Annotated in this window: 45 protein-coding genes; 32 read left to right on the top strand and 13 right to left on the bottom strand. The window is 71.1% G+C overall.

Going from position 1 to position 50,568, the window contains the following annotated elements; genetic code table 11:
* Nucleotides 1-36: 36 nt before the first annotated feature.
* The gene (locus ACFXAE_RS28835; protein WP_384720048.1) at nt 37-954 is read right to left on the bottom strand and encodes a carbohydrate kinase; all 918 of its coding nucleotides are present in this window, start codon (nt 952-954) and stop codon (nt 37-39) included.
* Nucleotides 955-1,551: 597 nt separating this feature from the next.
* Between ACFXAE_RS28835 and ACFXAE_RS28830 the strand changes: the two genes are divergently transcribed.
* Complete coding sequence (locus ACFXAE_RS28830) at nt 1,552-1,974, top strand: Rieske (2Fe-2S) protein (protein WP_384720046.1); 423 nt, start codon at nt 1,552-1,554, stop codon at nt 1,972-1,974.
* A gap of 15 nt (nt 1,975-1,989) precedes the next feature.
* Here the strand turns inward: ACFXAE_RS28830 and ACFXAE_RS28825 are convergent, their stop codons facing one another.
* Nucleotides 1,990-2,937, bottom strand: a complete 948-nt coding sequence (locus tag ACFXAE_RS28825) for a hypothetical protein (RefSeq protein WP_384720044.1) — start codon at nt 2,935-2,937, stop codon at nt 1,990-1,992.
* A gap of 559 nt (nt 2,938-3,496) precedes the next feature.
* Here ACFXAE_RS28825 and uvrC point away from each other — a divergent pair.
* From uvrC to pgi, 11 genes are all read left to right on the top strand, one after another.
* A complete protein-coding gene (gene uvrC, locus ACFXAE_RS28820) occupies nt 3,497-5,566 on the top strand; it encodes an excinuclease ABC subunit UvrC (RefSeq protein WP_384720042.1) in 2,070 nt (689 codons plus the stop codon).
* Between the two features lie 14 nt (nt 5,567-5,580).
* The gene (gene rapZ / locus ACFXAE_RS28815; protein ID WP_384720040.1) at nt 5,581-6,588 is read left to right on the top strand and encodes an RNase adapter RapZ; all 1,008 of its coding nucleotides are present in this window, start codon (nt 5,581-5,583) and stop codon (nt 6,586-6,588) included.
* Complete coding sequence (yvcK, locus tag ACFXAE_RS28810) at nt 6,585-7,652, top strand: uridine diphosphate-N-acetylglucosamine-binding protein YvcK (protein ID WP_384720038.1); 1,068 nt, start codon at nt 6,585-6,587, stop codon at nt 7,650-7,652. The genes rapZ and yvcK overlap by 4 nt, the downstream gene beginning before the upstream one ends.
* Nucleotides 7,643-8,632: a DNA-binding protein WhiA gene (gene whiA / locus ACFXAE_RS28805; protein ID WP_384720036.1), complete on the top strand. Its 990-nt coding sequence runs from the start codon at nt 7,643-7,645 to the stop codon at nt 8,630-8,632. Before yvcK ends, whiA begins: the two co-directional genes overlap by 10 nt.
* A gap of 146 nt (nt 8,633-8,778) precedes the next feature.
* Nucleotides 8,779-11,733, top strand: a complete 2,955-nt coding sequence (locus tag ACFXAE_RS28800; protein ID WP_384720034.1) for a M14 family zinc carboxypeptidase — start codon at nt 8,779-8,781, stop codon at nt 11,731-11,733.
* A gap of 227 nt (nt 11,734-11,960) precedes the next feature.
* On the top strand, nt 11,961-12,968 hold the full coding sequence (gene gap / locus ACFXAE_RS28795; protein ID WP_384720032.1) for a type I glyceraldehyde-3-phosphate dehydrogenase: 1,008 nt from the start codon (nt 11,961-11,963) through the stop codon (nt 12,966-12,968).
* Between the two features lie 146 nt (nt 12,969-13,114).
* Nucleotides 13,115-14,326 carry a phosphoglycerate kinase gene (locus tag ACFXAE_RS28790; protein WP_384720030.1) on the top strand — a complete coding sequence of 404 codons (1,212 nt, stop codon included), beginning with the start codon at nt 13,115-13,117 and terminating at the stop codon, nt 14,324-14,326.
* A gap of 5 nt (nt 14,327-14,331) precedes the next feature.
* Complete coding sequence (tpiA, locus tag ACFXAE_RS28785) at nt 14,332-15,108, top strand: triose-phosphate isomerase (RefSeq protein ID WP_384720028.1); 777 nt, start codon at nt 14,332-14,334, stop codon at nt 15,106-15,108.
* A gap of 101 nt (nt 15,109-15,209) precedes the next feature.
* Nucleotides 15,210-15,440 carry a preprotein translocase subunit SecG gene (gene secG / locus ACFXAE_RS28780; protein ID WP_030224637.1) on the top strand — a complete coding sequence of 77 codons (231 nt, stop codon included), beginning with the start codon at nt 15,210-15,212 and terminating at the stop codon, nt 15,438-15,440.
* A 221-nt stretch (nt 15,441-15,661) separates the two neighbouring features.
* Nucleotides 15,662-15,997 carry an RNA polymerase-binding protein RbpA gene (locus ACFXAE_RS28775; RefSeq protein ID WP_003957010.1) on the top strand — a complete coding sequence of 112 codons (336 nt, stop codon included), beginning with the start codon at nt 15,662-15,664 and terminating at the stop codon, nt 15,995-15,997.
* A 107-nt stretch (nt 15,998-16,104) separates the two neighbouring features.
* Nucleotides 16,105-17,757: a glucose-6-phosphate isomerase gene (gene pgi / locus ACFXAE_RS28770; RefSeq protein ID WP_384720026.1), complete on the top strand. Its 1,653-nt coding sequence runs from the start codon at nt 16,105-16,107 to the stop codon at nt 17,755-17,757.
* A gap of 190 nt (nt 17,758-17,947) precedes the next feature.
* Here pgi and ACFXAE_RS28765 read toward each other — a convergent pair whose 3' ends face one another.
* The 3 genes from ACFXAE_RS28765 to ACFXAE_RS28755 are packed head-to-tail and all read right to left on the bottom strand — an operon-like array spanning nt 17,948 to nt 21,538.
* A complete protein-coding gene (locus tag ACFXAE_RS28765; protein ID WP_384720024.1) occupies nt 17,948-20,230 on the bottom strand; it encodes an FtsX-like permease family protein in 2,283 nt (760 codons plus the stop codon).
* Nucleotides 20,231-20,273: 43 nt separating this feature from the next.
* Nucleotides 20,274-21,026, bottom strand: coding sequence for an ABC transporter ATP-binding protein (locus tag ACFXAE_RS28760; protein WP_384720022.1), 753 nt, complete (start codon nt 21,024-21,026; stop codon nt 20,274-20,276).
* The gene (locus ACFXAE_RS28755; protein ID WP_384720020.1) at nt 21,023-21,538 is read right to left on the bottom strand and encodes a PadR family transcriptional regulator; all 516 of its coding nucleotides are present in this window, start codon (nt 21,536-21,538) and stop codon (nt 21,023-21,025) included. Before ACFXAE_RS28755 ends, ACFXAE_RS28760 begins: the two co-directional genes overlap by 4 nt.
* 127 nt (nt 21,539-21,665) lie before the next feature.
* On the opposite strand from ACFXAE_RS28755, the gene ACFXAE_RS28750 reads away from it, so the two are divergent.
* From ACFXAE_RS28750 to ACFXAE_RS28730, 5 genes are all read left to right on the top strand, one after another.
* Nucleotides 21,666-22,937: an ABC transporter substrate-binding protein gene (locus ACFXAE_RS28750; protein WP_384720018.1), complete on the top strand. Its 1,272-nt coding sequence runs from the start codon at nt 21,666-21,668 to the stop codon at nt 22,935-22,937.
* Nucleotides 22,938-23,117: 180 nt separating this feature from the next.
* Complete coding sequence (locus ACFXAE_RS28745) at nt 23,118-24,773, top strand: glycoside hydrolase family 13 protein (RefSeq protein WP_384720016.1); 1,656 nt, start codon at nt 23,118-23,120, stop codon at nt 24,771-24,773.
* On the top strand, nt 24,770-26,098 hold the full coding sequence (locus ACFXAE_RS28740; RefSeq protein WP_384720014.1) for an ABC transporter substrate-binding protein: 1,329 nt from the start codon (nt 24,770-24,772) through the stop codon (nt 26,096-26,098). The genes ACFXAE_RS28745 and ACFXAE_RS28740 overlap by 4 nt, the downstream gene beginning before the upstream one ends.
* Nucleotides 26,099-26,103: 5 nt before the next feature.
* Nucleotides 26,104-27,471, top strand: a complete 1,368-nt coding sequence (locus ACFXAE_RS28735) for an ABC transporter permease subunit (protein ID WP_384720012.1) — start codon at nt 26,104-26,106, stop codon at nt 27,469-27,471.
* On the top strand, nt 27,468-28,307 hold the full coding sequence (locus ACFXAE_RS28730; RefSeq protein WP_384720010.1) for a carbohydrate ABC transporter permease: 840 nt from the start codon (nt 27,468-27,470) through the stop codon (nt 28,305-28,307). The genes ACFXAE_RS28735 and ACFXAE_RS28730 overlap by 4 nt, the downstream gene beginning before the upstream one ends.
* Before the next feature lie 143 nt (nt 28,308-28,450).
* Here ACFXAE_RS28730 and pgl read toward each other — a convergent pair whose 3' ends face one another.
* From pgl to tkt, 5 genes are read right to left on the bottom strand one after another with little or no spacing between them, the layout of a single operon-like run.
* The gene (gene pgl, locus ACFXAE_RS28725; protein ID WP_384720008.1) at nt 28,451-29,236 is read right to left on the bottom strand and encodes a 6-phosphogluconolactonase; all 786 of its coding nucleotides are present in this window, start codon (nt 29,234-29,236) and stop codon (nt 28,451-28,453) included.
* The gene (gene opcA, locus ACFXAE_RS28720) at nt 29,233-30,297 is read right to left on the bottom strand and encodes a glucose-6-phosphate dehydrogenase assembly protein OpcA (protein ID WP_384720006.1); all 1,065 of its coding nucleotides are present in this window, start codon (nt 30,295-30,297) and stop codon (nt 29,233-29,235) included. The genes pgl and opcA overlap by 4 nt, the downstream gene beginning before the upstream one ends.
* Complete coding sequence (gene zwf / locus ACFXAE_RS28715) at nt 30,294-31,817, bottom strand: glucose-6-phosphate dehydrogenase (RefSeq protein WP_384720004.1); 1,524 nt, start codon at nt 31,815-31,817, stop codon at nt 30,294-30,296. Before zwf ends, opcA begins: the two co-directional genes overlap by 4 nt.
* Before the next feature lie 4 nt (nt 31,818-31,821).
* Nucleotides 31,822-32,940 (bottom strand): transaldolase, encoded by a 1,119-nt coding sequence (gene tal / locus ACFXAE_RS28710; protein WP_384720002.1) that lies wholly within the window; start codon nt 32,938-32,940, stop codon nt 31,822-31,824.
* Between the two features lie 34 nt (nt 32,941-32,974).
* Nucleotides 32,975-35,062: a transketolase gene (tkt, locus tag ACFXAE_RS28705; RefSeq protein WP_384720000.1), complete on the bottom strand. Its 2,088-nt coding sequence runs from the start codon at nt 35,060-35,062 to the stop codon at nt 32,975-32,977.
* A 341-nt stretch (nt 35,063-35,403) separates the two neighbouring features.
* Between tkt and ACFXAE_RS28700 the strand changes: the two genes are divergently transcribed.
* From ACFXAE_RS28700 to ACFXAE_RS28685, 4 genes are all read left to right on the top strand, one after another.
* Nucleotides 35,404-36,357, top strand: coding sequence for a heme o synthase (locus ACFXAE_RS28700; RefSeq protein ID WP_384719998.1), 954 nt, complete (start codon nt 35,404-35,406; stop codon nt 36,355-36,357).
* A gap of 93 nt (nt 36,358-36,450) precedes the next feature.
* Nucleotides 36,451-36,783 carry a hypothetical protein gene (locus ACFXAE_RS28695; RefSeq protein WP_384719996.1) on the top strand — a complete coding sequence of 111 codons (333 nt, stop codon included), beginning with the start codon at nt 36,451-36,453 and terminating at the stop codon, nt 36,781-36,783.
* Nucleotides 36,784-36,951: 168 nt separating this feature from the next.
* Entirely contained in the window at nt 36,952-38,058 is a 1,107-nt protein-coding gene (locus tag ACFXAE_RS28690; RefSeq protein ID WP_384719994.1) for an amidohydrolase family protein, read from the top strand.
* Nucleotides 38,059-38,076: 18 nt separating this feature from the next.
* A complete protein-coding gene (locus ACFXAE_RS28685; protein ID WP_384719992.1) occupies nt 38,077-38,811 on the top strand; it encodes a nucleotidyltransferase domain-containing protein in 735 nt (244 codons plus the stop codon).
* On the opposite strand, the gene ACFXAE_RS28680 is transcribed toward ACFXAE_RS28685, so the two are convergent.
* The 3 genes from ACFXAE_RS28680 to ACFXAE_RS28670 form a co-directional block, all read right to left on the bottom strand.
* Nucleotides 38,769-39,794, bottom strand: a complete 1,026-nt coding sequence (locus ACFXAE_RS28680; protein WP_384719990.1) for a heme A synthase — start codon at nt 39,792-39,794, stop codon at nt 38,769-38,771. The two genes, ACFXAE_RS28685 and ACFXAE_RS28680, sit on opposite strands and share 43 nt — an antisense overlap.
* Nucleotides 39,795-39,847: 53 nt before the next feature.
* Nucleotides 39,848-40,564: an ABC transporter permease gene (locus ACFXAE_RS28675; protein WP_384720050.1), complete on the bottom strand. Its 717-nt coding sequence runs from the start codon at nt 40,562-40,564 to the stop codon at nt 39,848-39,850.
* A 142-nt stretch (nt 40,565-40,706) separates the two neighbouring features.
* The gene (locus tag ACFXAE_RS28670; protein ID WP_384719988.1) at nt 40,707-41,630 is read right to left on the bottom strand and encodes an ABC transporter ATP-binding protein; all 924 of its coding nucleotides are present in this window, start codon (nt 41,628-41,630) and stop codon (nt 40,707-40,709) included.
* Between the two features lie 391 nt (nt 41,631-42,021).
* Between ACFXAE_RS28670 and ACFXAE_RS28665 the strand changes: the two genes are divergently transcribed.
* From ACFXAE_RS28665 to ACFXAE_RS28615, 11 genes are all read left to right on the top strand, one after another.
* The gene (locus ACFXAE_RS28665; protein WP_384719986.1) at nt 42,022-42,735 is read left to right on the top strand and encodes a helix-turn-helix transcriptional regulator; all 714 of its coding nucleotides are present in this window, start codon (nt 42,022-42,024) and stop codon (nt 42,733-42,735) included.
* Nucleotides 42,732-44,153, top strand: a complete 1,422-nt coding sequence (sufB, locus tag ACFXAE_RS28660) for a Fe-S cluster assembly protein SufB (RefSeq protein ID WP_384719984.1) — start codon at nt 42,732-42,734, stop codon at nt 44,151-44,153. Before ACFXAE_RS28665 ends, sufB begins: the two co-directional genes overlap by 4 nt.
* A gap of 58 nt (nt 44,154-44,211) precedes the next feature.
* Complete coding sequence (gene sufD / locus ACFXAE_RS28655; protein ID WP_384719982.1) at nt 44,212-45,396, top strand: Fe-S cluster assembly protein SufD; 1,185 nt, start codon at nt 44,212-44,214, stop codon at nt 45,394-45,396.
* The gene (locus ACFXAE_RS28650; RefSeq protein ID WP_384719980.1) at nt 45,393-45,710 is read left to right on the top strand and encodes a non-heme iron oxygenase ferredoxin subunit; all 318 of its coding nucleotides are present in this window, start codon (nt 45,393-45,395) and stop codon (nt 45,708-45,710) included. Before sufD ends, ACFXAE_RS28650 begins: the two co-directional genes overlap by 4 nt.
* A 7-nt stretch (nt 45,711-45,717) precedes the next feature.
* Entirely contained in the window at nt 45,718-46,503 is a 786-nt protein-coding gene (sufC, locus tag ACFXAE_RS28645; RefSeq protein WP_384719978.1) for a Fe-S cluster assembly ATPase SufC, read from the top strand.
* Nucleotides 46,500-47,756: a cysteine desulfurase gene (locus ACFXAE_RS28640; RefSeq protein WP_384719976.1), complete on the top strand. Its 1,257-nt coding sequence runs from the start codon at nt 46,500-46,502 to the stop codon at nt 47,754-47,756. The genes sufC and ACFXAE_RS28640 overlap by 4 nt, the downstream gene beginning before the upstream one ends.
* Nucleotides 47,757-47,767: 11 nt before the next feature.
* Nucleotides 47,768-48,232, top strand: coding sequence for a Fe-S cluster assembly sulfur transfer protein SufU (sufU, locus tag ACFXAE_RS28635; RefSeq protein WP_384719974.1), 465 nt, complete (start codon nt 47,768-47,770; stop codon nt 48,230-48,232).
* Nucleotides 48,229-48,561 (top strand): metal-sulfur cluster assembly factor, encoded by a 333-nt coding sequence (locus ACFXAE_RS28630; RefSeq protein ID WP_384719972.1) that lies wholly within the window; start codon nt 48,229-48,231, stop codon nt 48,559-48,561. The genes sufU and ACFXAE_RS28630 overlap by 4 nt, the downstream gene beginning before the upstream one ends.
* An 80-nt stretch (nt 48,562-48,641) precedes the next feature.
* On the top strand, nt 48,642-48,962 hold the full coding sequence (locus ACFXAE_RS28625) for a DMT family transporter (RefSeq protein WP_384719970.1): 321 nt from the start codon (nt 48,642-48,644) through the stop codon (nt 48,960-48,962).
* Nucleotides 48,963-49,063: 101 nt separating this feature from the next.
* On the top strand, nt 49,064-50,053 hold the full coding sequence (gene dapD / locus ACFXAE_RS28620; RefSeq protein WP_384719968.1) for a 2,3,4,5-tetrahydropyridine-2,6-dicarboxylate N-succinyltransferase: 990 nt from the start codon (nt 49,064-49,066) through the stop codon (nt 50,051-50,053).
* 137 nt (nt 50,054-50,190) lie between these two features.
* On the top strand, nt 50,191-50,430 hold the full coding sequence (locus ACFXAE_RS28615; RefSeq protein WP_384719966.1) for a hypothetical protein: 240 nt from the start codon (nt 50,191-50,193) through the stop codon (nt 50,428-50,430).
* Nucleotides 50,431-50,568 lie beyond the last annotated feature (138 nt).

Raw genomic sequence — 50,568 nt, 5'->3', positions numbered from 1 at the left:
GCACGGGAACCCCGTGCGGCACGGCGCGTGCGTGCGTCAGGCGGTCTCCGGCTCCAGTTCACGGGCGTACGGCGGTTCAGCGCCCGCGCGTGAGCAGGTGATCGCCGCCGCGCGCGCCGCGAAGCCGAGCAGGTCCGCCCAGCCCTCACCGCCCAGCGCGGCCACCCCCGCGTCACTGAGCGCGTCCCGCGCCGCGAGTCCGTGCAGCAGTGCCGCGTTCACCGTGTCACCGGCGCCGATCGTGTCCACCACTTCGACCCGCTCACCCGGCACGGCGTACTCACCGCCGTCGCGGGTGAACACGGCCAGCCCGTCACCGCCCCGGGTGACCACGACCGCCGCCGGACCGGCCGCCAGCCACTCCTTCGGAGACCCGCCGAGCCACTCGGCGTCCTCCGCGGACAGCTTCAGCAGCGACACCGACGGCAGCCAGCCCCGGAACCGGGCCCGGTAGGCCTCGGGGTCGGGGATGAGACCCGCCCGGATGTTGGGGTCCAGCGCGGTGAAGACGCCCCGCGCGCAGGAGGCGCGCATCAGCTCCTCGTACGCGCTCGCGCCCGGCTCCAGCACGAGCGAGCAGGTCCCGAAGGACACCGCGCGGGTGCCGGCCGGCAATGTGCCGGGGGCCGTGAACAGCCGGTCCGCGGTTCCCTCCACGTAGAAGGAGTACGCCGCCGAGCCGTCCGTGCCGACCGTGGCGACGGCCAGCGTCGTCGGCTCGTCGCCGCGCTGCACCGACGACACGTCCACACCGCTCTCCCGCAGCCGGTCCAGCAGTGCCGCACCGAAGGCGTCACGCGACACCCGGGAGCAGAACGTGGTGGGGGAGCCGAGGCGGCCCAGCGCCACCGCCGTGTTGAACGGGCCGCCGCCGAGCGCCGGCGTCAGCGCCGCGAGCGCGCCCGAGCCGCGCGGTACCAGGTCGATCAGTGCCTCACCGGCTACGACGATCACGAGGGTTCCCTTCTTCGAACGATCGGTTTTCTCGGCCTGCGGGGGGGTGCTCCGGTACGGCCGGGCAGCCGCAGGACGTGTGGTGCGCGAAGGCGCGCGGGAGGTGTTCGGTCCGTGCGGGACGGTCCGGTTCGGCGAACCGGTCCAGGAGGACGCGCACGGTCCGGGCGCCGGTGTCCCCGCCGGGCTGCGCGATCGCCGGGGCGGGAGCGGATCCGCCCGCGCGAAGTCGCCGAAAGAGCACAGGGCGATGTCCCCGGGCACGGACGGCCCGATCGTCATGGCGTTCCTGGCGGTGACCGGTGCGGTGGGACGTGAACCGGGGGACAGCGGACCGGCAGCGGACCGTTCCGGGCCCGCCGACTCCGCACAGCCGTGCACCACGTGTCACCTCTCGGGTGGGGACCGTATCCCATCCGCCGGGCGTGCGTAAACGCTTGCGAATGCCTGCTCGCCTCCACGACAGCCCTCCGCGACAGCCCTCCGCGACAACTCCGCCCGGCACCCCGGTCCACACCCGCCCACAACCGGAACAATCACCCCCGGTATCGTCGCCGGTGTCCACCCGTGCACCGCCGTCCCACCCGTGGAGCCCTCATGCCCACCCGCCGACCCGCCGCGAGCCGCCGTACCGTCCTGCGGGGCGCGGTCCTCACCCCCGTCGCCGGCCTGGGCCTCGCCGCGTGCGGGGGCGCCGACGACGCGGCCGCCCCGCTGAACGGCCCCGTCGAACTGGGCCCCGAGAGCGAGGTGGCCAAGGACGGCGCGAAGCTGTACCGGGACCACAACGTCGTGGTCAGCCGGAGCGAGGAGGGCACGCTCAAGGCGTACGACACCCTCTGCACACACGCGGGATGCCCCATCAACAAGCTCGAGGGCACGAAGTTGATCTGCCCCTGCCACGGCAGCGAGTTCGACGCCACCACCGGCAAGGTGCTGCGCGAGCCGGCGGTGGCCCCCCTGAAGGCGCTGGCCATCGAGGTGAAGAACGGCACGATGGTCGCCAAGCCGCAGGCCTGACCGGTCGGACCGGGGTCACTCCCAGTCCCAGGCGATCCCCACGTACCCCGGCCGCACGCGCGGTTCCACCAGGTGCACCGAGCGGTGCCGCCCGCTGAGGGCCAGCTCCTGACGGCCGCCGCGCGGTGCCGCCGCCGAGTGCTGGGTGAACCGGTGGCAGCGCACCGGGAGAACCCCGGAGCCGAAGCACACCTGGAGCGCGTACTGACCGCCGGGGGACTCCGCCCCGCGCACGTACTCGCGCGAGACGCTCGCCGTGCCGTCCTCGACGGCATAGCGGAAGAGGAAGGTGTCACCGGCCCGCAGCCGGGTGTCGAAGAGCAGCTCGGCCGCGAGCACCCCGGTGTCGTGGTGCCGGCGCACGCGCCCGGTACGGCAGTTCTCCAGCGCTCGCACGGTCATCCGCTCCGGCGTGGCACCGGGGTCGCCGTGGTGGACGGCGACATAGCGGTCGACGCCGTCCCGGTGGGCGCGCACGATGTGGTGCGACTCGCGCTCCGCCAGTTCGCGGCGCGCTCCGATCCGTATCCGCTCGTAGTGCCCCAGGGTGTGCAGTCCGCCGTCGCGCGGGGCGCCGAATTCGGCCAGCAGCTGTTCCCGTACGCCCGATGCCTCGACCAGGGAGCGGTAGGACCGGCCGGGGGAGTGCCGGTCCGCAGTGTGCTCGTCCGGCTCGGCGAGCAGCCGGATCAGCGACTCCTCCGGCAACTGCAGGATCTCCTCCAGCGCCCGTACGGCGCGCAGCGACTCCGGGCGCTGCGGACGGCGGGCGCCCTGTTGCCAGTAACTCAGACTGGTGACGCCGACCTTCACGCCGTGGCGCGACAGATGGTGCTGCACCCGCTGCAACGGCAGTCCCCGCGCGGCGATCGCCGCGCGCAGGGCGACGTGGAAGGGGCCGCCGCGCAGGGCCGAGTCCAGTTCCGCGGTGACGAGGTCCGCGTGCGGTGTGGCGTGCGGCATCCAGGGGCCTTTCTGTGAAGTCCGCGACGGCTGGTCGGGCCGTCGCGCGGGCACCCCGGAGCCGCCCCCGCCGGCGCGGCGGAGTCTTCACATCCGTACGCCGTCGTTCAGGGCCCGGAGTTCCCCCGCATTGAAGCGTGTTGACCAAGTCCCGACAACACCTGAAGCCCAACAGCGGCCCGCGCCGGCCCTACGACGCGCCGGCCCTACGACGCGCCGGCCCTACGACGCGCCGGCCCCGCCCCGGTCCTGCGGCCGCGGCCGCAGACGCTTCGCGCGCACGATGTCGGGATCGCGAGGGTCGAGGGGGTCGATGAGGCCGGACGTCTCGTCCGCGTACCGGCGGGCCCGGGCCGGCCGTCGTGGTTTCTCGATCCGCGTCCGTCGCATCCGACCAGCCCTCCGACTCGTGACCGCCCTCGTGGCCGTCCGCCGATCACCCGAGGCACGGAACCCCCACCTTCCCGCTTCCCGCACGCCGTAACCCATCCGGACCCGGCCGGGCACCCGCGTCCACAGGCCCGCCGCGGTGTCGGTCCCCGCCAGTAGGGTGTGAGACATGGCCGACCCCTCCAGCTACCGACCCAAACCGGGTGAGATCCCCGACTCGCCGGGGGTCTACCGGTTCCGCGACGAGCACCGCCGGGTGATCTACGTCGGAAAGGCGAAAAGCCTGCGCCAGCGCCTGGCGAACTACTTCCAGGACCTGGCCGGGCTGCACCCGCGCACCCGCTCCATGGTCACCACGGCCGCGTCCGTGGAGTGGACGGTGGTGTCCACGGAGGTCGAGGCGCTCCAGCTGGAGTACTCCTGGATCAAGGAGTACGACCCCCGGTTCAACGTCAAGTACCGCGACGACAAGAGCTACCCGTACCTCGCGGTGACGATGAACGAGGAGTTCCCGCGCGTACAGGTGATGCGCGGTCACAAGAAGAAGGGCGTCCGGTACTTCGGTCCGTACACGCACGCGTGGGCGATCCGCGACACCGTGGACCTGATGCTGCGCGTCTTCCCTGTGCGCACCTGCTCGGCCGGGGTCTTCAAGAACGCCGCCCGCACCGGCCGCCCCTGTCTGCTCGGCTACATCGGCAAGTGCTCGGCGCCGTGCGTGGACCGCATCTCCGCCGAGGACCACCGCGCACTGGCCGAGGAGTTCTCCGACTTCATGACCGGCCGCACGGGCGCCTACCTGCGCCGTCTGGAGCGGCGGATGACGGAGGCGGCCGAGGAGATGGAGTACGAGCGGGCCGCCCGCCTGCGCGACGACATCGGGGCCCTGAAGAAGGCCATGGAGAAGAGCGCGGTCGTGCTCGCCGACGCGACCGACGCCGACCTGATCGCGGTCGCCGAGGACGAGCTGGAGGCGGCCGTCCAGATCTTCCACGTCCGCGGCGGGCGCGTGCGCGGCCAGCGCGGCTGGGTCACCGACAAGGTCGAGGAGATCACCACCGGCGCCCTCGTCGAGCACGCCCTGCAGCAGCTCTACGGCGAGGAGACCGGCGACGCGGTCCCCCGGGAGGTCCTGGTCCCGGCCCTGCCCGACCCGGTGGAGCCGGTCCAGCAGTGGCTGACCGGGCGGCGTGGCTCCGGCGTCTCCCTGCGCGTTCCGCAGCGCGGCGACAAGAGGGCCCTGATGGAGACCGTGGAGCGCAACGCCCAGCAGGCGCTCGTGCTGCACAAGACCAAGCGCGCCTCCGACCTGACCACGCGCTCGCGCGCGCTGGAGGAGATCACCGAGGTCCTGGACCTGGACAGCGCCCCGCTCAGGATCGAGTGCTACGACATCTCGCACCTCCAGGGCGACGACGTGGTGGCCTCCATGGTCGTCTTCGAGGACGGACTGGCCCGCAAGAGCGAGTACCGCCGCTTCCAGATCAAAAGCTTCGCGGGCCAGGACGACGTCCGCTCCATGCACGAGGTGATCACCCGCCGCTTCCGGCGCTACCTCGCGGAGAAGGAGCGGACGGGGGAGTGGACCGACGGCGAGGAGCCCGGCGCGGAGGACTTCTCCACAGGCCTCGCCGAGCCGCCCGCGAACACCCTCACGGAGGACGACGGCCGCCCCAGGCGCTTCGCCTACCCGCCGCAGCTCGTCGTCGTCGACGGCGGCGCGCCGCAGGTCGCGGCGGCCCGGCGGGCGCTGGACGAGCTGGGCATCGACGACATCGCCGTGTGCGGCCTCGCCAAGCGGCTGGAGGAGGTCTGGCTGCCGGGCGAGACCGACCCGGTGGTGCTGCCGCGCACCAGCGAGGGCCTCTACCTGCTCCAGCGGGTCCGCGACGAGGCCCACCGGTTCGCGATCACCTACCAGCGCGCCAAGCGCGCCAAGCGCTTCCGGGCCGGCCCGCTGGACGACGTGCCCGGCCTCGGCGAGACCCGCAAGCAGGCGCTGATCAAGCACTTCGGTTCGGTGAAGAGGCTGCGATCGGCGACAATCGACCAGATCTGCGAGGTTCCGGGCATAGGCCGCAAGACGGCCGAGACGATCGTCGCGGCCCTCGCCCGGGCGGCGCCCGCCGCCCCCGCCGTGAACACGGCTACGGGCGAGATCATGGATGACACGGAAGAACCCGGGCAGGCGACGGGTTCTCCCGGGGAGCCCGTGTCCACGGGCGCCCCGGACGAATGACGGGGGCAGGAGCGATGAGCGAGCACGAGACGGGGTCCGCGCCGGAGCGGGACCGGACCCAGCAGGAGACAGGTGGGGACGGCGCCGGCCGGGCCGCCGCCCACCAGGACGACGGAGCGCAGGTGAGTACGGGCAAGGAAAAGGCCGGGGTGCCCGAGGTGGCCATCCCCGAGCTGGTGATCATCTCCGGCATGTCCGGGGCCGGCCGTTCGACGGCCGCGAAGTGTCTGGAGGACCTCGGCTGGTTCGTCGTGGACAACCTGCCGCCCGCGCTGATCCCCACCATGGTGGAGCTCGGCGCGCGCTCCCAGGGCAACGTGGCGCGGATCGCGGTCGTCGTCGACGTCCGCGGCCGGCGCTTCTTCGACAACCTCCGCGAGTCCCTCGCCGACCTCGACGCGCGGGGCGTCACCCGGCGGACCGTCTTCCTGGAGTCCTCCGACGACGCCCTGGTACGCCGCTTCGAGTCGGTGCGCCGCCCGCACCCCCTCCAGGGCGACGGCCGTATCGTCGACGGCATCGCGGCCGAACGGGCGCTGCTGCGCGAGCTGCGCGGCGACGCCGACCTGGTGATCGACACCTCCAGCCTCAACGTGCACGAGCTGCGCGCCAAGATGGACGCCCAGTTCGCCGGCGAGGAGGAGCCCGAGCTGCGGGCCACCGTCATGTCCTTCGGCTTCAAGTACGGCCTCCCGGTCGACGCCGACCTGGTCGTGGACATGCGGTTCCTGCCCAACCCGCACTGGGTCCCCGAGCTGCGCCCGTACACCGGCCTCAACGAGGAGGTGGCGTCGTACGTCTTCAACCAGCCCGGCGCCAAGGAGTTCCTCGACCGGTACGCCGAGCTGCTGCGGCTGGTCGCCGCGGGTTACCGTCGGGAGGGCAAGCGCTATGTGACCATCGCCGTCGGCTGCACCGGGGGCAAGCACCGGTCGGTCGCCACGTCGGAGAAGCTCGCCGCCCGGCTCGTCGCCGAGGGCGTGGAGACGGTGGTGGTCCACCGGGACATGGGACGGGAATGACACCACGTACTCCGCGGCTGAGCCGGCTGCGCAGAGCGGTCCCCGAGGGACGCGCGAGCCGGCCGGCCGAGACCCGTGGCGCGAGACCGCGCCGCCGGGGCGCCCAGCCCAAGGTCGTCGCCCTCGGCGGCGGCATGGGCCTGTCCGCCTCGCTCGCCGCGCTGCGCCGGATCACCGGCGACCTCACCGCCGTCGTCACCGTGGCCGACGACGGCGGCTCCAGCGGGCGCCTGCGGGACGAACTGGGCGTGCTGCCGCCCGGCGACCTGCGCAAGGCCCTGGCCGCGCTGTGCGGCGACGACGACTGGGGCCAGACCTGGGCCCGCGTCATCCAGCACCGCTTCCAGTCCCAGGGCGATCTGCACGAGCACGCGGTCGGCAATCTGCTGATCGTCGCCCTGTGGGAGCAGCTCGGCGACCACGTCCAGGCGCTGGACCTGGTGGGCCGGCTGCTCGGCGCGCACGGGCGCGTGCTGCCCATGTCCGCCGTGCCGCTGGAGCTCCAGGCCCTGGTCAAGGGCCACGACCCCGAGCGGCCCGACGAGGTCGGCACCGTCCGCGGTCAGGCCACCGTCGCGCTCACCCCGGGCGAGGTGCAGTCCGTGCACCTCGTGCCGAACGACCCGCCCGCCGTCCCCGAGGCGGTCGCGGCGGTCCTGGACGCCGACTGGGTGGTGCTCGGCCCCGGCTCCTGGTTCTCCTCGGTCATCCCGCACCTGCTCGTGCCGGAACTGCTGGACGCCCTCATCGAGACCAGGGCGCGCCGGGTACTCTCCCTTAACCTCGCCCCGCAGCCAGGAGAAACCGAGGGCTTCTCCCCGCAGCGTCATGTGGAGGTTTTGGGACGACACGCCCCTAAACTCGCCCTGGACGTGGTGCTGGCCGACGAGGCCGCCGTGCCCGACCGCGATTCGCTGACCGACGCCGCCCGGCGGTTCGGCGCCGCGGTCGAGCTGGCCCCGGTGGCCAGGCCCGACGGAAGCCCCCGGCACGACCCGGAGCTGTTGGCCGCCGCGTACGACCGTATTTTTCGGATGCATGGAAGGATCGGCCCATGGCGATGACGGCAGCGGTGAAGGACGAGATCTCCCGGCTCCCCGTCACCCGGACCTGCTGCAGGAAGGCGGAGGTCTCCGCCGTTCTGCGGTTCGCCGGCGGCCTCCACCTGGTGAGCGGGCGCATCGTGATCGAGGCGGAGCTGGACACGGCGATGGCGGCCCGCCGCCTCAAGCGGGACATCCTGGAGATCTTCGGCCACAGCTCCGAACTGATCGTGATGGCCCCGGGCGGGCTCCGCCGCGGCTCGCGCTACGTCGTCCGGGTGGTCGCGGGCGGCGACCAGCTGGCCCGTCAGACCGGCCTGGTGGACGGCCGCGGCCGTCCGATCCGCGGCCTGCCCCCACAGGTGGTCTCCGGGGCCACCTGTGACGCCGAGGCGGCCTGGCGCGGTGCCTTCCTGGCCCACGGCTCCCTCACCGAGCCCGGCCGTTCCTCCTCCCTGGAGGTGACCTGCCCCGGCCCCGAGGCCGCGCTGGCCCTGGTCGGCGCCGCCCGCCGGCTGTCGATCGCCGCCAAGGCGCGCGAGGTGCGCGGCGTGGACCGGGTCGTGGTCCGCGACGGCGACGCGATCGGCGCGCTGCTCACCCGGCTCGGCGCGCACGAGTCGGTGCTGGCCTGGGAGGAGCGCCGGATGCGCCGCGAGGTGCGCGCCACGGCGAACCGGCTGGCCAACTTCGACGACGCCAACCTGCGCCGTTCCGCCCGCGCGGCCGTCGCCGCCGGCGCCCGCGTCCAGCGCGCCCTGGAGATCCTCGCCGACGACGTCCCCGAGCACCTCGCCGCGGCCGGCCGGCTGCGCATGGAGCACAAGCAGGCGTCCCTGGAGGAGCTGGGCGCGCTCGCCGACCCGCCGCTCACCAAGGACGCCGTGGCCGGCCGCATCCGCCGGCTGCTGGCGATGGCCGACAAGCGCGCCTCCGACCTGGGCATCCCGGGCACGGAGGTCAACCTCGGCGAGGAGCTGGACGACAAGCTCATGGTCTGACGAGCGGTCAGGAGACCGGCGTCGGCGCCCACTCGGGTGACCGGCGCCGGTTTTCCCGTGTCTCGGCGGCACCCTTGACTCGATCATGTTGTGTCATGAGCCTGGCATCTGTTCGCTGCTGTGGCGGACCACTTCCAGGGGGGCTCATGAGACACAGAGCGGGATCGATCCTCGCTGTCGGCACGCTCCTGATCGGCGGAGCGGCCTTCGCGCCCATCGCCCAGGCACAACCCGGAAACCCCGCGGCCTCCGACACCGACGAGGTCAAGGTCTTCCGCGCCGACGTCACCAAGGCGCAGGTCTCCCTGCTCCTCGCGGCGGGGCAGGACGGCCACGAACTCGGTGAGCGGGTGCCCGACAAGGGCACGGCCACTGTGGAGGTCTACCTCACCGAGGGACAGGCCGAAAAGCTGGAGGAACAGGGCGTCGACCTCACCGAGCACGCACTCTCCGCCCGGGCGGAGACCCGCGTCGAGGACGCCGCCGAGGGCGTGTTCCGCCCGTACAGCGGAGAGGGCGGTCTGCGGGAGGAGATCCTGCGCACCGCGCGGGAGAACCCCGACCTCACCAAGGTCGTCTCCATCGGCAAGACGATCAAGGGTCAGGACATCCTCGCCCTGAAGCTCACCAAGAAGGCCAGGAAGACGAAGGACGGTTCCAAACCGGCCGTCCTCTACCTGTCCAACCAGCACGCGCGCGAGTGGATCACACCGGAGATGACCCGGCGGCTGATGCACCACTACCTGGACACGTACCGGACGGACAAGCGGATCAAGAAGATCGTCGACACCACCGAACTGTGGTTCGTCCTCTCCGCCAACCCCGACGGCTACGACCACACCTTCGCCGACGACGACAACCGCCTCTGGCGCAAGAACCTGCGGGACGTCAACGGCGACGGCGCCATCGGCACCGGCGACGGCGTCGACCTCAACCGCAACTTCCCCTACAAGTGGGGCTACGACGACGAGGGCTCGTCCCCCCACCCCACCAGCCAGACCTACCGCGGCGCGAGCCCGGGCTCCGAGCCCGAGACCAAGGCCATCGACGCCTTCCAGAAGCGCATCGGTTTCACCTACGGCATCAACTACCACTCCGCGGCCGAACTCCTCCTCTACGGGGTCGGCTGGCAGGTGGCCACGCCGACCCCCGACGACGTCCTCTACGAGGCCCTCGCCGGCACGCCCGACAACTCGGCGATCCCCGGCTACCACCCGCAGCTCTCCTCCGAGCTGTACACCACCAACGGCGAGGCGGACGGCCACGCGGCCAACGTCAACGGCATGGCGATGTTCACCCCCGAGATGTCGACCTGCCAGACCGTCTCCGAGGCCGACCCCGACGACGAGTGGAACGCCGGCGACTGCCGGTCGGGCTTCAACTTCCCCGACGACGAGAGACTGATCCAGCAGGAGTTCGCGAAGAACATCCCCTTCGCGCTCTCCGTCGCCGAGTCCGCCTCCCACCCCGACCGGCCGTCCTCCGCCGTCGGCCTGGAGGCCGCCGACTTCACCCCGGCGGCCTTCGGCACGTCGTACGCGCGCGGAGCCGGCCAGGAGGTCTCCGTCGTCGTCCGCAAGGCCGTGCGCGACAAGGAGCTCAAGTACCGCGTCAACGGCGGCCGTACGCACGACGTGGACCTCAGGCCGTGGAAGGGCGGCGAGCGGTACGGCGGTGAGGACAACCTCCACTTCGACGAGTACCGGGCGAAGGTGAGGCACGGCGAGCCCGGTGACAAGGTCGAGGTGTGGTTCACCGGCGAGACCCGCAGGGGTGAGAACGTCTCCGGCGAGCGCTTCACCTACACCGTCGCCGAACGCCCCCGCGCGGACGTCCTGGTCGTCTCCGAGGAGGGCGCGAAGGCCACGCAGACGCAGAAGTACGTCGACGCGCTGAAGGCCAACGGCCGCCGCGCGGCGGTCTGGGACGTCGCCGAGCAGGGGGCCCCGGACGCGCTCGGCGTGCTGAGCCACTTCGACACGGTCGTCCACCACACCGGCGCCGGCACCCCGGGCATCGCCACCCAGCTGCAGCTGCGGGCCTTCCTCAACGAGGGCGGCCGGCTGATCGAGGCGGGCGAGCAGGCCGGCGGCAGCGTCGACCTCGGCGGCGGCACGCTGTCCGACGACTTCAGCCAGTACTACCTGGGCGCCTACTCCCGCACCTCCACTCCGGGAGCCACGGCGTTCACCGGCTCCGGCGGCCTGGGCGGCTTCACCGGCCCGCTCGGCGACGCGCCCGGCAACCCGCTGGACAGGGCCGGCACCTACGGCGTCACCTCCGACGAGCTGCCCGCCGAGCAGTACCCGCGGTTCGCGAGCGCCGGCGCCGGACAGTTCCCCGGCACGGTCAACCCGTACGGGCCCTACGCCGGCTCGTACATGGCCGCCGCCGTGCACACCGACGACGGCTACAAGCGCCTCACCCGCACCATCGACCTCACCGGCACCACCGCCGCCGACCGGCCCACCCTGCGCACCCAGCTGCTGTGGGACACCGAGCCGGGCTACGACCACGTCGTCGTCGAGGCGCACACCGCCGGCGCCGACGACTGGACGACCCTGCCCGAGGCGGGCGGCGCCACCCGCACCGCCGTGCCGGCCGAGTGCGCGGCCGGGTTCTACATGGACGAGCACCCCTGGCTGGAGCACTACCTGACCCTGGGCGACGACGGCTGCGCCGCGACCGGCACCACCGGCTCCTGGAACAGCCTGACCGGGTCCTCCGGCGGCTGGCAGCAGGTGGAGTTCGACCTGGGCGCGTACGCCGGGAAGACGGTCGAGGTCTCCCTCGCCTACGTCACCGACCCGGGCAGCGGCGGCCACGGCGTCCTCGCCGACGAGGCCTCGCTCGTGACCGGCGGCACCGCGGCCGGCACCGAGGGCTTCGAGAGCTCGCTCGGCGCCTGGACGGCTTCCGGACCGCCCGCGGGCAGTCCGGCCGTCCTGAAGGACTGGACGCGCACCGGAGCGCTGTTCCGGACCTACGGAGCGGTCACCACCGGCGACACCGTGCTGCTGGGCTTCGGCCTGGAGCACCTCACCTCCGCGGCCGACCGGTCCGCACTGCTGAGGAAGGCGCTGGCCGCCCTGGACGGGTGACACCACGCGTCAACGCGCCCTGACGGTCCGTAACGAAATCGGGTGACGGTGGACCGTCGGCCCGGGCGGTCCGCACCCTACTGACGGGTACGGACCGCCCTGCCGGGTACGGGGCAACTCGATGTCACGGCCGGGGCGCCGGAGAGGTAGGGTCGGCAGTGGTCGGGGACATCCCAAATACAGCTCGCCGGCACATCGGGCCGGCGTACCAACGAGGAGATCGGTTCGTGACGATCCGCGTAGGCATCAACGGCTTTGGCCGCATCGGTCGCAACTACTTCCGCGCGCTGCTGGAGCAGGGTGCGGACATCGAGATCGTGGCTGTCAACGACCTGGGTGACACCGCGACCACCGCCCACCTGCTGAAGTACGACACCATCCTCGGGCGCCTCAAGCAGGAGGTCTCGCACACCGAGGACACCATCACCGTCGACGGCAGGACGGTCAAGGTGCTCTCCGAGCGCAACCCCGCCGACATCCCGTGGGGCGAGCTGGGCGTCGACATCGTCATCGAGTCGACCGGCATCTTCACCAAGAAGGAAGACGCCGAGAAGCACATCACCGGCGGCGCCAAGAAGGTCATCATCTCCGCCCCGGCGAAGAACGAGGACATCACCCTCGTCATGGGCGTCAACCACGACCAGTACGACGCGGCCAACCACCACGTCATCTCCAACGCCTCCTGCACCACCAACTGTGTGGCGCCGATGGCGAAGGTGCTCGACGAGAACTTCGGCATCGTCAAGGGCCTGATGACGACGGTGCACGCGTACACGAACGACCAGCGCATCCTTGACTTCCCGCACAAGGACCTGCGCCGCGCGCGTGCCGCCGCCGAGAACATCATCCCGACCACCACCGGTGCCGCCAAGGCCACCGCCCTGGTCCTCCCGCAGCTCAAGGGCAAGCTGGACGGCATGGCCATGCGCGTCCCGGTCCCGACCGGCTCGGTCACCGACCTGGTCGTCGAGCTCTCCCGCGAGGTCACCAAGGAAGAGGTCAACGCCGCCTTCCAGAAGGCCGCCGAGGGTGAGCTGAAGGGCTACCTCGAGTACACCGAGGACGAGATCGTCTCCTCCGACATCGTCAACGCCCCGGCGTCCTGCACCTTCGACTCGTCCCTGACCATGGTCCAGGACGGCAAGAGCGTGAAGGTCATCGGCTGGTACGACAACGAGTGGGGCTACAGCAACCGCCTCGTCGACCTGACGGTCTTCGTGGGCAACCAGCTCTGATCGCGGAGCGGGCAGCCTGATATGAGTGCAGGGCTCGGCCGGTGCGGCAACGCGCTGTCCGAGCCCTGACGCACGTATCGGAACAGCCACCCTCTTTCGATCACGAGCGATCACGAGCGAACACGAGCTCTAGCCAGGGAGCCCCTATGAAGACGATCGACGAACTCCTCTCCGAAGGCGTCGCGGGCAAGCGGGTCTTCGTCCGCGCCGACCTCAACGTGCCGCTGAACGGCACCACCATCACCGACGACGGCCGTATCCGTGCCGTGTTGCCCACCGTCGAGGCCCTCGCCGAGGCGGGCGCCCGCGTGGTCGTCGCCTCCCACCTGGGCCGCCCCAAGGGCGCCCCGGACCCCGCCTTCTCGCTCGCCCCGGCCGCCGCGCGCCTCGGGGAACTCCTCGGCGCCGACGTCGCTTTCGCGACCGACACCGTCGGCGAGTCCGCCGCCGCCACCGTCTCCGGCCTGGCCGACGGGCAGGTCGCGGTCATCGAGAACCTGCGCTTCAACGCCGGTGAGACGTCCAAGGACGACGCCGAGCGCGGCGCCTTCGCCGACCGGCTCGCCGCCCTCGCCGACGTGTACGTGGGCGACGGCTTCGGCGCGGTGCACCGTAAGCACGCCTCGGTCTTCGACCTCCCGGCGCGGCTGCCGCACTACGCCGGCCACCTCATCGCCACCGAGGTCGGCGTCCTGAGGAAGCTCACCGACGACGTCAAGCGCCCCTACGTCGTCGCCCTCGGCGGCGCCAAGGTCTCCGACAAGCTCGCCGTCATCGACCAGTTGCTCGGCAAGGCCGACCGCATCCTCATCGGCGGCGGCATGGCGTACACCTTCCTCAAGGCCCAGGGCCACGAGGTCGGCACGTCCCTCCTGCAGGAGGACCAGATCCCGGCCGTCCGGGAGTACCTGGAGCGCGCCGAGAAGAACGGCGTGGAACTGGTGGTGCCCGTCGACACGCTGGTCGCGGCGGAGTTCCCCGACATGAAGGCCAAGGCGCCGTCCCACCCCACCACCGTCGCCGCGGACGCCGTCCCGGCCGACCAGATGGGCCTGGACATCGGTCCTCGGACCCGCAAGCTGTACGCCTCGAAGCTCGCCGACGCCGCCACCGTCTTCTGGAACGGCCCCATGGGCGTCTTCGAGCACCCCGATTACGCCGAGGGCACCAAGGCGGTCGCCCAGGCCCTCCTCGACTCCCCGGGCTTCACCGTGGTCGGCGGCGGCGACTCCGCCGCGGCCGTCCGTACCCTGGGCTTCGACGAGCAGGCATTCGGCCACATCTCGACCGGCGGCGGCGCCTCCCTCGAATACCTCGAGGGCAAGACGCTCCCCGGCCTCGCCGCACTGGAGGACTGACCTCAATGACCACCCGCACGCCGCTGATGGCGGGCAACTGGAAGATGAACCTCAACCACCTCGAGGCCATCGCCCACGTCCAGAAGCTCGCCTTCGCCCTCGCCGACAAGGACTACGAGGCCGTCGACGTCGCCGTCCTGCCGCCCTTCACCGACCTGCGCTCCGTGCAGACCCTGGTCGACGGCGACAAGCTGAAGATCACGTACGGCGCCCAGGACATCTCGGCGCACGACGGCGGCGCCTACACCGGCGAGATCTCCGGCCCGATGCTGGCCAAGCTGAAGTGCGCCTACGTCGCCGTCGGGCACTCGGAGCGGCGCCAGTACCACGCCGAGACCGACGAGATCGTCAACGCCAAGGTGAAGGCCGCCTACAAGCACGGCATCACTCCCATCCTCTGCGTCGGCGAGGAACTGGAGGTCCGCGAGGCGGGCAACCACGTCGCCCACACCCTCGCCCAGGTCGAGGGCGGTCTGAAGGACCTCCCGGCCGAGCAGGCCGAGACGGTCGTGATCGCCTACGAGCCGGTGTGGGCCATCGGCACCGGCAAGGTCTGCGGCGCCGAGGACGCCCAGGAGGTCTGCGCCGCCATCCGCGGCAAGCTCGCCGAGCTGTACAGCCAGGAACTGGCCGACAAGGTCCGCATCCAGTACGGCGGCTCGGTCAAGTCCGGCAACGTCGCCGAGATCATGGCACAGGCCGACATCGACGGCGCCCTGGTCGGCGGTGCCTCGCTGGACGCCGACGAGTTCGTCAAGATCGTTCGTTTCCGCGACCAGTGAGTATGCGGTAACGGCGATTCGTCGTACCCTTGCGGGGTCCGGTCCTGTACCGGGCCCCGCGTCGTCCATCCGAATCCGAGGAAGTTGGTCCAGCCGTGGTTATGGGGTTCTCCATCGCCCTGATCGTCTTCAGCCTGCTGCTGATGCTGCTGGTGCTGATGCACAAGGGGAAGGGCGGCGGCCTCTCCGACATGTTCGGTGGTGGCATGCAGTCCTCCGTCGGCGGCTCCTCGGTCGCCGAGCGCAACCTCGACCGGATCACCCTCGTGGTCGGTCTGCTCTGGTTCGCGTGCATTGTCGTGCTCGGCATCACCATGAAGATGAACAACTGATCCGAGAGCGCGTCGCGCACCCATTTCCCAAGCATTCCGCACGTAAGGCCCCATGTTCGGTACGCGCAGCTGAGCGCGGCCTATCATGGGGCCTGCGTCTGGATACGGGGGCGGTAACTCCCCACACTGGACGTGCGTTGGGCCTTACGTAGACTGAGGCGCTCGCAGCGAAGCGGAACGCCGACTCGCTTTGCGGCACCATCACGCAGGGAGTTACGACCGTGGCAAGTGGCAACGCGATCCGGGGAAGCCGGGTCGGGGCGGGCCCGATGGGCGAGGCCGAGCGCGGCGAGTCCGCGCCCCGGCTGCGCATCTCCTTCTGGTGCTCCAACGGGCACGAGACACAGCCGAGCTTCGCGAGCGACGCGCAGGTGCCCGATACCTGGGACTGCCCCCGTTGCGGATTCCCGGCCGGGCAGGACCGCGACAACCCGCCGGACCCGCCGCGCACCGAGCCCTACAAGACGCACCTCGCCTATGTGCGGGAGCGGCGCAGCGACGCGGACGGCGAGGCGATCCTCGCCGAGGCGCTCGCCAAACTGCGGGGCGAGATCTAGACCGGTCCGCTTCGGATTCCCTCAGTCTTCTTCTCCCGTCCTGTTCACCGCTGATCAATTAGGTTGGGCACAGCGGGGACCCCCAAGGAAGAAGGCTGAAGTCCGAGATGAACGCAGACGGTCGTACCAGGCTCAACCAGACGCCCGAGTGGACCGCACTGGCCAAGCACCGTGAGGAGCTCGGCGAGGTGCGGCTGCGCGAGCTGTTCGCCGCCGACCCCGGCCGCGGCACCGGGTACACCCTCCGGGTCGGTGACCTGTACGTCGACTACTCCAAGCACCTGGTCACCGACGACACCCTGCGGCTGCTGAGGGAACTGGCCGTCGCCACCGACGTGTTCGGGCTGCGCGACGCCATGTTCCGCGGCGAGAAGATCAACACCACCGAGGACCGGGCCGTCCTGCACACCGCGCTCCGGGCCGCCCCGGACGCGGCGGTCGAGGTCGACGGGGAGAACGTCGTCCCGGCCGTGCACGCCGTCCTCGACAAGATGGCCGACTTCGCCGGACGCATCCGCTCCGGAGAGTGGACCGGTCACACCGGCAAGCGCATCCGCACCGTCGTCAACGTCGGCATCGGCGGCTCCGACCTGGGCCCCGCCATGGCGTACGAGGTGCTGCGCGCCTTCACCGACCGCGACCTCACCGTCCGCTTCGTGTCCAACGTGGACGGCGCCGACCTGCACGAGGCCATCCGGGACCTGGACCCGGCCGAGACGCTGTTCATCATCGCGTCCAAGACCTTCACCACCATCGAGACGGTCACCAACGCCACCTCCGCGCGCACCTGGCTGCTCAAGGCCCTCGGTGCCGAAGAGGCGGTCGCCAAACACTTCGTCGCCCTGTCGACGAACGCAGAGAAGGTCGCCGACTTCGGCATCGACACGGCGAACATGTTCGAGTTCTGGGACTGGGTCGGCGGCCGCTACTCGTTCGACTCGGCGATCGGCCTGTCGCTGATGATCGCCATCGGCCCGGACCGCTTCCGGGAGATGCTCGACGGCTTCCGCCTCGTCGACGAGCACTTCCGCACCGCCCCCGCCGAGTCCAATGTCCCTTTGCTGCTGGGCCTGTTGGGCGTCTGGTACGGCAACTTCCACGACGCGCAGTCGCACGCGGTCCTGCCCTACTCGCACTACCTGTCGAAGTTCACCGCCTACCTCCAGCAGCTCGACATGGAGTCCAACGGCAAGTACGTCGGCCGGGACGGCCGTGAGGTCGAGTGGCAGACGGGACCGGTGGTGTGGGGCACGCCGGGGACCAACGGTCAGCACGCCTACTACCAGTTGATCCACCAGGGGACGAAGCTGATCCCGGCCGACTTCATCGGCTTCGCCGAGCCCGTCGCCGAGCTGAGCGACGAACTCAAGGCTCAGCACGACCTGTTGATGGCCAACTTCTTCGCCCAGACCCAGGCGCTCGCCTTCGGCAAGACCCCGGACGAGGTGCGCGCCGAAGGGGTTCCGGAGGACCTGGTCCCGCACAAGACGTTCAAGGGTGACCACCCCACGACCACGATCCTCGCGCGCGAGCTCACGCCGTCCGTGCTCGGCCAGCTCGTCGCGCTCTACGAGCACAAGGTGTTCGTGCAGGGTGCCGTCTGGAACATCGACTCCTTCGACCAGTGGGGCGTCGAACTCGGCAAGGTCCTCGCCAAGCGCGTCGAGCCCGCCCTCACCGAAGGCGCCGACGTACCCGGCCTGGACGCCTCCACCAAGGCCCTGGTCGCCACCTACCGGGAGCTGCGCGGACGGCGGTGAGCACGGCGCGGGAAGCGGGCGGCGGGATGCCGCCCGCTTTCCGTGAGATTCCCGGAGATCACCACGGCGAGCGCTCGGGGAGCCCGAGGTGACACGTACGCACGGAACGTGGCCCGGCGGCCACCCGTGCGCGCCGGGCCCGCAGCCGCCGTATCACCCGCACGGCGGCTGAGGACCCGGCGCGGAGCGCTCAGGCCACCGCGCTCAGCGTGTCCGCGAGGCGGCGGCGGGCCGCTCGCGCCGCCGGGAGGGCGGCGAGGGCCGCGGCTCCCAGCACCGCCGCCGCGCCGAGCAGCACGAGCAGCGCGGGGGAGGGCACCTGGGCGATCCCGGCGCCGATGCCGCTCGATCTCCCCTGGGCGTCGATCAGCCAGTGCGCCAGCGGCAGCCCCAGGGCCGTGGCGAGGAGCACGGCCGCCAGGGCCGTACCGGCCGTGGCGGTGACCGTGACGGCGGTGATCTGCCGGGGGGTCAGGCCGATGGCCTTGAGCGCCAGCAGATCGCGTTCGCCCTCGCGGACCGTGCCGCCGATCGCCGTCAGCAGCTCGATCAGTCCGATCAGCGCGAGGACCACGATCAGCCCGAGGACGACCGCGCGCAGCGGGGACAGCCCGTCGGCCGGGTTGGTCACGGGGTGCACGTCCAGGTGGCCGCGGCCCGCCGCGGTCAGCCGCTCGGCGACCGCGCTCGGGTCGGCGCCGGGGTCCAGACGGAGCTGGTACAGGGCCGGCCGCAGGTCCGGGTCGTTGGCGCGGAGGGTGTCCAGCGAGGTGGAGATGGTCCGGCCGGCGTTCTCCGGTTCGATGCTGCGGCCGACGATGTGCAGGATCTGCGGCCGGTCGCCGACGGTCATCCGCACCCAGTCGCCGACCCGCACGTGCAGCAGGTCGAGCAGCCCCTGCCCGGCCACCGCCTCGTCAGGACCGCGCGCGGCACGGCCCTCGGCCAGCGTGAACGGGTACGGCTCCGCACGGGTGCCGAGGCCGCGCAGGGCGATGGTGGCGGTCTGGCCGGGGACCAGCGCGGCCACCTCCACACCCGGGTAGGCGGCGGCGACCCGGGGATCGCGCTCCAGCAGCGCGCGGGTCTCCCGGTCGCCGAGCGAGGCGTCCGCGCGGACACTGAGCGCCGTGGGCAGCCCCATCCGCTCCGGACTGCTGTGGAAGCGGTCGATGGTGGTCCAGGCGCTCAGCGCCACGACGATCAGCAGCAGCGGCAGCGCCAGCCTGCCCACCGCGCCCAGCGAACGCGGCCGGCGGGTGAACGCCTTGTGCCAGCCCAGGACCAGCGCCGGCGGCACCCGCGCGCCCAGCGCCCGCCGCGCCACGCCGGTCAGCCGTCCGGCCGGGGGTGCCACCGGGCGCGGCACCGGCACCGGCGGCACCCGTCCCGCCCGCCAGGCGGCCAGCCCGGTGGTCGCGCCGATGAACAGCACCGCCCCGACCGGTACGGCGAACAGCGCCGCGGTGTGTCCGGGCAGCCCCTGCCACACGTCGACCGCGTCCCCGAGCCGCCCCGGCACCGCGCTGCCCAGCGCCTCGGTGAGCACGGCGGCGGCCACGGCACCGAGCAGGGCGTAGAGGAGGTGCTGGATCAGGAAGACGCGGACGACCTGGCCGGGTGTGAAGCCGATCGCCTTGAGGATCGAGATGTCCCGCAGGTGCCCCCGGATCCGGGTGGTGATCGCCCCGTGCACGGCGAGCCCGGCGGCGGCCAGCGCGCCCAGACCGAACAGGCCGAGCACCTGCCCGAGCAGCCGGTTGTCGCCCTGCGCCTCGGCGCGCGCCTGCTGCCAGGTGGCCACCTCGCCGATCGCCCCGGCGCCCAGCTCGGTCACCGCCCGCTGCACGGTGTACCCGGTGTCGCCCGGGTCGGTCAGCCGCAGTCCGACCACCTGGCCGTCCGGGTCCGTGACCGCCGACGGCAGGGCCCACACCAGGCCGGAGCGCTCACCCGGCCGGTAGCGCGGCTCGGCGCTGTCGGCGACGCCCACCACGGTCAGCCGCCGCGCGGTACCGGGCACGGTGAGCGTGTCGCCGGGGGCCGTCAGCAGCGCCCGCGCGAGCCGGCTCTCCAGGACCACGCCGTCGGGGGTCGCCGGGTCCAGCCAGTGCCCCGAGGTGAGCAGCGGGCGGCCCACCTCGGGCTCGGCGGAGGTGCCGCGCAGTTCCACGGAGGCCCGGCCGCCCCGCGAGGCGAGGGTGACCGAGGCGGTGGGGTGGGGGCCGGTGACGGACTCCACGCCGTCCAGGCCGGACAGTCTCCCGGCGTCGGCGGAGGCGGTGGTGTGCAGCGTGACGTGCGCGCCGTGCGCCTGGGTGAAGACGCGCTGCCAGGGGTTGGTGGCGTACCCGAACAGGGCCGCGGCCAGCAGCAGGGACGCGACGATGCCCGCGGTGGCGAGCACCAGGAACAGTGCCTCGCCGCGGTGCGTGCGCAGATCGGAGTGCGCCCAACGCAGGGTGGCTCGCACCGGCGGTCAGCCCTTCGCGGGGCGGTCGTAAAAGCGCATGTCGTCAGTCCTTGAGCTCCAGCACACCGGACGTCCCGGTCCGGCGCGGCGGGGTGCCGCCGTCGAGTGCGGCGTCGTCGGCGATCCGGCCGTCGAAGAAGCTGATCACCCGGTCCGCCGCGCTCGCCAGCCGGGCGTCGTGCGTGACCAGCAGGATCGTCTGTCCGCGCGCGTGGAAGCGGGACAGCAGCCGCATCACCTCGCGGGTGCCCTTGCTGTCCAGACTGCCCGCGGGCTCGTCGGCCAGCAGCAGCGGCGGATGGTTGACCAGCGCCCGGGCGAGGGCGACCCGCTGCTGCTCACCGCCGGACAGCTCGCCCGGCATGCTGCGCTCCTTGCCTTCGAGCCCCAGCTCGGCCAGCAGTTCCTCCCGCCCGGCGCGCGCCTTCTTCGCCGGCACCCCGGCGAGCAGGGCGGGCAGCTCCACGTTGTCGGCGACCGACAGATCGGACACCAGGTTGAAGAACTGGAAGACGATCCCGATCCGCTTACGCCGCTCCACCGCCCAGCGGGCCTCGCCGTAGCCGTCCGTGCACGCGCCGTCCAGCCAGATGCTGCCCGCGTCCGGCCGCTGGAGCCCGCCGAGCAGATGCAGCAGCGTCGACTTGCCCGCACCGGACGGGCCGGTGATCGCCACGAACTCGCCGCGCGTCACCCGCAGGTCGACGCCGCGCACGGCATGCGCCGGGGCGCCCTCGCCGTGGTGCGTCTTGACCAGGCCCTCGGCGCGCAGCACTTCAGCGGTGCTCTCGCTCACTGAAGTTCCTCCAGCTCCTCCTGGCACCGCTCCAGCCAGTCGAGGTCGGCCTGCAGATGCAGCATGGCGCCCTCGATCAGCAGGTGGGAGATGCGGTTGTCCCGGTCCTCGGCGGCGGCCAGCTTCGACAACTGCCGCATGGTGTTCAGGTACTGGCGCCGCTGTCGGTTGATCAGCGCGATCCGGTCGGCGAGACCGGTCTGCGGGGCCAGGGCCAGTTTCATGAAGAACTCGTCCCGCACCCGCGGCTCGTCCGCCGTCTCCTCGTACCAGGCGCGCAGCGCCTCCCGCCCGGCGTCGGTGAGGTGGTAGACCTTCTTGTTGGGCCGGCTCGACTGCTCGACGTCCTCGCCCTCGATCAGTCCCGTTTTCTCGAGGCGGCCGAGGGTGACGTAGATCTGGCCGACGTTCGGCTGAGGGTACGCGGAGCCCAGCAGTTGCTCAAGGTCCTGCTTGAGCTCGTAACCGTGGGCCGGGCCACGGGCGAGCAGCGCCAGGAGGGGCAGCCGCACTCGCGCTCTCCTCCTCGCATCCTGGGTAATGTGCCGCAGGCCCTAGTATCGCTCATACCTAACGGGTATACATGGCCTCTGACCCCCGGACGATGATGCCCGGGTGCCGGTGTACAGGGAGGAACCTATGCGGTGGATCCATGCCGCGGGTAGGGGCCTCCTTGTCCTGATCGTCGTCCTGACCGGTTACGTCGCCTCCGGGGCGCAGGCCGGGGAGGCCGGAGGGGACGGGCGCGGACCGCTCACCCTGGCCACCGCCGGCGACCTCACCGGCTATCTCGGCTCCGTGCTCCACGGCTGGAACCGCACCCACCCCGGCGAGGAGGTCACCCTCGTCGAGCTGCCCGACTCCGCCGACGAGACCCGCGCGCAGATGATCACCGATCTGCGCGGCGGCGAGCGCGGCCGGTTCGACGTGCTCAACATCGACGTGAGCTGGACCTCGGAGTTCGCCGCCGCGGGCTGGATCCGTCCGCTGCCCCGCGACCGCTTCCCGCTCGGCACCTTCCTGCCCCGGGTCGTGGACACGGCGACGTACGACGGACGTCTGTACGCCGTCCCGTACGTCACCAACGCCGGACTGCTCCTCTACCGCAAGGACGTCCTCGCCGAAGCGGGCGTCCCGCCGCCGCGCACCTGGGCCGATCTCGAGCGGGCCGCGAGGACCCTCGCCCCGGAGCACGGACTCGACGGCTACGCCGGCCAGTTCCTGCCCTACGAGGGGCTCACCGTCAACGCGGCCGAGGCCGTCTACTCGGCGGGCGGCACCATCCTCGGCGACGAGGGCGAACGCGTCACCGTGAACTCGCGGGCGGCCAGGGACGGCATCGGCTTCCTCGCGCGCGGGATCCGCGAGGGCTGGATCCCCCGGGAGGCGCTGGCGTACAAGGAGGAGGAGTCCAAGCAGGCCTTCCAGGACGGCCGGCTGCTCTTCCTGCGCAACTGGCCCTACGCCTACGTCGCCGCCTCCGCCCCGGGCTCGAAGGTCGCCGGCGAGGTCGGCGCCGTACCGCTGCCGGGACCGGACGGTCCGGGCACGAGCGTCCTCGGCGGCTCCAACCTGGCCGTCGGCAGCCATGCCCGGCACCCCGACTCCGCCGCACGCCTGATCGCGTACCTCACCAGCGAGCGCGTGCAGCGCCAGGTCCTCGCCCGCGGCGCGCTGCCGCCCGTACGGGCCGACCTGTACGACGATCCGGAACTGGTCCGGCGGTTCCCGTACCTGCCGACCCTGCGCGAGAGCGTGCTCGCCGCCGCCCCGCGCCCCAAGAGCCCGCACTACGACCAGGTGAGCCTGGTGGTGCAGGCGGTGGTGCACGACGCGATGACCGGGCGGCAGACGCCCGGGGCCGCGGTGCGCCGACTGGCGGCCGAGCTGGCCGCCGTCTCCTCCCGCTAGGACCCTTCCTAGTTACATGTTAGGTAACGCGGACGTCTCAAACGTGTCCGTTGTGCCCACTTAAGTCCCCATTCGAACCGCCCAACTCCACGGCACCTTGTGCACGTTCATTGACACCCTCGCGACCTTGCTACCTAACATGCATGCATAACGAGCACTCCTCACAGACAGGTCAACGGAGTGAACAGGCACCACTGGTGGCGTGACGCGGTGATCTATCAGGTCTACATCCGCAGCTTTCTGGACAGCACCGGCGACGGCATCGGCGATCTCGCCGGGGTCAGGGCGGGACTGCCCTATCTGAAGAAGCTCGGCGTGGACGGGATCTGGCTGAGCCCCTTCTACCCCTCGCCGCAGCACGACCACGGCTACGACGTGGCCGACTACACCGACGTCGACCCGGTCTTCGGCGACCTCGCCGAATTCGACCTGCTGGTCGACGCCGCCCGGCGGCTCGGCGTCAAGGTGCTGCTGGACATCGTCCCCAACCACTGCTCCAGCGAGCACCCCTGGTTCCGCGCCGCCCTCGACGCGGCCCCGGGCAGCCCCGAGCGGGCCCGCTTCCACTTCGCCGACGGCCGCGGACCCGACGGCGCCGAGCCGCCCAACAACTGGCACGCCATGTTCGGCGGCCCCGCCTGGACCCGGATCACCGAGCCCGACGGCCGGCCCGGCCAGTGGTACCTGCACATGTTCACGCCCGAACAGCCCGACTGGAACTGGCGCGAGCCGGAGGTCGCCGCCGAGTTCGACCGGATACTCCGCTTCTGGCTGGACCGGGGCGCCGACGGCTTCCGCATCGACGTCGCCGCCGGCCTCTTCAAGCACCCGGAGCTGCCCGACTCCCCGGACCCGGAGGCCGACGCCCGCACCCGCGACTCGGTCAACCCGCTCGCCTGGAACCAGCCCGAGGTGCACGAGGTGTGGCGGCACTGGCGCGCGGTGTGCGAGGAGTACACCGCCCGCGACGGCCGCGAACGCCTCCTGGTCGGCGAGGTCTCCGTCCCCACCGCCCGCGAACACGCCCGCTACGTCCGCGCGGACGAACTCCACCAGGCCTTCTTCTTCGACCTCCTCGGCGCCCCCTGGGACGCCGACGCCTTCCGCAAGGTCGTCTCCGAGGCCATGCAGGACATCGCAGGCACCGGCTCCACCGTCACCTGGGTCCTCAACAACCACGACCAGGTCCGCACCGTCACCCGCTACGGCGAACCCGCCCCGGAAGGCAGCGGACTCGGCCCGGCCCGTGCCCGCGCCGCCGCGCTGCTGATGCTGGCGCTGCCCGGTGCCGCATACATCTACCAGGGCGAGGAACTGGGCCTGCCCGAGGTCGTGGACCTGCCCGACGACGTGCTCACCGACCCGATCTTCCGCCGCACCGGCAGCCGCGCCCGGATCCGCGACGGCTGCCGGGTGCCGCTGCCCTGGTCCGGACAGGCCTCACCGTTCGGCTTCACCTCCGGCGCCGAGGGCGTACGGCCCTGGCTGCCACAGCCCGAGTGGTTCGCCGAACACGCCACCGACCGGGCGCTGGCCGACACCCGCTCCTCCTGGCACCTCTACCGCGACGGCCTCCAACTGCGCACCACGCTCACCCAGTTGGGCGAGGGCACGCTCCGCTGGCTGGACACCCAGCCCGGCGTCCTCGCCTTCACCCGCGGCGACGACCTCGTCTGCGCCGTCAACTTCACCGCCGCCCCCGTACCCGCCCCGGTCGCCGGGACCCCGCTGCTCGCCAGCGGCCCCTGCCCGCCCGGGGTGCTCCCCGGCTCCACCGCCGCCTGGTGGATCGACGGCTCCCGAAACCCCGTACCCACGAAGGGACATCGACGATGATGCGACGACGTACCACCCTGCTCACCGGATGCACCGCCCTCGTCCTCGCGCTCGGCGCGACCGCCTGCGGCAGCGGCGAACCCGTCGCGGCCGGCGGCGGCGACCAGGCGCTCGGCGGCCAGACCGTCACCGTCGCCGGCGTCTGGTCCGGCAGCGAGCAGGAGAACTTCCAGAAGGTGCTCGACGCCTTCACCGAGAAGACCGGCGCAAAGACCGCCTTCGTCTCCACCGGCGACAACGTCTCCACCGTCGTCGGCAGCAAGATCGAGGGCGGCAACGCCCCCGACGTCGTCATGGTCCCGCAGGTCGGCGTGCTCAAGCAGTTCGCCGAGCAGGGCTGGCTCAAGCCGCTCGACAAGAAGGTGAAGTCCACCGTCGACGGCAACTTCGCCGAGGTGTGGCAGAACTACGGCAGCGTCGACGGCACCCTGTACGGCCTCTACTTCAAGGCCGCCCACAAGTCGACCGTCTGGTACAGCCCCGAGGCCCTCGAACAGGCCGGCGTCACCCCGCCGAAGACGTACGACGCCATGCTGGAGAGCGGGCGGACCGTCTCCGACTCCGGCCTCGCCGCCTTCTCGGTGGCCGGCCAGGACGGCTGGACGCTCACCGACTGGTTCGAGAACGTCTACCTCTCCCAGGCCGGACCCGAGAAGTACGACGCCCTCGCCGCGCACGAGATCGAGTGGACCGACCCGACCGTGGTCGAGGCGCTCACCACCCTCGGCAAGCTCTTCAAGGACGAGCAGCTCGTCGCGGGCGGCCGGAAGCAGGCCCTCAACACCGACTTCCCCGGCTCGGTGGAGAAGGTCTTCGGCCCGAAGGCGGAGGCCGCCATGGTCTACGAGGGCGACTTCGTCGCCGGTGTCGCCAAGGACCAGTTCGGCAGGACCATCGGCACCGACGCGAACTTCTTCCCCTTCCCGCCGGTCGGCGACGGTGAGGCGCCCGTGGTCAGCGGCGGCGACGCGGCCGTCGTCCTGAAGGACGGCAAGAACAGCGAGGCCGGCATGGCACTCCTGGAGTACCTCGCCACCCCGGAGGCCGCCGCCGTGTGGGCCGAGGCGGGCGGCTTCCTCTCCCCGAACAGGAAGCTCGACCTCTCCTCCTACGGCGACGACGTCACCCGCGCCACCGCCGAGTCCCTGATCGGGGCCGGCGACTCGGTCCGCTTCGACATGTCCGACCAGGCCCCGGCCGCCTTCGGCGGCACCAAGGGCGCCGGCGAGTGGAAGATCCTCCAGGACTTCCTGCGCGACCCGGCCGACCCGGAGAAGACCGCCGCCGAACTCGAGAAGGCCGCGGCCAAGGCGTACGGGAACTGACGGCCATGACCGCCACACTGGTGAAAGAGGCGAGCCCTCCGGCGCCCGCGCACCCCGGCGGCGCGCACGGACGGCGCCTGCGCCGACGGGGGCGCGTCGTCGCCCTGTTGTTCGCGTTCCCCGCGCTGCTCCTGCTGGGCGCGCTGGTCGTGTACCCGGTGCTGTTCTCCGTCGGCCGCAGTTTCTTCGACGCCTCCGGCACCGCGTTCGTGGGCGGCGAGAACTACGCCGAGATGTTCCGCGACCCGACCACCCTCAAGGCCGTCCGGAACACCGCGATCTGGGTCGTCGTGGCGCCGACGCTGCTGACCGGGCTCGGACTGGTCCTGGCCGTCCTGGTCGAGAAGGTCCGCTGGGCCACCGCCTTCAAACTGCTGCTGTTCATGCCGATGGCGGTGTCCTTCCTCGCCGCCGGCATCATCTTCCGGCTCGCCTACGACGACGACCCGGACAAGGGCGTGCTCAACGCGGCCGTCGTCTCCGTCCACGATGCCTTCGAAGGGAGCTCCTCCTACCCGACCGCCCGCGCGCGGGACGGTGAGGGTCTGACCGAGGCGGCGGACGGGTCGTACGTCACCGGCGCGGATGCGTCGCCCGGGGGGACGACGACGGTGCTGGGGCTGGTCGGGGTCGCGCCCAAGGACCTGCCGGGGGACGCCGAACCCGCCGCCGCCGCGGCGGCGGGGAAGGCCGGCGCCGACGAGGTGCGCGGTGTGGTGTACCTCGACTTCACGCCCGGTGGGGGAGGGGAGCCGGGGGTGGTCGACCGGGAGGAGAGCGGGCTGCCCGGAGTCACGGTCGAAGCGGTGCGCGGCAGGGAGACGGTCGCCAGTACGACCACTGCCGCCGACGGCTCCTTCCGTTTCGCCGGGCTGGACAGCGGCTCGTACGCCCTGAAACTGCCCTCGTCCAACTTCGCCGCACCCTACGACGGCGTCTCCTGGCTCGGTCCGGCGCTCGTCACCCCGGCGATCATCGGGGCGTACCTGTGGATCTGGACCGGGTTCGCGATGGTGCTGATCGGGGCGGGGCTGTCCACCCTGCCGCGGGACGCGCTGGAGGCGGCGCGGATGGACGGCGCGAACGAGTGGCAGATCTTCCGGCGGATCACGGTGCCGTTGCTCGCGCCCGTGCTCACCGTCGTCTTCGTGACGCTGGTGATCAACGTGATGAAGGTCTTCGACCTCGTCTACATCATCGCGCCCGGGCCCGTGCAGGAGGACGCGACCGTGCTCGCGACGCAGATGTGGCTGGTGTCGTTCGGCGGCGGCAACAACCAGGGGCTGGGCAGTGCGCTGGGTGTGCTGCTGCTGCTCCTGGTCATTCCGGCCATGGTGTTCAACGTCCGTCGTTTTCGGAGGGGTCAGCGGTGAGCGCGGTGCGGCGTGTCCTGGGTAACGCGGTGGTGCAGGCGTTTCTGGTGGTGATCGGGCTGGTGTGGATGACTCCGCTGGCCGGGCTGTTCCTGTCCTCGCTGCGGTCGGCCGAGGAGACGGCGGAGGGGGGCTGGTGGACCGTGTTCACCGGTCCGGGGCAGCTGTCCTTCGACAACTACTCCGCGCTGCTGGGCAATTCGGGGATCACCCAGGCGTTCTGGAACACCGTGCTGATCTCGGTGCCGACCACTGTGCTGGTGGTGGTCCTGGCCGCGCTGGCCGGATACGCCTTCGCGTGGCTGGACTTTCCGGGGCGGGAGCCGGTGTTCCTCGTCGTGGTCGCGCTGTTGGTCGTGCCCGTGCAGATCGGGTTGCTGCCGGTCGCCAAACTCTTCGGGCAGCTGGGGCTGTTCGGGACGATTCCCGGCGTCGTGCTGTTCCACGTGGCGTACGGGCTGCCGTTCGCGGTGTTCCTGTTGCGGAACTACTTCGCCGAGATGCCGAAGGAGATGCTGGAGGCCGCGCGGATGGACGGGGGGAGCGAGTGGCGGATCTTCACGCGGCTGGTGCTGCCGGTGGGGCGGCCGGCGATCGCCAGTCTCGCGATCTTCCAGTTCCTGTGGGTGTGGAACGACATGCTGGTCGCCCTGCTCTTCGCCGACAGCTCCTCCCAGCCGCTGACGGTGCAGCTGCAGTCGCAGATCCGGCAGTTCGGGAGCAACATCGACGTGCTGGCGCCGGGGGCGTTCCTGTCGCTGGTGGTGCCGGTCGTCGTGTTCTTCGCGTTCCAGCGGCACTTCGTGCAGGGGGTCATGGCGGGGTCGGTGAAGTAGGAGGTGGGGCGGTCGAGGGTTTTCGCCCCCGCCGCCCCTTCCCGTTCCCGACCCTGGGGGCTGTGCCCCCAGGCCCCCCTTTCGGCCCTGGACGGGCCTTGTCCTCGAGCTCCCCCGAAGGGGGCACCCCCGGACGGGCTGACTCAGGCCGACGCCTGCGGATACAGCGACCGCGGCAGCCGTGAGGCCGCCGCCGCGTCCAGGAGCCACAGCGTGCGGGCGCGGCCGTACGCGCCCGCTGCCGGGGCCTGGATCTCGCCCGCGCCCGCCAGGGCGATCTCCGCCGCCTCCGCCTTGTCCTCGCCGGCCGCCAGGAGCCAGACCTCGCGGGCCGCGCGGATCGCGGGGAGGGTCAACGTCACCCTCGTCGGTGGGGGTTTGGGGGCGCCGTGGACGCCCACCACCGTGCGTTCCGTCTCCCGGACCGCCGGGAGCTCCGGGAAGAGGGACGCCACGTGCGTGTCCGGGCCGACGCCCAGCATCAGGACGTCGAAGGCGGGGACGGACGCGTGGTTCTCCGGGGCCGCGGCCGCGGAGAGTTCCTCCGCGTAGGCCGCCGCCGCCGCGTCCACGTCCGTGCCGTGCGGGCCGTCCGACGCGGGCATGGCGTGCACGCGCTTCGGGTCCAGTGGCACCGCGTCGAGCAGCGCCTCACGGGCCTGGGTGACATTGCGCTCCGGGTCGCCCTCCGGCAGGAACCGCTCGTCGCCCCACCACAGGTCGAGGCGGGCCCAGTCGATCGCGTCCCGCGCCGGGGCCGCGGCCAGCGCGGCCAGCAGGCCGTTGCCGTTGCGGCCGCCGGTCAGGACCACGGACGCCGAACCCCGCGAGGCCTGCGCGTCCACGATCTTCGTGATCAGCCTGGCCGCCGCGGCCTGCGCCATCAGCTCCTTGTCCCGGTGCACGACCAGCTGCGGTGCCGTACTCACTTCGCCGCCGCCTTCTTCACCGGGGCCTGCGCCGTCGCCTGGGCCGCGGGAGCTTTCGCAGCCGACTCGACGGGAGTGGGGACCGCTTCCCGTTCCCCTTCTCCTTTGGCCGGTGCGTCAGCCCTCTTCGGCTCCGACGACTTCAGGCGCTCCACGCCGAAGCGCAGCGCCGACGCGTACGTGTCGTCCGGGTCCAGGCGGCGCAGCTCCTCCGCGATCAGCTCCGCCGTGTCGCGGCGCTTCAGCGCCACCGCGCGCTTCGGCTGACCCTGGATGGACAGCGTCGCCAGCGAACCGTCGGCACGGTCCAGCACGATCGGCCCGCAGTCGGTGTCCATGCGGACCGCCGTGAGTCCCGGGCCGCTGGAGCGGGAGCGCTTGACGGGGACGTCCAGCCGGTCCGCGAGCCACATCGCCAGCAGCTCGCAGCTCGGGTTGAACTCCTCGCCCTCCACCTCGACGCCCTGCACCTCGCAGGCGATCTGGTCCAGTGCCGCGGCCAGCATCGAACGCCAGGGCGTGATGCGGGTCCACGACAGGTCCGTGTCGCCCGGGGTGTAGGCGTCGGCGCGGGCGGCGAGCTCCTCCACCGGCTTCTCGCAGGCGTAGGTGTCGGTCACCCTGCGCTGGGCCAGCGCGCCCAGCGGGTCCTTCGCCGGGTCCAGCGGGGCGTTGACCGGCCACCAGACCACCACCGGGGCGTCCGGCAGCAGCAGCGGCAGCACCACCGACTGGGCGTGGTCGACGACCTCGCCGTAGAGGCGCAGTACGACGGTTTCCCCGGTGCCGGCGTCCGCGCCCACCCGCACCTCGGCGTCGAGGCGGGACTGGGTGCGGTCCCGGGGCGAGCGGGAGACGCGCTTGACGACGACCAGCGTGCGCGAGGGATGCTCGCGCGAGGCGTCACCGGCCGCCTTCAGCGCGTCGTAGGCGTTCTCCTCGTCCGTGACGATGACCAGCGTGAGCACCATGCCGACGGCCGGAGTACCGATGGCCCGGCGGGCCTTCACCAACGCCTTGTTGATCTTGCTGGCCGTGGTGTCCGTGAGGTCTGTCTTCATGGCCGGCGCCAGCTCCGTCCGTCTCGCTCGAGCATTTCGTCCGCCTCGACGGGTCCCCACGTTCCGGCCGGGTACTGGGCCGGCTTGCCGTTCTCGTCCCAGTACTCCTCGATCGGGTCGAGGATCTTCCAGGACAGCTCGACCTCCTCCGTGCGCGGGAAGAGGTTGGAGTCACCGAGCAGAACGTCGAGGATCAGCCGCTCGTACGCCTCCGGGCTGGACTCGGTGAACGACTCGCCGTAGGCGAAGTCCATCGACACGTCCCGGATCTCCATCGACGTGCCCGGCACCTTCGAGCCGAACCGGACCGTGACGCCCTCGTCGGGCTGGACGCGGATGACGATCGCGTTGGAGCCCAGCTCCTCGGTGGCCGTCGTGTCGAAGGGGGAGTGCGGCGCCCGCTGGAAGACCACCGCGATCTCGGTGACCCGGCGGCCCAGCCGCTTGCCGGTGCGCAGGTAGAAGGGGACGCCCGCCCAGCGGCGGTTGTCGATGCCCAGCTTGATCGCGGCGTAGGTGTCGGTCTTCGAGGAGGCGTCGATGCCGTCCTCCTCCAGATACCCGACCGCCTTCGCGCCGCCCTGCCAGCCGGCCGCGTACTGCCCGCGCACGGTGTCCCGGCCCAGGTCCTTCGGCAGCCGTACGGCACCGAGCACCTTGGTCTTCTCCGCGGCCAGCGCGTCCGCGTCGAAGGAGGCCGGCTCCTCCATGGCGGTCAGCGCGAGCAGCTGCAGGAGGTGGTTCTGGATGACGTCACGGGCGGCGCCGATGCCGTCGTAGTAGCCGGCCCGGCCGCCGATGCCGATGTCCTCGGCCATGGTGATCTGGACGTGGTCGACGAACGACCGGTTCCATATCGGCTCGAACATCGTGTTGGCGAAGCGCAGCGCCAGGATGTTCTGGACCGTCTCCTTGCCCAGGTAGTGGTCGATGCGGAAGACCTGGTCCGGGGCGAAGACCTCGTGGACGATCGCGTTCAGTTCCTCGGCCGACCTCAGGTCGTGCCCGAACGGCTTCTCGATCACCGCGCGACGCCAGGAGCCGCCCGTCTGGTCGGCAAGACCGTGCTTCTTCAGCTGCTGGATGACCACCGGGAAGGAACGCGGCGGCACCGACAGGTAGAAGGCGAAGTTGCCGCCCGTGCCCTGTGCCTTGTCCAGCTCCTCGATCGTGGAGCGCAGCCGCTCGAACGACTCGTCGTCGTCGAAGGTGCCCTGCACGAAGCGCATGCCCTGGATGAGCTGCTGCCAGACCTCCTCGCGGAAGGGAGTGCGGGCGTGCTCCTTGACCGCGTCGTGGACCTCCTGGGCGAAGTCCTCGTTCGCCCACTCCCGGCGGGCGAACCCCACCAGCGAGAAGCCCGGCGGCAGCAGACCCCGGTTGGCGAGGTCGTACACGGCCGGCATCAGCTTCTTGCGGGACAGGTCGCCCGTCACACCGAAGATGACCAGGCCCGACGGCCCCGCGATACGCGGGAGCCGTCGGTCGGCGGGGTCACGCAGCGGGTTGCTGCTCGACAAGGTGTCAGCCCTCCGAGGGGGCGAGGCGCTGCAGCTCCGCCTCGGTCGACTTCAGCAGGTCGTTCCAGGAGCCCTCGAACTTGTCGACGCCCTCGTCCTCCAGCAGCTGCACCACCTCGTCGTACGAGATGCCGAGCGCCTCGACCGCGTCCAGGTCGGCGCGGGCCTGCTCGTAGGTGCCGGTGACGGCGTCGCCCCGGATCTCGCCCTGCTCCTCGGTGGCGGCCAGCGTCGCCTCCGGCATGGTGTTCACCGTGTTCGGCGCCACCAGCTCGTCGACGTACATGGTGGCCTTGTACGCCTTGTCCTTCACACCGGTCGACGCCCACAGCGGACGCTGCTTGTTGGCGCCCTCGCGCTCGAGCGCCGCCCAGCGGTCGGTGGAGAAGACCTCCTCGTACGCCTGGTAGGCCAGACGCGCGTTGGCGATGGCGGCCTTGCCGCGCAGTGCCTTGGCCTCGTCGGTGCCGAGCGCGTCGATCCGCTTGTCGATCTCGGTGTCCACGCGGGACACGAAGAAGGACGCCACGGAGTGGATCTTCGACAGGTCCAGGCCGCGCTCCCTGGCCTTCTCCAGACCGGTCAGGAACGCGTCCATGACCTTGCGGTAGCGCTCCAGGGAGAAGATCAGCGTGACGTTGACGCTGATGCCCAGGCCGATGGTCTCGGCGATCGCCGGGATGCCGGCCTCGGTCGCCGGGATCTTGATCAGCGTGTTGGGCCGGTCCACCAGCCAGGCCAGCTGCTTGGCCTCGGCGACCGTCGCGCGGGTGTTGTGCGCCAGGCGCGGGTCCACCTCGATCGAGACCCGGCCGTCCTGGCCGCCGGTGGCGTCGAAGACCGGGCGCAGGATGTCGGCGGCGTCGCGGACGTCCGCCGTGGTGATCATGCGGATGGCCTCTTCGACGGTCACCTTGCGGGCGGCGAGGTCGGTCAGCTGCGTGTCGTAGCCGTCGCCCTCGGAGATCGCCTTCTGGAAGATCGTCGGGTTGGTGGTGACGCCCACGACGTGCTGCTGGTCCATCAGCTCGGCGAGGTTGCCGGACGTGATCCGCTTGCGCGACAGGTCGTCCAGCCAGATCGCGACGCCTTCGTCGGAAAGGCGCTTGAGTGCGTCCGTCATGGAAATTCCATCTCCTACGTGTCGTGTATGGGCGTCAGCGCTGGGCTGCGGCGATCGATTCCCTGGCGACGGCGGCCACGTTCTCGGCGGTGAAGCCGAACTCCTCGAACAGCACCTTGCCGTCGGCGGAGGCACCGAAGTGCTCCAGGGAGACGATCCGTCCGGCGTCCCCGACGTACTTGTGCCAGGTGAGACCGATACCGGCCTCGACGGCCACGCGTGCCTTCACGGCCGGCGGCAGGACGCTGTCCCGGTACCCCTGGTCCTGCTCCTCGAACCACTCCACCGACGGCATGGACACCACGCGCGTCGGCACACCGTCCGCCTGGAGCCGCTCGCGCGCCTCGACGGCGACGTGCACCTCGGAGCCGGTGGCGATGAGGACGACCTGGGCGTCGCCGCCCTCCGCGTCGAACAGCACGTAGCCGCCCTTCGCCGCGTCCTCGTTGGGCTCGTACGTCGGCACGCCCTGGCGGGTCAGCGCCAGACCGTGCGGGGCGCCCTTGCCGAACTCCTTGGTCCAGCGGGTGAGGATCTCCCGCCAGGCGATCGCGGTCTCGTTGGCGTCCGCCGGGCGGACGACGTTGAGGCCGGGGATGGCGCGCAGCGCGGCCAGGTGCTCGACCGGCTGGTGCGTCGGGCCGTCCTCGCCCAGGCCGATGGAGTCGTGCGTCCACACGTACGTCACCGGCAGGTGCATCAGCGCCGACAGGCGCACCGCGTTGCGCATGTAGTCGGAGAACACCAGGAAGGTGCCGCCGTAGATACGGGTGTTGCCGTGCAGCGCGATGCCGTTCATCTCGGCGGCCATGGCGTGCTCACGGATGCCGAAGTGGATCGTGCGCCCGTACGGGTCCGCCTCGGGCAGCGGGTTGCCGGCCGGGAGGAACGACGACGTCTTGTCGATCGTGGTGTTGTTGGAGCCCGCCAGGTCGGCCGAGCCGCCCCACAGCTCCGGGATCACCGCGCCGAGCGCCTGGAGCACCTTGCCGGACGCGGCACGCGTGGCCACGCCCTTGCCCGGCTCGAAGACCGGGATCGTGTCCTGCCAGCCCTCGGGCAGCTCACCGGCGGCGATCCGGTCGTACTCGGCGGCACGCTCCGGGTTGTTGTCACGCCACTGCTGGAAGGACTTCTCCCACACCGCGCGGGCCGCCTGGCCCCGCTCCAGCGCCTTGCGGGTGTGGCCGATGACCTCCTCGGAGACCTCGAAGCTCTGCTCCGGGTCGAAGCCGAGGACGCGCTTGGTGGCCGCGACCTCGTCGTCGCCGAGCGCCGAGCCGTGCGCGGCCTCGGTGTTCTGCGCGTTCGGCGCCGGCCAGGCGATGATCGACCGCATGGCGATGAAGGACGGCTTGTCCGTGACCTTCTTCGCCTCCTGGACCGCGTCGTAGATCGCGTTCGGGTCCAGGTCGCCGTCCGGCTTCGGGGCCACGCGCTGCACGTGCCAGCCGTAGGCCTCGTACCGCTTGACGACGTCCTCGGAGACGGCCGTCTCGGTGTTGCCCTCGATGGAGATGTGGTTGTCGTCCCACAGCAGCACCAGGTTGCCCAGCTTCTGGTGCCCGGCCAGCGAGGACGCCTCCGCGGAGATGCCCTCCTGGAGGCAGCCGTCACCGGCGATGCAGTACACGTAGTGGTCGAACGGGGACTCGCCCGCGGCGGCCTCCGGGTCGAACAGACCGCGTTCGTAGCGCGCGGCCATCGCCATGCCCACGGCGTTGGCGACACCCTGGCCCAGCGGGCCGGTCGTGGTCTCCACGCCCGTGGTGTGCCCGTACTCCGGGTGGCCCGGCGTCTTCGAGCCCCAGGTGCGGAACGCCTTCAGGTCGTCCAGCTCCAGGCCGAAGCCGGCCAGGTACAGCTGGGTGTAGAGGGTCAGGGACGAATGGCCGGCGGACAGCACGAAACGGTCGCGCCCGACCCAGTCGGCGTCCGCCGGGTCGTGCCGCATCACCTTCTGGAAGAGGGTGTAGGCGGCAGGCGCCAAACTCATCGCCGTACCCGGATGGCCGTTACCGACCTTCTGTACGGCATCGGCGGCCAGGACGCGGGCGGTGTCGACGGCCCGCTGGTCCAACTCGGTCCACTCGAGGTCTGTGGTGGTCGGCTTGTTGCTCACCCTGAGTCAGGGCTCCTCTCCACATGTCGGATGCCGGTGACGGCCCACCGGCGAGGTCGAGCCTACCCCCGTAGGACGTACCTTTTTCCGGGTCGTTCCAGAGTGCGGGCACTGCTGTGGATCCGCCTCCTGACCGGTCTGTTCGCCCCATTCGGCAGATGAATACGGAGCCGCTCATCCGGGTGCTCAATCGAGCTTCGAGGCGCACCTCGGAGGGCGCCGTCCAACACGAGCCGACCCCCGCGAATGTCCGGGTCTGGGCAACGTCTACAGTGGCGTGGTACGCGCGAGCCTTTACCGCCGCTTCACTTGGGGGGGCTTGCTGGGATGTCTCTGTAGGGGTGTACGTGACGGCCGTTGAATCCCGTCCAGCGGGGGTGCTGGGGACCAGTCAGAGCCCTGCCCATCGGCCGTTCGGGGCCCGGGTGATGGCCTTCGTGGCTCTCACCAAGCCGCGGATCATCGAACTGCTGCTCATCACCACCGTTCCGGTGATGTTCCTGGCGCAGCAGGGCGTGCCCGACCTGAAGCTGGTGCTGCTGACCTGCGTCGGCGGCTACCTGTCCGCGGGCGGCGCCAACGCGCTGAACATGTACATCGACCGCGACATCGACGCGCTGATGGACCGCACCGCGCAGCGTCCACTGGTGACCGGCATGGTCGGCCCGCGCGAGTGCCTGGCCTTCGGCATCACCCTGGCGGTCGTCTCGACCCTGCTCTTCGGGCTGACCGTCAACTGGCTGTCGGCCTGGCTCGCCCTCGGCGCACTCCTCTTCTACGTCGTCGTCTACACGATGCTCCTCAAGCGGCGTACGTCGCAGAACATCGTGTGGGGCGGCATCGCCGGCTGCATGCCGGTGCTGATCGGCTGGTCCGCGGTCACCGACTCGCTCTCGTGGGCGCCGGTCATCCTCTTCCTCGTCATCTTCTTCTGGACGCCGCCGCACTACTGGCCGCTGTCCATGAAGGTGAAGGACGACTACGCGCGCGTCGGCGTGCCGATGCTGCCGGTCATCGCCTCCAACAAGGTGGTCGCCAAGCAGATCGTGCTCTACAGCTGGGTCATGGTCGCGGTGTCGCTGCTGCTCACCCCGCTCGGCTACACCGGCTGGTTCTACACGGCGGTCGCCCTGGCGGCGGGCGGCTGGTGGCTGTGGGAGGCGCACGCGCTGCTGAACCGCGCGAAGGCCGAGGTGACGGGCGGCAAGCTGAAGGAGATGCGCCTGTTCCACTGGTCCATCACCTATGTGTCGCTGCTCTTCGTGGCCGTCGCGGTGGACCCGTTCCTGCGGTAACCGCTCCTCGGGCACCGGTCGGGGGGGGTACGTGGTCAAGGCCACGGACCCCGCCCGTCGCCGTTCGATCTACCCGTCGGTAGCATCCTGGTCATGGCAGACACGCAGCAGGTGGACCCGAAGGCAGAGCGGAAGGCGGCCCGGCTCGCCCAGCAGATCAGCGGCTTCGCCACGGCACACGGCGGCGCCGAGGGCCAGATCGCGTACCTCGGACAGCGCGGCGCCCGCATCGTCCTCGTCGGCGAGGACGGCGACTGGGGCGACGTCTTCGCCCCGTCCGTGGAGATCGCCGAGAAGGCCGTCGAGAAGGCGGGCATCACCGTCCACGAGAACTTCGACGGCGAGTTCGCGGCGAAGGTGAGGACGGGCCCGTACGAGTGGAGCCGCATGGCGGGGATCCAGGTGGGCGGCCCGTCCAACGGCTGAGCGGCAGCCCGCCCCGGGGGCGCGAAGCCGTCCCGATGCGCGGCTTTGCCGCGGGGGCGCGACCGACCACGGACGGCCCGCACCCGGCAGACGCGCGACCTCTTCCGGGGTTCACCCGTTAGGACGTGTGAAGCACCACCACACGGTCCCGTCCCGGGGGAGCTCCGGATGATCGAAACGCCCTCACTCGTGGACCAGTACTGCCACGGAGTGCTCCGCACGGAACTGGGCCTCGGCACGTTCGAGGCCCAGTTGTCCCCTACCGAGGGCCCACCCGCCCCCGGCACCACCCTCTTCGACACCCAGACCGGCTTCGCCGTACGCCGCTGGTGCCCGCCCCTGCTCGGCCTGGAACCGCACTGCCCGCCCGCCCGCTACCTCGCCCGGCGCCGTGAACTCGGCGTGATCGAGGCCGGGCGGCGGCTGCTGCGGGGCAGCGGCATCACCGCCTACCTTGTCGACACCGGGCTGCCCGGCGACCTCACGGGCCCCACCGAGCTGGGCATGGCCGGGGACGCCGAGGCCCACGAGATCGTCCGCCTGGAACAGCTCGCCGAACAGGTCGCCGACACCTCCGGCACCGTCGAGTCCTTCCTCGCCAACCTCGCCGAGTCCGTGCACGGCGCCGCCGCGCACGCCGTCGCCTTCACCTCCGTCGCCGGCGTACGGCACGGCCTGGCGCTCGCCCCCGAGCCGCCCGGACCGGGCGAGGTGCGCGGCGCGGCGGGGCGCTGGCTGGCCGCGCGCCGGGTCGGGGACGAACTGAGCGACCCCGTGCTGCTGCGGCATCTGCTGTGGATCGCCGTCGCCTCGGGCCGGCCCGTCCAGCTCCACGCCGGTCTCGCCGCACCGGGCGCCCGCATCGACCGCACCGACCCGGTCCTGCTGACCGACTTCGTCCGGGCCACCGCCGGTCTGGGCACCGACCTCGTGCTGTTGCACGGCTACCCGTACCACCGCCACGCCGCCCACCTCGCCGGCGTCTTCCCGCACGTCTACGCCGACTGCGGCGCCGCCCTGGTCCGCACCGGCGCCCGCGCGGCGACCGTCCTCGCGGAGATCCTGGAACTCGCCCCCTTCGGCAAGATCCTCTTCTCCAGCGGCGCCCGCGGCCTCCCCGAGCTGCACGTCGTCGGCGCCCACCTGTTCCGCGAGGCCCTCGGCAGGGTGCTCGGCACCTGGGTCGCCGAGGGCGCGTGGTCGCTGGACGACGCCCAGCGGGTGGCCGGTCTGATCGCCTCGGGGAACGCGGGCCGGGTGTACGGACTGGACTGAGCGGAGAAGACTGGGCGCATGCCGACCGACGCGCTGCTCGACCGTTTCCTCGCCGGCCTGGCGCCGCTCGCGCCCGTCGCCGTGTGGGCGCACGGCTCACTGGCCGGCGGGGACTACCGGGAGGGCCGCAGCGATCTGGACATGATCGTGGTCCTGGACGACCCGGTCACGGCCCGAACGGTGTGGTGCGTCGCGCTGGTGCACGCGCGGCTGCGGGACGAGCCGCTCGCCGACCGGTTGCACTGCACCTACCTGACGCCACGGACCGCGGCGGGCGCCGGGCGACGCCACCTCACCTGGGCGCACGAGGAGCTGTTCAGACGGCCGGTGACCCCGGTGACCCGGACCGAGCTGCACACCTTCGGCCGGGTTCTGCACGGAACGTCGCCCGCGGACGTGCTGCCGCCGGTGCCGGACGCCGAACTCGCCGCGTTCGTGATGCGTGACCAGCGCGACTACTGGCGGCGGGAGGTGGACCGGACCGCCAACTGGACGCATGACGTATGGGTCGACCTGGGCCTGCTGACCTTCGCCCGCGCCACCGTGACCCTGCGCGAGGGCCGGCTGATCACCAAGCGGGAGGCCCTGGACGTCCTGCCCGGCCTCGGCGCGCCCGGCGAGGTCGTCGAGGACATCCGGAGGCGGCGCTACGACGATCCCGCGCCGCCCGCCGAGGAGTGGACCGCACGCCGGGCCCGGCTGACCCGGGACTACCTGGGACCGGCGATCGACGCGCTGGTGGCGGGCTCCTGAGCGACCGGTACGGCCGCGTCAGGCACCGCCGCCGGGCGCTCGCGCAGCGACAGCAGCACGCGCAGCACCCAGATCCACATCACGCACGAGCCGAACATGTGCAGGCCGACCAGGATCTCGGGGAGGTCGGTGAAGTACTGGACGTAGCCGATGGCACCCTGCGCGAGCAGGATCAGGAACAGCTCGCGGGTGCGGGCCAGGGGCCCCTCGGGGGCGTCGACCGCCTTCAGGACGAACCACAGGGCGAACGTCAGCGTCACCACGATCCACGCCAGTACGGCGTGCAGCTTGCTGACCGTCTCCCAGTCGAGCGGCATCCGCGGGACGTCGCTGGAGTCGCCCGCGTGCGGGCCCGCGCCGGTGACCACCGTGCCGACCGCGATCAGCAGCACGGAGGCGGCCACCATGGACCACACCAGCTGCTGCACGGCCTTGCCGACCAGCGGCCGGGGCTCCGCGTCGCCCTCCCGGGTGCGCTGCCACATCACCGTGGCGACCGCGATCAGCGCGCTGGAGAGCAGGAAGTGCGCCGCGACCGTGTACGGGTTCAGGCCGACGAGGACCACGATGCCGCCGAGGATCGCGTTGCCCATGACGACCCAGAACTGCGCCCAGCCCAGCCGGGTCAGGCTGCGCCGGTACGGCTTCTCCGAGCGGGCGGCGATGATCGCCCAGCCGACGGCGGCGCACAGCACGTACGTCAGCAGGCGGTTGCCGAACTCGATGACGCCGTGCAGGCCCATCTCGCTGGTCGTGGTGAGCGAGTCGTCGGTGCACTTGGGCCAGGTCGGGCAGCCCAGGCCGGAGCCGGTCAGCCGCACCGCACCACCGGTGACCACGATGACCACCGCCATGACGAGCGCGGCGAGGGCCGCCCGCCGGACGGTCCGGGGATCCGGGGTCCAGCGTGCGGCGATGAAGGCGAGCGGGTTGCGCAGGGCCGCCTGGGCGTCGGCGCGGGTCAGGTTTGGCACGCGTCCCATCGTAGGCGGCCGCTTGTGCACGCTTTCACGAGGGTCGGTGCCGGCCATGCCGCCTACCCCCAGCGGAAGAACTTCCCGGCCGCCGTGAGCCCCGCGACCGCCCACACGGCGAGGATCCCGAGGTCGGCCCACGGCATCCCGGCCCCGTGCTGGAGCACGTCCCGCAGACCTTCCGACAGCGCGGAGACGGGCAGCAGGCCGAGCACGTCCTGGGCCGCGTCCGGGAACCTGTCCAGCGGTACGACCACTCCGCCGCCGACGAGCAGCAGCAGGAACACCAGGTTGGCGGCGGCGAGCGTCGCCTCGGCCTTCAGGGTGCCCGCCATCAGCAGGCCGAGCCCGGAGAAGGCGGCGGTGCCGAGGAGCAGCAGCAGGAACACCACGAAGGGGCTGCCCTGCGGGGACCAGCCGAGCGCGAGGGCGATCACCGTCACGAGGATCACCTGAAGGACCTCGGTGACCAGCACCGACAGCGTCTTCGCGGTCATCAGGCCCCAGCGCGGCAGCGGTGACGAGGCCAGCCGCTTCAGCACGCCGTACCGGCGCTCGAAGCCGGTCGCGATCGCCTGCCCGGTGAACGCCGTCGACATCACCGCGAGCGCGAGGATGCCGGGAGCGAGGAAGTCCACCGCCTCGCCCTCGCCGGTGTCCACGACGTCCACGGTGCTGAACAGCACCAGCAGCAACGTGGGGATGATCACCGTCAGCAGCAGCTGTTCGCCGTTGCGCAGCAGCATCTTCGTCTCGAGCGCGGCCTGTGCGGCGATCATGCGGGTCAGGGGCGCCGCGCCCGGCTTCGGTGAGTAGGTGCCGGTGGCCGTCACGAGCGCAGCTCCTTGCCGGTGAGCTCCAGGCTGTGTCTTCCCGGGGGGCGACCCCCGGACCCCCGGCCGGTTTCCGTCTGGGCCGGAATCATGAGCGCAACTCCTTGCCGGTGAGCTCCAGGAAAACGTCTTCGAGGGTGTGCCGTTCCACCGAGATCCGGTCCGGCAGCACCCCGTGCTGCGCGCACCAGGAGGTCACCGTGGCGAGCAGCTGCGGGTCGACCTCGCCGACGATCCGGTACGAGCCCGGGGCCACCTCGGCGCCCGAGGAGCCGGCGGGCAGCGCCTTCAGCAGGGACGCCACGTCCAGTCCCGGCCGTCCGGAGAAGCGGAGCGTGTTCTCGGCGCCGCCCCTGCACAGCTCCTCGGGGGAGCCCTGGGCGATCACCCGGCCGGCGTCGATGATCGCCACGTCGTCGGCGAGCTGCTCGGCCTCGTCCATGTGGTGGGTGGTGAGGATGACGGAGACGCCGTCCGCGCGCAGATCCCGGACCAGGTCCCAGGTGGCGCGGCGGGCCTGCGGGTCGAGGCCGGCGGTCGGCTCGTCCAGGAACACCAGCTCCGGGCGTCCCACCACGGCCATCGCGAGGGCGAGCCGCTGCTGCTGGCCGCCGGAGAGCCGCCGGTACGTCGTACGGCCGCAGGAGCCGAGCCCGAGGCGCTCGATCAGCGCGTCCACGTCCAGCGGATGTGCGTGCAGCTTCGCCACGTGCCGGAGCATCTCGTCCGCCCGCGCGCCCGAGTAGACGCCGCCGGACTGGAGCATCACCCCGACGCGGGGCCGCAGCGCTGCGGACTGCTTCACCGGGTCGAGGCCCAGGACGCGCACCGTGCCGGAATCCGGCCGCCGGTACCCCTCGCAGGTCTCGACCGTGGTCGTCTTGCCCGCCCCGTTGGGGCCGAGCACGGCGGTCACGCCCTGCCGGGCCACCAGGTCGAGGCCGTCCACCGCGGTCTTCGTGCCGTACCGCTTCACCAGGGCCTGCACCTGGACCACGGGCTCACTTCGCATGGGTCACGAGTCTAGGGAGGCGACCGGGGCGCCAGAGCGCCGGGTGCCGGAACTCCCGGGGGCGCGGGGAACCGCGCGGGCGACCACGACGCTCCCGCACGGGAGCGTGGCGGGTACGGCCCGCGACGGTCCCGCCGGGCGGCTCCCGCCGGGCCGTACACCGAGCTCGCGCAGTCGCGCGGTGAGGGTGTCGTGGGTGACAAGAGGGCCGGTCGGAGGGGGTGCGGGCATGGTCCCGGAGTGTCGTGGAAGGCCCCGCAGGGCCCACCGTTCTGATCGATCAAAGATCGTTTCCGCAGGTCACATTAGGTATACCTAAGTGATGCAGCGCACCTTCGGGCCGTCCGGGCGCGGCTTGCCCGGCTCGGATGAATTACGCAACAATGGCGTTGTGAAAAACGTTGGCGAGGCTCCCCACGAGGAACTGGCAACCGGTGAGCGGTCCACCCGCAACCGCGTCGCCCGCTCCGTCCTGGACCACGGCCCGTCGACCGTCGCGGAGCTCGCCGAGCGCCTCGGACTCACCCATGCGGCCGTACGCCGGCATCTGGACGCGCTGGCCGCCGACAATGTCGTGGAGGCCCGTGAACAGCGGGTCTACGGCACGCGCACGCGCGGGCGCCCGGCGAAGGTGTTCGCCCTCACCGACTGCGGACGGGACGCCTTCGACCAGTCCTACGACACACTGGCCGTGGACGCCCTGCGCTGGATCGGCGAGCAGGAGGGCGGCAGCGAGGCGATCGCCGCCTTCGCCCGCGCCAGGATCGCCGCCCAGGCCGAGACGTACCGCAAGGCGGTCGAGGGCGTGGCCCCCGAGGAGCGGACGGAAGCGCTGGCCAAGGCCCTCAGCGCGGACGGGTACGCTGCGACTGCGCGCAGCGCACCGGTCGGTGAGCAGCTCTGCCAGCACCACTGCCCGGTCGCCCACGCCGCCGAAAAGTTTCCGCAGCTCTGCGAGGCCGAGACGGAATTTTTCGCCGAGCTTCTCGGTACGCATGTGCAGCGGCTGGCCACCATCGCCCACGGCGACGGCGTCTGCACGACGTTCATCCCCAAGATTTCCCACCACGCATCTGAAAGCACGTCCGGGAGGAACCCCGCATGACTCTCCCCACGGAGACTGCCCACCCCGAGCTCGAGGGCCTGGGCACGTACGAATACGGCTGGGCCGACCGTGACGAGGCCGGTGCGTCGGCGCGCCGCGGCCTGAACGAGGACGTCGTCCGGGACATCTCCACGAAGAAGGACGAGCCGGAGTGGATGACCAAGCTCCGCCTCAAGGGCCTGCGCCTGTTCGAGAAGAAGCCCATGCCGAACTGGGGCTCCGACCTCTCCGGCATCGACTTCGACAACATCAAGTACTTCGTGCGCTCCACGGAGAAGCAGGCGGAGTCCTGGGAGGACCTGCCCGAGGACATCAAGAACACCTACGACAGGCTGGGCATCCCGGAGGCCGAGAAGAAGCGCCTCGTCGCCGGTGTCGCCGCCCAGTACGAGTCGGAGGTCGTCTACCACCAGATCCGTGAGGACCTGGAGGAGCAGGGCGTCATCTTCCTCGACACCGACACCGCCCTGAAGGAGCACCCGGAGCTCTTCAAGGAGTACTTCGGCACGGTCATCCCGGTCGGCGACAACAAGTTCGCGTCGCTGAACTCCGCCGTGTGGTCGGGCGGCTCGTTCATCTACGTCCCGCCGGGCGTGCACGTCGAGATCCCGCTCCAGGCCTACTTCCGGATCAACACCGAGAACATGGGCCAGTTCGAGCGGACCCTGATCATCGTCGACGAGGGTGCCTACGTGCACTACGTCGAGGGCTGCACCGCCCCGATCTACAAGTCGGACTCGCTCCACTCCGCAGTGGTCGAGATCATCGTCAAGAAGAACGCCCGCTGCCGCTACACGACCATCCAGAACTGGTCGAACAACGTCTACAACCTGGTCACCAAGCGCGCCGTGGCCTACGAGGGCGCGACCATGGAGTGGGTCGACGGCAACATCGGCTCCAAGGTGACGATGAAGTACCCGGCGGTCTACCTGATGGGCGAGCACGCCAAGGGCGAGACGCTGTCCATCGCCTTCGCCGGCGAGGGCCAGCACCAGGACGCGGGCGCCAAGATGGTCCACATGGCCCCGAACACCTCGTCCAACATCGTCTCCAAGTCGGTGGCGCGCGGCGGTGGCCGTACGTCCTACCGCGGTCTGATCGAGATCGGCGAGGGCGCCCCGGGCTCCAAGTCCAACGTGCTCTGCGACGCGCTGCTCGTCGACACCATCTCCCGCTCGGACACCTACCCCTACGTGGACGTCCGTGAGGACGACGTGTCCATGGGCCACGAGGCGACCGTCTCCAAGGTCTCCGAGGACCAGCTCTTCTACCTGATGAGCCGCGGTCTGAGCGAGTTCGAGGCGATGGCGATGATCGTGCGCGGCTTCGTCGAGCCGATCGCCAAGGAACTGCCGATGGAGTACGCGCTCGAGCTCAACCGGCTGATCGAGCTGCAGATGGAAGGCGCGGTCGGCTAAGCACCAGCGCCGTTTCGTCAAGCCCCTTACGCAAAGGAAAGCGAGCACTACGACAGCCATGGCTGAGGCTCAGAACATCCCCGTGGGTTCCACCACCGCGGGCTCGATCGCGGTCGCCGCGGAGTCGACCGTCGCGACCCGCATGAGCGCGCCCCCGTCCTTCGACGTGGCGGACTTCCCCGTCCCCCACGGCCGCGAGGAGGAGTGGCGGTTCACCCCGCTGGAGCGGCTGCGCGGTCTGCACGACGGCACCGCCACCGCCACCGACGGGGGCGTCAAGGTCACCGTCGAGGCGCCCGAGGGCGTCATCGTCGAGACCGTCGGCCGCGACGACGCCCGGCTCGGCCGCGCCGGCACCCCGGTGGACCGCGTCGCCGCCCAGGCGTACTCCGCCTTCGAGCGGGCCTCGGTCGTGACCGTGCCCAAGGAGACCGTCCTCACCGAGCCGGTCCGCATCGCGGTGCACGGCGAGGGCGGCACCGCCTACGCCCACCAGGTGATCGAGCTCGGCGCCTTCGCCGAGGCCGTCGTGGTCATCGACCACACCGGTGACGCGGTACTCGCCGCAGGCGTCGAGTACGTCCTCGGCGACGGCGCCAAGCTGACCGTCGTCTCCGTCCAGGACTGGGACGACAAGGCCGTGCACGTCGCCCAGCACGACGCCCTCGTCGGCCGGGACGCCTCCTTCAAGTCGGTGGTCGTCACCTTCGGCGGCGACGTCGTACGCCTCCACCCGCGCGTGACGTACGCCGGCCCCGGCGGCGAGGCCGAGCTGTTCGGCCTGTACCTCACCGACGCCGGTCAGCACCAGGAGCACCGCCTCCTGGTCGACCACAACGTCCCGCACTGCAAGTCCGACGTCGCCTACAAGGGCGCGCTCCAGGGCGACGGCGCGCACGCCGTGTGGATCGGTGACGTGCTCATCGAGGCCAAGGCCGAGGGCACCGACACCTACGAGATGAACCGCAACCTGGTCCTCACCGACGGCGCCCGCGTCGACTCCGTGCCCAACCTGGAGATCGAGACCGGCGAGATCGTCGGCGCCGGCCACGCCTCCGCGACCGGCCGCTTCGACGACGAGCAGCTCTTCTACCTGATGGCCCGCGGCATCCCCGAGCGGGACGCCCGCCGCCTGGTGGTCCGCGGCTTCTTCGCCGAACTCGTCCAGCAGATCGGCGTCCCGGACATCGAGGAGCGCCTGATCGCCAAGATCGAGGAGGAGCTGGAGGCGGCGGTCGCATGACCTTCCGACGCGCCTGCGGGCTGAGCGAGCTGGAGGAGGACACCCCGAAGCGGGTGGAACTCGACGGCACGCCGGTCTCCCTCGTGCGGACCGAGGGCGAGGTGTTCGCGATCCACGACATCTGCTCGCACGCGAACGTCTCCCTCGCGGAGGGCGAGGTGGACGACTGCCACATCGAGTGCTGGCTGCACGGCTCGCGTTTCGACCTCCGTTCCGGCAAGCCCGACGCCCTTCCGGCGACGCGCCCCGTCCCCGTATACCCCGTAAAGATCGAAGGGGACGACGTGCTCGTCTCCGTCACCCAGGAGTCCTGAGGCACCCATGGCAACGCTTGAAATCCGAGACCTGCACGTCACCGTCGAGGTCGAGAACGGCACGAAGGAAATCCTCAAGGGTGTCGACCTCACCGTGAAGCAGGGCGAGACGCACGCCATCATGGGCCCCAACGGCTCCGGCAAGTCGACTCTCGCCTACGCACTGGCCGGTCACCCCAAGTACACCGTCTCCGGCGGCACCGTCACCCTCGACGGCGAGGACGTCCTGGAGATGTCCGTCGACGAGCGCGCCCGCGCCGGCCTCTTCCTCGCCATGCAGTACCCGGTCGAGGTCCCCGGCGTCTCCGTCTCCAACTTCCTGCGCACCTCCGCCACCGCCGTCCGCGGCGAGGCCCCCAAGCTGCGCACCTGGGTGAAGGAGGTCAAGGAGGCCATGGAGCGCCTCAACATGGACCCCGCCTTCGCCGAGCGCAACGTCAACGAGGGCTTCTCCGGCGGTGAGAAGAAGCGCCACGAGATCCTCCAGCTCGAACTGCTCAAGCCGAAGATCGCGATCCTCGACGAGACCGACTCCGGCCTGGACGTCGACGCCCTGCGCATCGTCTCCGAGGGCGTCAACCGCGTCCGCGAGTCCGGCGAGGTCGGCACCCTGCTGATCACGCACTACACGCGCATCCTGCGCTACATCAAGCCCGACCACGTCCACGTGTTCGCCGGCGGCCGCATCGTCGAGTCCGGCGGTCCCGAGCTCGCCGACAAGCTGGAGAACGAGGGCTACGAGGCATACGCGAAGCGCGACGAAGTCGACACGAAGGGTGGCGCATCCGAGTGACACAGCTGCCGGGCCTCCTCGACACCGAGGCGATCCGCAAGGACTTCCCGATCCTGGACCGTCTGGTCCATGACGATCGGAAGCTCGTGTACCTGGACAACGCGGCGACCTCGCAGAAGCCGCGCCAGGTGCTGGACGCCCTGAGCGAGTACTACGAGCGCTACAACGCCAACGTCCACCGTGGCGTGCACGTCCTCGCCGAGGAGGCCACGGCACTGTACGAGGGCGCGCGCGACAAGGTCGCGGAGTTCGTCAACGCGCCCAGCCGCAACGAGGTGATCTTCACCAAGAACGCCTCCGAGTCGCTCAACCTCGTGGCCAACATGCTCGGCTGGGCCGACGAGCCCTACCGGGTGGACCACGAGACCGAGATCGTCATCACGGAGATGGAGCACCACTCCAACATCGTGCCGTGGCAGCTGCTCGCGCAGCGCACGGGCGCGAAGCTGAAGTGGTTCGGCCTCACCGACGACGGCCGGCTCGACCTCTCGAACATCGACGAGATCATCACCGAGAAGACGAAGATCGTCTCCTTCGTCCTGGTCTCCAACATCCTGGGCACGGTCAACCCGGTCGAGGCGATCGTGCGCCGCGCCCAGGAGGTCGGCGCCCTGGTGTGCATCGACGCCTCCCAGGCCGCGCCGCACATGCCGCTGGACGTCCAGGCCCTCCAGGCCGACTTCGTGGCCTTCACCGGCCACAAGATGTGCGGTCCGACCGGCATAGGCGTGCTCTGGGGCCGTCAGGAACTGCTGGAGGACCTGCCTCCGTTCCTCGGCGGCGGCGAGATGATCGAGACCGTGTCGATGAGCTCGTCGACCTACGCCCCGGCCCCGCACAAGTTCGAGGCGGGCACCCCGCCGATCGCCCAGGCGGTCGGTCTCGGTGCGGCGATCGACTACCTGTCGGCCATCGGCATGGACAAGATCCTCGCCCATGAGCACGCCATCACCGAGTACGCGGTCAAGCGGCTGGCCGAGGTCCCGGACCTGCGCATCATCGGCCCCGCCACGGCCGAGGACCGGGGAGCGGCGATCTCGTTCACGCTCGGTGACATCCACCCGCACGACGTGGGCCAGGTCCTCGACGAACAGGGCATCGCGGTACGCGTGGGTCATCACTGCGCCCGCCCCGTCTGCCTGCGGTACGGAATTCCCGCGACCACGCGAGCGTCGTTCTATCTGTACTCCACGCCGACCGAGATCGACGCATTGGTCGACGGCCTGGAGCACGTACGGAACTTCTTCGGATGAGGGGCTGAGGCGTGAAGCTGGACTCCATGTACCAGGACGTCATCCTGGACCACTACAAGAACCCGCACGGCCGGGGTCTTCGGGACGGCGACGCCGAGGTGCACCATGTCAACCCGACGTGCGGTGACGAGATCACGCTCCGCGTGAAGTACGACGGCACGAAGATCAGCGACGTCAGCTACGAGGGGCAGGGCTGCTCCATCAGCCAGGCCTCCGCCTCCGTGCTGAACGACCTGCTGGTCGGCAAGGACCTCGCCGAGGCGCAGCGGATCCAGGCGACCTTCCTGGAACTGATGCAGTCCAAGGGGAAGATCGAGCCCGACGACGCGATGGAGGAGATCCTGGAGGACGCGGTCGCGTTCGCCGGGGTGTCCAAGTACCCGGCCCGGGTGAAGTGCGCCCTCCTCAGCTGGATGGCGTGGAAGGACGCGACGGCCCAGGCACTGGGCGCCGACGCCGAAAGGACAACGGCATGAGCGAGACCCTGGAGATGAAACCGGCTTCCGAGGAGGAGGTCCGTGAGGCCCTGCTGGATGTCGTCGACCCCGAACTGGGCATCGACGTCGTCAACCTCGGCCTCATCTACGGCGTCCACATCGACGACTCCAATGTGGCGACCGTCGACATGACCCTGACCTCGGCGGCCTGCCCGCTGACGGACGTCATCGAGGACCAGGCCAAGTCCGCCACGGACGGCCTGGTCAGCGAGTTGCGCATCAACTGGGTCTGGATGCCGCCGTGGGGCCCCGACAAGATCACGGACGACGGCCGTGAGCAGTTGCGGGCGCTGGGCTTCAACGTCTGAGCGAGCGGTTCGGCAAGCGGCCCCCGGTGTGAAGCCGGGGGCCGCTTCGCGTGGGTTCGTCCCTGGCTACGATCGCCGTCATGGGGTACGCACTGCTCGTCGGAGCCATCGCAGCGGAAGTGGTCGGGACGACCGCCATGAAGTACAGCGAGGGGTTCACCCGGCTGTGGCCCTCGGTCGTCACCGTCGCCGGGTACCTGGTGGCGTTCGCCCTGCTCGCGCAGACCCTGAAGACCCTGTCGGTCGGAACGGCGTACGCCATCTGGTCCGGGGTCGGGACGGCCGCCATCGCGGTGATCGGCGCGGTGTTCATGGGCGAGGGACTCACCGCCGCCAAGGCCGGGGGCATCGCGCTGATCATCGCCGGAGTGGTGGTGCTCAACCTGGGCGGGGCGCACTGACCGGCGCCGGCCGGCGGGGCGTACCGCCCGCGCGGACCGCACGCCGAGACGTGGACCCCACCGGTTCGCGTCCGCGGCCACCGGTTGGTTAGGTTGCCCTCATGACCGACACGACTGCTCACAGCACCTCCGGCGCGGTGGCCGCCGGCCTCGCCACCGTCGCCGCCGACGGCACCGTCCTCGACACCTGGTTCCCCGCCCCCGTCCTGGCCGACGAGCCCGGCCCGTCCGGCACCGAGCGGCTCTCCGCCGAGCGGGCCGCGGAACTCCTGGGCGGCGGGGCCACCGCGGCGGTCGGTCCGGACGCCCGCCGGGGCGTCGAGGTGGTCGCGGTCCGTACGGTCATCTCGTCGCTGGCCGAGAAGCCGGTCGACGCGCACGACGTCTACCTGCGCCTGCACCTGCTCTCGCACCGCCTGGTCCGGCCGCACGGCCAGAACCTGGACGGCGTCTTCGGCCACCTCGCCAACGTCGCCTGGACCTCGCTGGGCCCGGTCGCCGTGGACGACCTCGAGAAGGTGCGGCTCAACGCCCGCGCCGAGGGACTGCACCTGGCCGTGACATCCGTCGACAAGTTCCCCCGCATGACGGACTACGTCGCCCCCAAGGGCGTCCGCATCGCCGACGCCGACCGCGTGCGGCTCGGCGCGCACCTCGCCGAGGGCACCACCGTCATGCACGAGGGCTTCGTCAACTTCAACGCCGGCACGCTCGGCACGTCGATGGTCGAGGGCCGCGTCTCGGCCGGTGTCGTCATCGGCGACGGCTCGGACATCGGTGGTGGCGCCTCCACCATGGGCACCCTGTCCGGCGGCGGCAACGTGCGCATCACCATCGGCGAGCGCTGCCTGGTCGGCGCCGAGGCGGGCGTCGGCATCGCCCTCGGTGACGAGTGCGTGGTCGAGGCCGGCCTGTACGTCACCGCAGGTACCCGCGTCACCATGCCCGACGGCCAGATCGTCAAGGCCCGTGAACTGTCCGGCGCCTCCCACATCCTCTACCGCCGCAACTCCGTCACCGGCACGGTCGAGGCCCGCCCGAACAACGCGGTCTGGGGCGGCCTGAACGAGATCCTGCACAGCCACAACTGAGCCGGCCGTCACACCCGTACGCCCTCGTACGGGTTACTCCCCGTGACTTCGAGGTCGTTTTGGCAGATGAACGGGTGGACACAGAGTCCGATCAGAAGCCGGGACGACTGACATACAGAAATGGGGACGAACGGGCGATGACGAACGAGTGGGTGTGGGGCGTGCTCCGCTGTGCGGTCGGAGTGATGGGGGTGGTGTCCGTGCTGATGCTGTGCGGCACACTGGCCAGTTCCGCACACGCGGACGAGACCAGCACGGCCTCCCACAACGGTCACCGCGTCGGACTGATCAACGCCAACGTCGGTCAGGTCGACGACCCCGCCGAGGACGTACTGGAACACACCCTGCTGTTCGGGGACGGGTACGCCTGGGACTGAGGGGTCGCTTCGACGGGCCGGGGCGCCGCGCGGGGGAAAACCAAGCGGGCCCCCCCCCCCTTTTTTTTTTTTTTGTTTGGGGGGGGAATGGGGGGGCCGGCCGGCGGGGGGGAGAAGGGGGGGGGGGGGGGGAAAAGG

It is taken from the genome of Streptomyces sp. NPDC059454, from assembly GCF_042749965.1.
GTDB lineage: Bacteria > Actinomycetota > Actinomycetes > Streptomycetales > Streptomycetaceae > Streptomyces.
This window is presented reverse-complemented; position numbering and strand designations above follow the sequence as displayed.

Coding starts and splice junctions, on each gene's coding strand:
- ACFXAE_RS28830 (WP_384720046.1), top strand. CDS start 1,552: ATGCCCACCCGCCGACCCGCCGCGAGCCGCCGTACCGTCCTGCGGGGC.
- ACFXAE_RS28825 (WP_384720044.1), bottom strand. CDS start 2,937: ATGCCGCACGCCACACCGCACGCGGACCTCGTCACCGCGGAACTGGAC.
- uvrC (WP_384720042.1), top strand. CDS start 3,497: ATGGCCGACCCCTCCAGCTACCGACCCAAACCGGGTGAGATCCCCGAC.
- rapZ (WP_384720040.1), top strand. CDS start 5,581: ATGAGCGAGCACGAGACGGGGTCCGCGCCGGAGCGGGACCGGACCCAG.
- yvcK (WP_384720038.1), top strand. CDS start 6,585: ATGACACCACGTACTCCGCGGCTGAGCCGGCTGCGCAGAGCGGTCCCC.
- whiA (WP_384720036.1), top strand. CDS start 7,643: ATGGCGATGACGGCAGCGGTGAAGGACGAGATCTCCCGGCTCCCCGTC.
- ACFXAE_RS28800 (WP_384720034.1), top strand. CDS start 8,779: ATGAGACACAGAGCGGGATCGATCCTCGCTGTCGGCACGCTCCTGATC.
- ACFXAE_RS28790 (WP_384720030.1), top strand. CDS start 13,115: ATGAAGACGATCGACGAACTCCTCTCCGAAGGCGTCGCGGGCAAGCGG.
- tpiA (WP_384720028.1), top strand. CDS start 14,332: ATGACCACCCGCACGCCGCTGATGGCGGGCAACTGGAAGATGAACCTC.
- secG (WP_030224637.1), top strand. CDS start 15,210: ATGGGGTTCTCCATCGCCCTGATCGTCTTCAGCCTGCTGCTGATGCTG.
- pgi (WP_384720026.1), top strand. CDS start 16,105: ATGAACGCAGACGGTCGTACCAGGCTCAACCAGACGCCCGAGTGGACC.
- ACFXAE_RS28750 (WP_384720018.1), top strand. CDS start 21,666: ATGCGGTGGATCCATGCCGCGGGTAGGGGCCTCCTTGTCCTGATCGTC.
- ACFXAE_RS28740 (WP_384720014.1), top strand. CDS start 24,770: ATGATGCGACGACGTACCACCCTGCTCACCGGATGCACCGCCCTCGTC.
- ACFXAE_RS28735 (WP_384720012.1), top strand. CDS start 26,104: ATGACCGCCACACTGGTGAAAGAGGCGAGCCCTCCGGCGCCCGCGCAC.
- opcA (WP_384720006.1), bottom strand. CDS start 30,297: ATGAAGACAGACCTCACGGACACCACGGCCAGCAAGATCAACAAGGCG.
- tal (WP_384720002.1), bottom strand. CDS start 32,940: ATGACGGACGCACTCAAGCGCCTTTCCGACGAAGGCGTCGCGATCTGG.
- ACFXAE_RS28695 (WP_384719996.1), top strand. CDS start 36,451: ATGGCAGACACGCAGCAGGTGGACCCGAAGGCAGAGCGGAAGGCGGCC.
- ACFXAE_RS28690 (WP_384719994.1), top strand. CDS start 36,952: ATGATCGAAACGCCCTCACTCGTGGACCAGTACTGCCACGGAGTGCTC.
- ACFXAE_RS28685 (WP_384719992.1), top strand. CDS start 38,077: ATGCCGACCGACGCGCTGCTCGACCGTTTCCTCGCCGGCCTGGCGCCG.
- ACFXAE_RS28680 (WP_384719990.1), bottom strand. CDS start 39,794: ATGGGACGCGTGCCAAACCTGACCCGCGCCGACGCCCAGGCGGCCCTG.
- ACFXAE_RS28675 (WP_384720050.1), bottom strand. CDS start 40,564: ATGATCGCCGCACAGGCCGCGCTCGAGACGAAGATGCTGCTGCGCAAC.
- ACFXAE_RS28670 (WP_384719988.1), bottom strand. CDS start 41,630: ATGCGAAGTGAGCCCGTGGTCCAGGTGCAGGCCCTGGTGAAGCGGTAC.
- sufB (WP_384719984.1), top strand. CDS start 42,732: ATGACTCTCCCCACGGAGACTGCCCACCCCGAGCTCGAGGGCCTGGGC.
- sufD (WP_384719982.1), top strand. CDS start 44,212: ATGGCTGAGGCTCAGAACATCCCCGTGGGTTCCACCACCGCGGGCTCG.
- ACFXAE_RS28650 (WP_384719980.1), top strand. CDS start 45,393: ATGACCTTCCGACGCGCCTGCGGGCTGAGCGAGCTGGAGGAGGACACC.
- sufC (WP_384719978.1), top strand. CDS start 45,718: ATGGCAACGCTTGAAATCCGAGACCTGCACGTCACCGTCGAGGTCGAG.
- ACFXAE_RS28630 (WP_384719972.1), top strand. CDS start 48,229: ATGAGCGAGACCCTGGAGATGAAACCGGCTTCCGAGGAGGAGGTCCGT.
- ACFXAE_RS28625 (WP_384719970.1), top strand. CDS start 48,642: ATGGGGTACGCACTGCTCGTCGGAGCCATCGCAGCGGAAGTGGTCGGG.
- dapD (WP_384719968.1), top strand. CDS start 49,064: ATGACCGACACGACTGCTCACAGCACCTCCGGCGCGGTGGCCGCCGGC.
- ACFXAE_RS28615 (WP_384719966.1), top strand. CDS start 50,191: ATGACGAACGAGTGGGTGTGGGGCGTGCTCCGCTGTGCGGTCGGAGTG.